This window comes from Apibacter sp. B2912, assembly GCF_009827835.1.
GTDB lineage: Bacteria > Bacteroidota > Bacteroidia > Flavobacteriales > Weeksellaceae > Apibacter.
In genome coordinates this window covers 232,299-289,969 of sequence record NZ_WINV01000003.1, presented here as the reverse complement: position 1 = coordinate 289,969, position 57,671 = coordinate 232,299, and the positions used below count along the sequence as shown (strand labels likewise).

Annotated in this window: 54 protein-coding genes; 37 read left to right on the top strand and 17 right to left on the bottom strand. The window is 30.3% G+C overall.

The genetic code is table 11. From position 1 onward, the window contains the following. The first annotated feature begins 37 nt into the window (after positions 1 to 37). The 3 genes from argB to argH are packed head-to-tail and all read left to right on the top strand — an operon-like array spanning position 38 to position 3,223. On the top strand, positions 38 to 820 hold the full coding sequence (gene argB / locus GFV01_RS07305; protein ID WP_160565955.1) for an acetylglutamate kinase: 783 nt from the start codon (positions 38 to 40) through the stop codon (positions 818 to 820). 9 nt (positions 821 to 829) lie between these two features. Next, positions 830 to 1,906: a M20 family metallo-hydrolase gene (locus GFV01_RS07300; RefSeq protein WP_160565952.1), complete on the top strand. Its 1,077-nt coding sequence runs from the start codon at positions 830 to 832 to the stop codon at positions 1,904 to 1,906. 30 nt (positions 1,907 to 1,936) lie between these two features. Further along, positions 1,937 to 3,223, top strand: coding sequence for an argininosuccinate lyase (gene argH / locus GFV01_RS07295; RefSeq protein ID WP_160565949.1), 1,287 nt, complete (start codon positions 1,937 to 1,939; stop codon positions 3,221 to 3,223). On the opposite strand, the gene GFV01_RS07290 is transcribed toward argH, so the two are convergent. Both GFV01_RS07290 and GFV01_RS07285 read right to left on the bottom strand, forming a co-directional pair. Further along, entirely contained in the window at positions 3,220 to 4,206 is a 987-nt protein-coding gene (locus GFV01_RS07290) for a YeiH family protein (protein WP_160566071.1), read from the bottom strand. The two genes, argH and GFV01_RS07290, sit on opposite strands and share 4 nt — an antisense overlap. A 53-nt stretch (positions 4,207 to 4,259) precedes the next feature. Further along, positions 4,260 to 5,159, bottom strand: a complete 900-nt coding sequence (locus tag GFV01_RS07285) for a LysR family transcriptional regulator (RefSeq protein ID WP_160565946.1) — start codon at positions 5,157 to 5,159, stop codon at positions 4,260 to 4,262. Positions 5,160 to 5,375: 216 nt separating this feature from the next. Here GFV01_RS07285 and GFV01_RS07280 point away from each other — a divergent pair, with 216 nt between their 5' ends. From GFV01_RS07280 to GFV01_RS07255, 6 genes are all read left to right on the top strand, one after another. Next, positions 5,376 to 5,855 (top strand): BON domain-containing protein, encoded by a 480-nt coding sequence (locus GFV01_RS07280; protein WP_160565943.1) that lies wholly within the window; start codon positions 5,376 to 5,378, stop codon positions 5,853 to 5,855. Positions 5,856 to 5,859: 4 nt separating this feature from the next. Continuing rightward, positions 5,860 to 6,279 carry an SH3 domain-containing protein gene (locus GFV01_RS07275; protein ID WP_105297141.1) on the top strand — a complete coding sequence of 140 codons (420 nt, stop codon included), beginning with the start codon at positions 5,860 to 5,862 and terminating at the stop codon, positions 6,277 to 6,279. Positions 6,280 to 6,620: 341 nt separating this feature from the next. After that, positions 6,621 to 7,772, top strand: a complete 1,152-nt coding sequence (locus GFV01_RS07270; RefSeq protein ID WP_160565940.1) for an ATP-binding cassette domain-containing protein — start codon at positions 6,621 to 6,623, stop codon at positions 7,770 to 7,772. A 21-nt stretch (positions 7,773 to 7,793) separates the two neighbouring features. Then, positions 7,794 to 9,176: a hypothetical protein gene (locus GFV01_RS07265; protein WP_160565938.1), complete on the top strand. Its 1,383-nt coding sequence runs from the start codon at positions 7,794 to 7,796 to the stop codon at positions 9,174 to 9,176. A gap of 28 nt (positions 9,177 to 9,204) precedes the next feature. Then, positions 9,205 to 10,641 (top strand): HAMP domain-containing sensor histidine kinase, encoded by a 1,437-nt coding sequence (locus GFV01_RS07260; protein ID WP_160565936.1) that lies wholly within the window; start codon positions 9,205 to 9,207, stop codon positions 10,639 to 10,641. Beyond that, the gene (locus tag GFV01_RS07255; RefSeq protein WP_160557507.1) at positions 10,634 to 11,329 is read left to right on the top strand and encodes a methyltransferase; all 696 of its coding nucleotides are present in this window, start codon (positions 10,634 to 10,636) and stop codon (positions 11,327 to 11,329) included. Before GFV01_RS07260 ends, GFV01_RS07255 begins: the two co-directional genes overlap by 8 nt. Here GFV01_RS07255 and GFV01_RS07250 read toward each other — a convergent pair. Continuing rightward, a complete protein-coding gene (locus GFV01_RS07250) occupies positions 11,324 to 11,686 on the bottom strand; it encodes a YraN family protein (protein ID WP_160557508.1) in 363 nt (120 codons plus the stop codon). The genes GFV01_RS07255 and GFV01_RS07250 overlap by 6 nt on opposite strands. 38 nt (positions 11,687 to 11,724) lie before the next feature. Between GFV01_RS07250 and GFV01_RS07245 the strand changes: the two genes are divergently transcribed. Beyond that, positions 11,725 to 12,543 (top strand): hypothetical protein, encoded by an 819-nt coding sequence (locus tag GFV01_RS07245; protein WP_160565934.1) that lies wholly within the window; start codon positions 11,725 to 11,727, stop codon positions 12,541 to 12,543. Positions 12,544 to 13,572: 1,029 nt separating this feature from the next. On the opposite strand, the gene GFV01_RS07240 is transcribed toward GFV01_RS07245, so the two are convergent. From GFV01_RS07240 to rsmA, 5 genes are all read right to left on the bottom strand, one after another. Further along, positions 13,573 to 16,653 (bottom strand): exodeoxyribonuclease V subunit beta, encoded by a 3,081-nt coding sequence (locus GFV01_RS07240; RefSeq protein ID WP_160565932.1) that lies wholly within the window; start codon positions 16,651 to 16,653, stop codon positions 13,573 to 13,575. Positions 16,654 to 16,736: 83 nt separating this feature from the next. Further along, positions 16,737 to 17,741 (bottom strand): cytochrome d ubiquinol oxidase subunit II, encoded by a 1,005-nt coding sequence (locus GFV01_RS07235; protein WP_160565930.1) that lies wholly within the window; start codon positions 17,739 to 17,741, stop codon positions 16,737 to 16,739. A gap of 3 nt (positions 17,742 to 17,744) precedes the next feature. Further along, positions 17,745 to 19,082, bottom strand: a complete 1,338-nt coding sequence (locus tag GFV01_RS07230) for a cytochrome ubiquinol oxidase subunit I (RefSeq protein WP_160542420.1) — start codon at positions 19,080 to 19,082, stop codon at positions 17,745 to 17,747. A 584-nt stretch (positions 19,083 to 19,666) separates the two neighbouring features. After that, the gene (locus tag GFV01_RS07225) at positions 19,667 to 19,897 is read right to left on the bottom strand and encodes a YHS domain-containing protein (RefSeq protein WP_255448952.1); all 231 of its coding nucleotides are present in this window, start codon (positions 19,895 to 19,897) and stop codon (positions 19,667 to 19,669) included. Positions 19,898 to 19,965: 68 nt separating this feature from the next. Next, the gene (rsmA, locus tag GFV01_RS07220) at positions 19,966 to 20,730 is read right to left on the bottom strand and encodes a 16S rRNA (adenine(1518)-N(6)/adenine(1519)-N(6))-dimethyltransferase RsmA (RefSeq protein WP_160565926.1); all 765 of its coding nucleotides are present in this window, start codon (positions 20,728 to 20,730) and stop codon (positions 19,966 to 19,968) included. A gap of 88 nt (positions 20,731 to 20,818) precedes the next feature. Here rsmA and GFV01_RS07215 point away from each other — a divergent pair, with 88 nt between their 5' ends. The 5 genes from GFV01_RS07215 to GFV01_RS07195 all read left to right on the top strand — a co-directional run bounded on the left by GFV01_RS07215 (position 20,819) and on the right by GFV01_RS07195 (position 24,868). Further along, positions 20,819 to 21,718 (top strand): ABC transporter permease, encoded by a 900-nt coding sequence (locus GFV01_RS07215; protein WP_105297125.1) that lies wholly within the window; start codon positions 20,819 to 20,821, stop codon positions 21,716 to 21,718. Positions 21,719 to 21,746: 28 nt separating this feature from the next. Further along, positions 21,747 to 22,040 carry a DUF3098 domain-containing protein gene (locus tag GFV01_RS07210; RefSeq protein ID WP_160565924.1) on the top strand — a complete coding sequence of 98 codons (294 nt, stop codon included), beginning with the start codon at positions 21,747 to 21,749 and terminating at the stop codon, positions 22,038 to 22,040. Continuing rightward, the gene (locus tag GFV01_RS07205) at positions 22,037 to 22,858 is read left to right on the top strand and encodes an undecaprenyl-diphosphate phosphatase (protein WP_160565923.1); all 822 of its coding nucleotides are present in this window, start codon (positions 22,037 to 22,039) and stop codon (positions 22,856 to 22,858) included. Before GFV01_RS07210 ends, GFV01_RS07205 begins: the two co-directional genes overlap by 4 nt. 437 nt (positions 22,859 to 23,295) lie before the next feature. Continuing rightward, entirely contained in the window at positions 23,296 to 24,111 is an 816-nt protein-coding gene (panB, locus tag GFV01_RS07200) for a 3-methyl-2-oxobutanoate hydroxymethyltransferase (protein WP_160565922.1), read from the top strand. Between the two features lie 67 nt (positions 24,112 to 24,178). Next, a complete protein-coding gene (locus tag GFV01_RS07195) occupies positions 24,179 to 24,868 on the top strand; it encodes an RluA family pseudouridine synthase (protein ID WP_160565921.1) in 690 nt (229 codons plus the stop codon). Here GFV01_RS07195 and GFV01_RS07190 read toward each other — a convergent pair. Continuing rightward, positions 24,865 to 26,439, bottom strand: coding sequence for an asparagine synthase-related protein (locus GFV01_RS07190; RefSeq protein ID WP_160565920.1), 1,575 nt, complete (start codon positions 26,437 to 26,439; stop codon positions 24,865 to 24,867). The genes GFV01_RS07195 and GFV01_RS07190 overlap by 4 nt on opposite strands. 41 nt (positions 26,440 to 26,480) lie before the next feature. Continuing rightward, entirely contained in the window at positions 26,481 to 27,758 is a 1,278-nt protein-coding gene (locus GFV01_RS07185) for an oligosaccharide flippase family protein (protein ID WP_221411119.1), read from the bottom strand. A gap of 76 nt (positions 27,759 to 27,834) precedes the next feature. Between GFV01_RS07185 and GFV01_RS07180 the strand changes: the two genes are divergently transcribed. Then, complete coding sequence (locus GFV01_RS07180; protein WP_160565918.1) at positions 27,835 to 28,962, top strand: glycosyltransferase; 1,128 nt, start codon at positions 27,835 to 27,837, stop codon at positions 28,960 to 28,962. Here the strand turns inward: GFV01_RS07180 and GFV01_RS07175 are convergent. Both GFV01_RS07175 and GFV01_RS07170 read right to left on the bottom strand, forming a co-directional pair. Then, the gene (locus GFV01_RS07175; protein WP_160565917.1) at positions 28,947 to 29,843 is read right to left on the bottom strand and encodes a glycosyltransferase family 2 protein; all 897 of its coding nucleotides are present in this window, start codon (positions 29,841 to 29,843) and stop codon (positions 28,947 to 28,949) included. The two genes, GFV01_RS07180 and GFV01_RS07175, sit on opposite strands and share 16 nt — an antisense overlap. Before the next feature lie 35 nt (positions 29,844 to 29,878). Next, positions 29,879 to 30,571, bottom strand: coding sequence for a cell division ATP-binding protein FtsE (locus GFV01_RS07170; RefSeq protein WP_160565916.1), 693 nt, complete (start codon positions 30,569 to 30,571; stop codon positions 29,879 to 29,881). 153 nt (positions 30,572 to 30,724) lie between these two features. Here GFV01_RS07170 and GFV01_RS07165 point away from each other — a divergent pair, with 153 nt between their 5' ends. From GFV01_RS07165 to GFV01_RS10290, 7 genes are all read left to right on the top strand, one after another. Beyond that, positions 30,725 to 32,743: a M13 family metallopeptidase gene (locus GFV01_RS07165; RefSeq protein WP_160565915.1), complete on the top strand. Its 2,019-nt coding sequence runs from the start codon at positions 30,725 to 30,727 to the stop codon at positions 32,741 to 32,743. 2 nt (positions 32,744 to 32,745) lie between these two features. Further along, positions 32,746 to 33,030: a rhodanese-like domain-containing protein gene (locus GFV01_RS07160; protein WP_160542430.1), complete on the top strand. Its 285-nt coding sequence runs from the start codon at positions 32,746 to 32,748 to the stop codon at positions 33,028 to 33,030. A 97-nt stretch (positions 33,031 to 33,127) separates the two neighbouring features. Next, positions 33,128 to 33,586, top strand: a complete 459-nt coding sequence (locus tag GFV01_RS07155) for an META domain-containing protein (protein WP_160565912.1) — start codon at positions 33,128 to 33,130, stop codon at positions 33,584 to 33,586. 136 nt (positions 33,587 to 33,722) lie between these two features. Next, positions 33,723 to 33,992: a 30S ribosomal protein S15 gene (gene rpsO / locus GFV01_RS07150; RefSeq protein WP_105297112.1), complete on the top strand. Its 270-nt coding sequence runs from the start codon at positions 33,723 to 33,725 to the stop codon at positions 33,990 to 33,992. Positions 33,993 to 34,256: 264 nt separating this feature from the next. Beyond that, positions 34,257 to 36,404 carry a polyribonucleotide nucleotidyltransferase gene (pnp, locus tag GFV01_RS07145; RefSeq protein WP_160542431.1) on the top strand — a complete coding sequence of 716 codons (2,148 nt, stop codon included), beginning with the start codon at positions 34,257 to 34,259 and terminating at the stop codon, positions 36,402 to 36,404. A 305-nt stretch (positions 36,405 to 36,709) separates the two neighbouring features. Further along, positions 36,710 to 37,240, top strand: coding sequence for an exosortase family protein XrtF (xrtF, locus tag GFV01_RS07140; RefSeq protein WP_160565909.1), 531 nt, complete (start codon positions 36,710 to 36,712; stop codon positions 37,238 to 37,240). A 4-nt stretch (positions 37,241 to 37,244) separates the two neighbouring features. After that, positions 37,245 to 37,688 carry an exosortase F system-associated protein gene (locus tag GFV01_RS10290; protein ID WP_160565906.1) on the top strand — a complete coding sequence of 148 codons (444 nt, stop codon included), beginning with the start codon at positions 37,245 to 37,247 and terminating at the stop codon, positions 37,686 to 37,688. On the opposite strand, the gene GFV01_RS07130 is transcribed toward GFV01_RS10290, so the two are convergent. The 4 genes from GFV01_RS07130 to GFV01_RS07115 form a co-directional block, all read right to left on the bottom strand. Beyond that, a complete protein-coding gene (locus tag GFV01_RS07130) occupies positions 37,675 to 37,956 on the bottom strand; it encodes a hypothetical protein (protein WP_160565903.1) in 282 nt (93 codons plus the stop codon). The two genes, GFV01_RS10290 and GFV01_RS07130, sit on opposite strands and share 14 nt — an antisense overlap. A gap of 37 nt (positions 37,957 to 37,993) precedes the next feature. Beyond that, positions 37,994 to 38,737: a 23S rRNA (guanosine(2251)-2'-O)-methyltransferase RlmB gene (gene rlmB / locus GFV01_RS07125; protein ID WP_160565900.1), complete on the bottom strand. Its 744-nt coding sequence runs from the start codon at positions 38,735 to 38,737 to the stop codon at positions 37,994 to 37,996. A 64-nt stretch (positions 38,738 to 38,801) separates the two neighbouring features. Then, entirely contained in the window at positions 38,802 to 39,425 is a 624-nt protein-coding gene (gene yihA, locus GFV01_RS07120; RefSeq protein ID WP_160566068.1) for a ribosome biogenesis GTP-binding protein YihA/YsxC, read from the bottom strand. Between the two features lie 11 nt (positions 39,426 to 39,436). After that, a complete protein-coding gene (locus GFV01_RS07115) occupies positions 39,437 to 40,201 on the bottom strand; it encodes an alpha/beta fold hydrolase (RefSeq protein WP_105297106.1) in 765 nt (254 codons plus the stop codon). Between the two features lie 196 nt (positions 40,202 to 40,397). Here GFV01_RS07115 and mraZ point away from each other — a divergent pair, with 196 nt between their 5' ends. The 14 genes from mraZ to GFV01_RS07045 are packed head-to-tail and all read left to right on the top strand — an operon-like array spanning position 40,398 to position 56,131. Further along, entirely contained in the window at positions 40,398 to 40,865 is a 468-nt protein-coding gene (gene mraZ / locus GFV01_RS07110) for a division/cell wall cluster transcriptional repressor MraZ (RefSeq protein WP_105297105.1), read from the top strand. After that, positions 40,852 to 41,760, top strand: coding sequence for a 16S rRNA (cytosine(1402)-N(4))-methyltransferase RsmH (gene rsmH / locus GFV01_RS07105; RefSeq protein ID WP_160565896.1), 909 nt, complete (start codon positions 40,852 to 40,854; stop codon positions 41,758 to 41,760). Before mraZ ends, rsmH begins: the two co-directional genes overlap by 14 nt. After that, positions 41,753 to 42,103, top strand: coding sequence for an FtsL-like putative cell division protein (locus GFV01_RS07100; protein WP_160565894.1), 351 nt, complete (start codon positions 41,753 to 41,755; stop codon positions 42,101 to 42,103). The genes rsmH and GFV01_RS07100 overlap by 8 nt, the downstream gene beginning before the upstream one ends. Then, positions 42,096 to 44,060, top strand: coding sequence for a penicillin-binding protein (locus GFV01_RS07095; protein WP_160542439.1), 1,965 nt, complete (start codon positions 42,096 to 42,098; stop codon positions 44,058 to 44,060). The genes GFV01_RS07100 and GFV01_RS07095 overlap by 8 nt, the downstream gene beginning before the upstream one ends. Beyond that, entirely contained in the window at positions 44,057 to 45,514 is a 1,458-nt protein-coding gene (locus GFV01_RS07090; RefSeq protein WP_160565892.1) for a UDP-N-acetylmuramoyl-L-alanyl-D-glutamate--2,6-diaminopimelate ligase, read from the top strand. Before GFV01_RS07095 ends, GFV01_RS07090 begins: the two co-directional genes overlap by 4 nt. A gap of 5 nt (positions 45,515 to 45,519) precedes the next feature. Next, positions 45,520 to 46,743, top strand: a complete 1,224-nt coding sequence (mraY, locus tag GFV01_RS07085) for a phospho-N-acetylmuramoyl-pentapeptide-transferase (protein ID WP_160565890.1) — start codon at positions 45,520 to 45,522, stop codon at positions 46,741 to 46,743. A gap of 6 nt (positions 46,744 to 46,749) precedes the next feature. Next, positions 46,750 to 48,084: a UDP-N-acetylmuramoyl-L-alanine--D-glutamate ligase gene (gene murD, locus GFV01_RS07080; RefSeq protein ID WP_160565888.1), complete on the top strand. Its 1,335-nt coding sequence runs from the start codon at positions 46,750 to 46,752 to the stop codon at positions 48,082 to 48,084. 3 nt (positions 48,085 to 48,087) lie between these two features. Continuing rightward, positions 48,088 to 49,278 carry an FtsW/RodA/SpoVE family cell cycle protein gene (locus GFV01_RS07075; protein ID WP_160565886.1) on the top strand — a complete coding sequence of 397 codons (1,191 nt, stop codon included), beginning with the start codon at positions 48,088 to 48,090 and terminating at the stop codon, positions 49,276 to 49,278. Next, a complete protein-coding gene (murG, locus tag GFV01_RS07070; protein WP_160565884.1) occupies positions 49,265 to 50,365 on the top strand; it encodes an undecaprenyldiphospho-muramoylpentapeptide beta-N-acetylglucosaminyltransferase in 1,101 nt (366 codons plus the stop codon). Before GFV01_RS07075 ends, murG begins: the two co-directional genes overlap by 14 nt. Before the next feature lie 3 nt (positions 50,366 to 50,368). After that, positions 50,369 to 51,730: a UDP-N-acetylmuramate--L-alanine ligase gene (gene murC, locus GFV01_RS07065; RefSeq protein ID WP_160565881.1), complete on the top strand. Its 1,362-nt coding sequence runs from the start codon at positions 50,369 to 50,371 to the stop codon at positions 51,728 to 51,730. Then, a complete protein-coding gene (locus GFV01_RS07060) occupies positions 51,714 to 52,442 on the top strand; it encodes a cell division protein FtsQ/DivIB (RefSeq protein WP_160565879.1) in 729 nt (242 codons plus the stop codon). The genes murC and GFV01_RS07060 overlap by 17 nt, the downstream gene beginning before the upstream one ends. Positions 52,443 to 52,444: 2 nt before the next feature. After that, entirely contained in the window at positions 52,445 to 53,821 is a 1,377-nt protein-coding gene (gene ftsA / locus GFV01_RS07055) for a cell division protein FtsA (protein ID WP_160542446.1), read from the top strand. A gap of 14 nt (positions 53,822 to 53,835) precedes the next feature. Then, positions 53,836 to 55,662, top strand: a complete 1,827-nt coding sequence (gene ftsZ, locus GFV01_RS07050; protein ID WP_160565877.1) for a cell division protein FtsZ — start codon at positions 53,836 to 53,838, stop codon at positions 55,660 to 55,662. 22 nt (positions 55,663 to 55,684) lie between these two features. Then, positions 55,685 to 56,131 (top strand): GatB/YqeY domain-containing protein, encoded by a 447-nt coding sequence (locus tag GFV01_RS07045; protein ID WP_160542448.1) that lies wholly within the window; start codon positions 55,685 to 55,687, stop codon positions 56,129 to 56,131. Between the two features lie 107 nt (positions 56,132 to 56,238). Here the strand turns inward: GFV01_RS07045 and GFV01_RS07040 are convergent. After that, on the bottom strand, positions 56,239 to 57,671 hold a 1,433-nt coding region (locus GFV01_RS07040), incomplete at its 5' end, for a T9SS type B sorting domain-containing protein (protein WP_160565875.1).

Here is a 57,671-nt window from a genome sequence, read left to right as displayed (position 1 = left end):
TTAACTATTTACTAACAAACAACCCAATAAATTGAATATGGAAAAGAAAAAATTAACCGTTATAAAAATAGGAGGAAATGTAATTGATAATCAAAAAGTCCTTACTCAATTTTTACAAGATTTTTCTAAATTGGAAACCCCGAAAATTTTAGTCCACGGAGGGGGAAAAGCAGCTACAAGATTAGCGGGTAAATTGGGAGTTGAATCGATCATGATTGAAGGACGAAGAGTAACTAACGAAGAAATGCTGGATGTAGCAATAATGACGTATGCAGGACTTTGCAATAAAAAAATTGTAGCTCAACTCCAAGGTTTACAAACCTCTGCTATCGGGCTAACCGGTGCCGATGGAAATTCTATGGTATCGAAAAGGAGAGAAAATAGCACCTATGATTATGGATATGTAGGGGATATCATTGAAATTAACTCCGAATGGATTAAATGTTTACTCGATACCGATACGATTCCTGTATTCTGTGCAATTACCCACGATAAAAAAGGACAGTTGCTTAATACGAATGCTGATTCCATTGCACAATTTCTGGCTGTGGGCCTATCCGCTTTTTATGAAACCACTTTATTGTATTGTTTTGAAAAAAAGGGTGTTTTACTAGATATTGAAGACGAAGATAGTATTATTAAAACGATAAATTACAGTTCCTATCAACAGTTAAAAAAGGATAATATTATTCACTCGGGTATGATCCCAAAACTTGATAATTGTTTTGAAGCGCTGAAACAGGGAGTTACAAATATTATTATTTCTAACCCTGAAATAATTAACAACTTTAATCATTCTCATACTTGTATTACCTTATAATTAAGTCTTATGAAAACCATTGAACAACTAACATATGAGGCAATTGACTTGTTAAAAAAATTAATTGCAACACCCTCTTTTTCCGGAGAAGAACATCATACCGCTTTATTGATTGAAGCTTGGTTCAGACATCATTCAATTCCTTATGAAAGAGAGAATAATAATATATGGGCATATAATAAATATGTAGATAAAAACAAACCTTATTTACTGCTGAATTCTCATCAAGACACTGTTTTTCCTAACAAAGACTATACTCATAATCCTTTTGATGCCATTGAAAAAGAAGGTAAAATATTCGGTTTAGGTTCTAATGATGCCGGAGGATGTTTGGTGTCTCTTTTAGCCACATTTACTTATTTTTATTTACATAAGAATATGAAATATAATTTAATTATGGTGGCTTCCGCTGAAGAAGAAAACAGTGGAAAAAAAGGTCTAAACAGTGTGTTGGCTCACTTGCCACCATTAGAATGTGCTATTATAGGTGAACCTACTCAAATGCAACTTGCCATTGCTGAAAAAGGCTTGCTTGTTTTAGACGTTCTCGTAAAAGGAACTGCCAGTCATGCAGCTCATAATAATCCTGATAATTCCATTTATAATGCTTTTGAGGTAATTGAATGGTTTAAAAATTTCTCATTTGAAAAAATATCAGAAGTTTTAGGACCTATGAAAATGACAGTTTCTCAAATTGAAGCAGGTAAACAACACAATCTTGTACCTGAAGAATGTCGCTTGGTGGTAGATATCCGTGTGAATGATTGTTATACAAACGAAGAGATACTATCAATAGTAAAGAAAAATTTATCATCTGAAAGGGTGATAATTACTCCCCGATCATTGAAACTTAAATCTTCTTCCATTCCCAAAACTCATCCGTTGGTTATATCCGGAATTGCTCTTGGGAGAGAAACTTATGGGTCTCCTACTCTTTCAGATCAAGCCGTCTTACAATGTCCTTCTTTAAAAATGGGGCCGGGAAATTCTTTACGATCTCACACTGCCGATGAATATATTTTTAGGGAGGAAATTGTAGAAGCAATTCCTCTGTATATAGAATTATTAAATCAAACGATCTTATAAAAGATAATTGAAACTATTAAATTTTAAAAAATGAAGCTTTGGGAAAAAGGTATACCGACTGATCAGAGAATTGATTTATTTACCGTAGGTAATGATCGGGAATTAGATATTGTTTTAGCTAAATATGACGTGTTAGGTTCATTAGCTCAAACTAAGATGTTGTATCAAGTAGGGCTTATTACGGAAAATGAAAAAAAAGATTTACTTCAAGCATTAAATGAAATTCTCACAGATATAGAAAATCATACGTTTAAAATTGAAGAAAATTTTGAAGATGTTCATTCTAAAATAGAATTTTTACTAACTGAAAAAGTGGGCGATGCCGGTAAAAAGATTCATACGGCTCGTTCCCGCAATGATCAGGTTTTAGTTGATATGAACTTATATCTGAAAGATGAATTAAAAGTGATTAAAGATCAAAGTCGTAAACTTTTTGATCTTCTACTGATTCTTGCAGAAAAAAATAAAAACATTTTATTGCCCGGATATACGCATTTTCAAATAGCTATGCCCTCTTCCTTCGGAATGTGGTTTTCTGCATATGCTGAAAGTTTGATTGATGATGTAATTTTACTTAATGCAGCTTTAAAAATAGTCGATCAAAACCCTTTAGGATCAGCAGCGGGATATGGTAGTTCTTTTCCTATAGATCGAACGTTTACTACTCTGGAATTGGATTTTAAAACATTAAAATTTAATTCCGTTGCCGCACAAATGAGTCGAGGTAAATCGGAAAAAAGCACGGCATATGCTCTTAGCAGCTTGGCCGGTACTTTATCCAAGTTAGCAATGGATGTAACTTTATATTTAAGTCAAAATTTTAACTTTCTTTCACTTCCCACCCATTTGACAACGGGTTCCAGCATTATGCCTCATAAAAAAAATCCCGATGTTTTTGAATTGATACGAGGAAAATGCAATAAAATACAAGCTTTGCCTTATGAGTTGACTTTGATAACCAATAATCTTCCTAGTGGATATCATAGAGATTTACAGTTATTAAAAGAAGGAATTATTCCGGGAATACAAAATTGTAAGGCATGTTTAGAAATGGCTCATTATTCTCTTCAAGATATACAAGTTAATAAAAATATCCTCGAAGATCCTAAATACGATTATTTATTTACCGTAGACGCTCTTAATGAATTGGTAGCTGAGGGAATCCCGTTTCGTGACGCTTATAAAATAATCGGTCAAAAGGTGGAACAAGGAACGTTTCAATCCCCTAAAAAAACTACTCATACGCATGAAGGAAGCATAAACAATTTGTGTTTAAAGGAAATTAAAAAGAAAATGGATGATTATTGGATGGATTAATACATCCTAAATACGAGTAAAATCAAAGTTAAAAAAGATACGCTTGTCCATAAGATAACGCCCAAAAGTAAAGGCTTTATACCAATTTTTTTTAAGGTTTGTAAACTTAATCCTGCTCCTATTAAAAATAAGGTTACGGTTAGTCCTCGTTTAGCTGCCATAACCAACCCATGGTCAATAATCTTAAATACAGGAAAGTATTGGGGTAAATAGGTATTACTTATCATGGCCGCAATAAATAAAAATATAAAGTAAGGTAGTTTTATTTTCTTATGTATATTTTCCTTATTTTCTTTAAAAGTCAATATAATCAGAAAAGATAAGGGAATGATCCATAAGGCTCTTTCCAGCTTAACCATCGTCGCAATTTCTAAGGCTCTTGAACCATAGTGCTGTGCAGCGCCAACTACAGAACTTGTATCATGTATAGCCAATGCAGACCAATATCCGAATTGTTCTTGTGAAAGATGTATTAGATGTCCTATTGCCGGAAATATAAATAAAGCAATGGAATTTAAAATAAAAATAGTCGCTAAAGACAGGCTGGTTTTTTCTTCATCTGCATGGATAAGCGGGGCAATGGCAGCTATAGCACTACCTCCACATATAGCAGTTCCTGATGATATCAACAAGGCTATTTTCCTATCAATTTTAAAAAATTTTCCTATCAATATTCCCAAGAATAAGGTAAGAAAAATTGATCCAACCGTTAATAATAATCCTTCTTTACCAACTTGAATTGCTGTATTTAAATTCATCCCAAATCCCAATCCTATAACAGAAAGTTGAAGAAGATAGCGCGTTATTTTTTTAGTATAGGCGGGATAAGGATTACCAAAACTAAAGGAAAATAACATTCCCATTAATAACGCTAGAGGGGTGTCTATAGATACAACCAGGCAAAGTAAACCTAAAAGAATAAAAATTATTTTTTTTACCCGATCATTGGCGACTAATTTTTTCTTGGTTGTTGCTTGATTCATAAGACAAATATCCTTTAATGAATACAAATCTGCCAATGAAAAAATGTTATTCCTTATAACGATGGGTTATAATGTGAAGTAGCAAATTTTATAAAAACATCTGAATTTCCTTCGGGAACTCCTTGCTTATAAACAAAATAAAACCAGCGTTTTATATCTATTCCTTCTATATCAATTACTTGAAATTCTCCTTTTTTTATATCTTTAGCTACTGCTGCTATGGATATAAAACCTATACTGTTGGTATGGGTAAGGTAGGTCTTGATGCCTTCTGTACTTCCTAAATGCATAGCAATGTTCAGGTCTTTAAGCTGTATATTGACAGCTTGAAAAGCATCTCGTATAATATCCAAACTTCCTGAACCTAATTCTCTCAAAACTAGGGGTACTTTTTGTAATTCATCTAAAGTCAAAATTTCTATTTTTGAAATTTCCTGTGAGGTGTGTGCAATGGCAACAATTTCATCTTTTAAAAATGGAAGGTATTTAAGTTGCTTATTTTTGGGTTTGCCTTCAACCATTCCTAACTCAATTTTTTTTTCAATCAGATATTTTTCAATTTCTTCTGTATTTGCGGTTATAAGAGACATTTTAATTTTCGGATATTTGGAATGAAATTGAGACATCAAGGCCGGAAGTAAATATTGTCCTAAAGTAGTACTTGCTCCTAGTTGAAAAGTTCCTGAAAAATTTTCTTTCAGTAAATCAAAATCATATTGTATTTGTTTATAAATATTCATGATTTTTTCTGAATGGATCAATAATATTTTACCGGCATTGGTAAGCTCTATTTTATTTCCTTTTCGAAGAAATAGGGTTAAATCATATTCGGATTCCAACTCCTTTATATTTTTAGTCACAGCAGGTTGTGAAATATATAATTCCTCGGCAGCTTTGGTAAAACTTAAATTTTTAGCTACAGCATAAAATATTTTCAATCGGAAATCAGACATTATAATTTTTATTATTTCTTGCTAAGTAAATTACTATAAATATTTTATTAAATCATACAATTATTGACTTATAAAAAAAATTGAACCTATTCAAATTAACTTTTATCCTTAGATCCTGTTTTTTAACACAATAGTAAATCTATATATATGGAATAATTTTTGTTTTGGATGGGTATTAAACAATGTTAATTTTAAATAGACCTAAAAAACCAAATTATGAAACAATTAAAAAAAATTTTATGGGCTTTTGCATTAATGGGTACGCTGAGCTTTTCTTTGACATCATGTAAAAATGAGCCTAAAGATTCAGATTTAGTTACCAAAGCAAAATCCGTTATTCCTGAAGGAGTTACTATTGATGTTAAAAAAGGGGTGGCTACACTTACCGGAGAGTATAACGATAATGACGCTAAACAATCAACTGAATATGCTGTTAAAGCAATACCGGGTATAAAATCTGTTGAAGATAATGCAACGGTTAAATCAGAATCAGGTGATATAGTGGTTTCTGTGGATTCCGTATTAAAATCTAAAGTAAATGATATTTTAAAAGGATATACCGGTGTTACAGCGGATATAAATGATGGTGTGGTAACTCTTAACGGTGAATTAAATAGAAGCGAATTGCCTCGACTTATGCAAGCAATTAACACGCTCCAACCTAAAAAAATTGAACAAAAATTATTACTAAAATAGAAGTATGGCTTTACAAGATAAATACGCAGATTTAATAAATAAGGCGAAAAGTCTGGGAACAACAAATCTTTCTGTTAAAGAACAAAATAATGTTCTTTATATTGATGGAGAGGTTCCGAATGGAGAGTCTAAAGATCAGTTGTGGGCTGCTTATAATAAAATTGATCCTGATTTCAGATCCGCTGATTTAATTTTAAATATTAATGTATCACCCAATGCACCTTCTTCTAAATATAAAGTAACCACTCAAAGTTCTAATTTAAATATTAGAAAAGGACCGGGTACGGATCAACCTATTTTAGGAAAAGCCGCACATCAATCTACGGTAACTTTTCTGAGCAAATATAACGATGATTGGTATTTAATACGATCTGAAGATGGAACCGAAGGATATTGTAATACTGAATATTTAACGGCTATATAAAATTATTATACTTAAATATTTTTTGAGAGGGCTTGAATTAATTTTCTTGCCCTTTTTTTATCCAATTAAATATGCCGGAATTATATTTATATCTTTTTAAGATTGCTTTACCTGTTAATACTATGACTTTTAAAAAACATTTAAATATTCTGTTTGTTGGTGCATCTATTAAAATTAAGATTGAATTATAGATTCTTAGGATTGATTTTTGCTAGTATTTTATCTAAAATTTTTATTTAGACGGTTTTTATTTATTTTGTGCTTAATTATATTTTAAATTTACAATTATCTAAAAATTTTTATCAATAGAGAACTAGTATTATTTTAATACCAATATTTAAATGAATTTATTCGAAAAGCAATTCCAAGATATTGTACAATTTTTACAGTTTGATGATTACTCTTTAGTTTTAAAAAGAATTATTGATTTAACGCTAGATACGGAAGAGGTTTCTTTTTATAAGAAAACGAGTGATTTACTTCAATGGGTTGATTATAATGAATCCAATGAAAAAGGAAAAAAGGAAAAATATTCTGTTATCTTAAATGAACTTTATCAATTTCTTTCTAAAAAAGAAATTAATGAACCGAAAAGACTTCTTGAAGCCGAAAAAGTTAAAAAATCATACAGTAAATCTGCTTTTTCTTTAGGCCCTATAAGCTTAAAAATTTCCGAAGGAGAAATTATTGGTTTAGTGGGAGAAAATGGAAATGGTAAAACTTCTTTGCTTAGACTTTTATGTGGAGAATTGGAAGCGACTGAGGGAAGTATATCTTATACGCTGGATTTTAAAGATCAGTATGAGTTAAGAACTAAGTTAATTTATATCCCTCAAAGGCCGAATATATGGTACGGTTCTATATTAGATAATCTTCAATTTACTGCATCTTCTTATAATATTAAGGGAGAAGAAAACGAATTAATGGTTGATTTGATTACCTCCAGAATGGGATTGCGAAATTATCGGAAAATGAATTGGGCTAATCTTTCTTCGGGATATAAAATGAGGTTTGAATTAGCCCGAATGTTACTTAGAAAACCTAAACTTTTACTGATTGATGAGCCTTTAGCTAATTTAGATATTCTTTCTCAACAAACGGTGTTGGAAGATTTTAAAGCAATAGCAAAATCTCCATTCAGACCTTTGGGTATCGTTGTCAGCTCCCAACAATTGTATGAAGTGGAAAAAAATTCCGATCAAGTGCTATTCTTAAAACATGGGGAACAAAAAAATATAAAAAGTAAGAGTTCTGATAAAAAAGAATTGCCTGAATTGATTATTGAGTTTGAATCGGAATGGCCTCAGGAAAAACTTTATGCTTCTTTATCTAAAATCTCTTTACTAAAATTACAATATAATGGAGGTTCTTATATTGCGCATTTTCCTGATACTACGTCGGTGAATAATTTTTTAACTCTTTGTATTGAGGATCAGATGCCTATTAAGTATTTTAGAAATATATCTGATTCAACTCGTAGATTTTTTATTTAATTCTTTTAAAAATCCGTGATCATGTTTACAAAAACACAAAAACGTTTGCTAGAAAATTACCCTATTTTATGGAACACAAAATTTGTTCCGATGGGTATAACAGTTCTATTTATTAATATTTTTTTCTTTATTGCGGGTTATTTTTCCGGAGCTATTAATTTTTATGAAACGGATTATGATTTAAATAGTACCACTGTCATCTATCTTATTTCAATTTTAGCTAGTTTATTAATTCTCATTATATGGCTATTATTTTATATAAAGAACAACGGCTTTAAATCCTTTTACCCTAAAAAATCCAATGCTTTATATTTGGAATGGTTGCTAACTTTTATCTTACTCGCAGGCAATCTATCATATCCTTTCAGTTACTCCCAGGGTATCAAATATAAAGTGAGAACTTATGCTTCAAAACAGGAAATTTATGAAGCTAAAAAAATAGTGGATCAAATTCAAATATTAATACCTGATTCGTATAATTATTATCAATTCAGTCCTATCGAGAATACTATTGATTCTTTAGAAAAAGATCCTGATTCAACTTCCATGCATTTATCTCTTCTGAATTTTTATCCATATAATAAGGAAATTGAAATAGTTAAAGATTGGTTAATTAACGAACAAAAAGATAGCATACGAAATTTAATTCGGGAATATTTATATCTTCAAAAAAAACATAATCTTTCTACCAATCTTACTGTAGATAGCTGGATGAAATTAGTTTATAATCCTCCCAAATATATTGTGACTCAATCAAATTATATTAGCAATTCGAAAATTCAAAATGATGATAACATAAAAAATTACGTAGAATTTAAAAAACTCGATTTTGCTTATCAAAAAATGTATGATGCATATAATAATGGGAATTTTTACAATGAATTTATTTTAATCATTTTATATATTGCTTTAAGTTTATCTATTGCAATAGTATCCTTTCGTACAACAAGTGGAAAAGCCTGGCTAATCGCATTTATAACATTTGGATTACTTATTTTTATTAACGGAATTATTTCTGTTATATTCCTTCTATTTCCCTTTAACGTTGAGGAGTCTAATATCATTTATTTAATAGATATTTATTGGACATTTATATTTTTATATATGTGCATATACGTCATATTTAAACTTTATAAAAAAAGCGCAAAGAATAAATCAACTATACTGATAAATTTGATTTTATGGATATTACCCTATATGCCTATACTTTATTATACAACTTTTATGACGTCAATAAGTGAATCCGTATATAGTAAATATTTGAACCATTATATTAGTACTATATACCTTTACTTTTATAATCATTCAACCGCCTTTTTCTGGATTAATCTTATATTTGTAATTATCATTTTATTCTTTATAGCTAAAATAATAAAAAACTGGAAAGCTTTGCCTGAAGAATAGATGAAATTAACCCTATTTTTTATTTTAAATGTACAAAAGATTCCCATTATCCTTGCGAATTTTTTTAGTGATGATCCTCGTTGTGGTCAGCACTATATTTGCCATGGGATTGATAACTTTTTATCAATATATAAGAATTGCGGAGGAATATAACAATAAAAGGCTAGAAAGAAAGGAACAATTAATTATAGAAACTTTCGATTATCTCATTTCTAATCGAAATACAAAACCGGAGGAGGTTAAAAATAAAATTGGCAATAAAATTTATGAAATTTCAGATATAAATAATATCGATATAAATTTTTATTCCCTGGATGGAAAATATATTTTAGGAAATAAATTACCTAATCCAAAGACTGAATTTGTCCCTAAAGAAATCTTAAAAAACCTGAATGTAAATAACGACCGTATAGAGGTTATAAACAAGCTTCCCAATTCAGAAGAAAGTTTTACGTCCGTATACAGATATATTTACAACAATGATTATCAACCTATTACAATTATAAATTTTCCATTTTTACACGATGAAGCATTTCTAAAAAAAGATTTTTATTCCTTATTATATAGATATCTTGTTATCATGCTTATCGTATTAATTGTAAGTGGCATTTTTTCTTGGTTCTTTTCACTTACTTTAACCAGAAAAATTAAAGATATTGCTTATCGGCTTAGGGATACCGGCGCACTTACTCATAATAGACCCCTTTTATATAATTATATTGATGAAGTGAGTCCATTGGTTAAAGCTTACAATATTATGCTGAATAAATTTAGAGAGCAAACTGATGCACTGGTTAAAAAGGAAAAAGATAATGCTTGGCAGGAAATGGCGAGACAGGTGGCTCACGAAATCAAAAATCCGCTTACCCCTATGCGGCTCGAAATTCAAAGTTTTCAATTAAGATTTAATCCTGAAGATCCACAAATTCATGAAAAGTTAGATTCATTAACCCGTTCATTAATACAACAAATAGATACTATTGCCTCGATTGCCGGTGCATTTTCAGACTTTGCAAAAATGCCTGTAAAAAAGGATGAAAAATTAAACGTAATTGAAGTTGCTAAAATTTCGTTAGAAATATTTCCATCTCAACAAATTTCACTGGATACAATTGATGAATTGGTCATTTTAAATATCGATCCTAATTTATTGAACCGCATATTAACCAATTTAATAAAAAACGCTTTTCAATCGATACCGGAAGGAAGAACTCCCCATATTATTGTAAAAATCAGACAAGACATACGAATGGTTTATTTTTCTGTTATTGATAACGGAAATGGAATTCCGGAAGAAATAAAAAGCAAAATTTTTACTCCTCAATTTTCAACTAAAACCAGTGGAAGTGGTTTAGGTTTAGCTATCATAAAAAAGCTTATCGAAGAATATAATGGGTCTATAACCTTTATGTCTGAAGAAGGGAAAGGAACAATTTTCAAATTTGAAATTCCTAAAGGTGAATAATATTTTTAAGTTTAAAAAATTTAATATACTTCAAAATAATTCCGTATTTAAAGTAGGCACGGATAGTGTATTATTGGGTTGTTTTGCTGATATACATAATGCCTCCCGTATTCTTGATATCGGTACCGGTACAGGGATTCTTTCGTTAATGTGCGCGCAAAGAAATCCCACTTCTTATATTACAGCCATTGATTCTGAAATCAATGCGTATTCTTTGGCCTTGGAAAATTTTAAAAATTCTCCTTTTTCTCAAAAGATCACAAGTATCCATTGCGATTTAGACCTTTTCTTTAGTGATATATTATTTGAATATATTATTTGTAATCCTCCTTATTTTAAAATTTCCGAAATATTACATCGCAAACATCCTGTCGCCAGGCATCAAATAAAACTGAATTATCATCTTCTTATTAAAAAATCAGCATCATTACTATCTCAAAATGGAAAAATCGGATACATTTTTCCCATAGAAAATGAGCAAGAAATACTTGAACTATCAAATAGATATAATTTATTTCCCAATCGCATTATATATATATCAGGAATAAGAAATGGAAAAATTAAAAGAATTTTCCTTGAACTTAGCAGAGAAGATAAAAATCCTATAATTGAAAACTTTGTTATCGAAGAAAAAAGTCGTATTTGGTCTGAAGAATATAAAAAATTAACATCAGAGTTCTATTTATAATATCATAGAAAAAGCGTCTTTTATATGTTCAATTTTCCATATGTAATCTTTTTTTATGATGGAAATAATATCGAACCTTACATTGACATCCATTTCTTTACAAAGCACATATTCATTTGCTGCTTTAATCAATAATTTTCTTTTTGATCTGGTTACCGCCTCTATGGGATCGATGATAGTTGTATAGTTTCTAGCCTTAACTTCTACTATTACCAACTCGGAACCATTTTTAGCAATAATATCAATTTCCGCCTTATCATATTTCCAATTTCTATCTAATATTTCATATCCTATATCTAAAAGATAATGAAATGCTTTCATTTCCGCTTCTTTTCCAAATTCATTATGATAAGCCACACTATATTTTTTAGTTTATTAATTAAAATTATATTTATATGAAATACAAATATATTATATTTGAAAAAAAATCCTGTATGAGGTATACGAACCTATTAATATTTAGTTTTTTTAGTTTCTTCATTTTTTTCTCCTGTGGAGATGAAAATTTTGAACCCTATCCTAATCATGAATTTGATAATCATAAAGGATTATTACCTTCAGAATATATAAAAACTGAAATAGATAAAAATACGGGGAATAAAGTAACTGTAACTACTTCTATGCAATACGATAATTTGAATAGATTAATAAATATTAAATCGTCTATCTCTGATTCGATAACTAATATCCATATGATCTCTTATAATGAAAGTAATGGAAAAGTTTATACCGTTACTACCGAAAACGCCCAAGGGACTTATTTATATTCTTATGAATATACCAAACCCGGTATTATACTAGAGCATAGAAGTTTTAAAACAAATCCTCCTCCCGGATATCCTGAAATTGAACCTTATACAAGAACATTAACTGTTTCAGGCGATAAACTATTAAAAATAGAAGATCCAAAAGATTTACAAACCCATCTTTTCAAATACGATAAATACGGAAATTTAATTCAATTTGACACTACTATTTATACTTATGATATCTTAAAAGGCTTGATGAACAATGTAAAAACTCCTCATTGGTTATTTGCAGCATTTGAAGGAAATTTTCCATTCACTTACAATTTAGTTAATAATATTACCGGTGATAATAAGGGAACTGTTTATAATTATGAATATAATAAAGAGTTACATCCTGATTATCCTACAAAAATTATTCTTAATAATACAGATGAAATAATTATTAATTACATAATTGCTAAATAAATCAAGATTTACCCTTTTAAATATATATCCTCTTAAATCTTAATTTTATGAAATTTATTATTGAAAGTAATAAAAATAAAATATTATTCTCAAATTTATTGCATTAACTAACACTAAAAATGATTATATAATTACTTATGAGCTACATTTATAATGTAGCTTTTTGCTTTATATATCTACCTTTTCAAGTTATCTTATTTAAAAATCTAGAGCCATTACGATATTTAATTTTAATAGTTTTTACAAGCATATTCAAAGCTGGATATAATAGTTAAAATTTTTTGTTATAAGTTAAACATAAAGATTAATAAATAAGTTAAAACAAGTAATCGATGAGATCGTAATATTATTATAAAATACTCCCTTGATTTAACCATCAAAGCTAGAAGATTCTTTTGAACATGACCAATGTACCCTTTATTAATCAAAAATCTACAAAATAAGTCTCAGAATTTTTTATTACAATCTAAACAAACTTTTTCTACTTTCCCATTTTTAGTAAAACCTAAAAATATTAATGGCCAAAAGATAATAGCTAGAAGACAACCTCTTCCCCATCCAAATTGTTTTTTAGTATGAACGTAAATATTACTACTCCCACAATTAGGGCATTTAATGTTTAGATCAGATTTTATATTCTCCATAAAAATATAAATTTTAAATTTCTACCCAATATAATAATATAACATAAAAAAATTAATATATACTAATAAATATTTGTTCAATACTAATATAAATCATGTTAAAAATATAAAAAAACTTTTTTATTTTACTGACTCTATAAATCCTTTCTATATGTATTCTACTTTATACGGTCTACCCAATGACAATTTAATTTATCTGAGTGCTTTGACAAATTATTATTAAAAATTAAAATAATATTCTTATTACGGAATTCGATGAAATATGGGATAGTTACTAAAATATACTTATAATAAGTATTTCATAGTTTATTTCATAAAAAAGTTGAATTAGTTTTTTAAAAAATTATTTCAATTAATGTAATATGAAATAAACTCTTGTTTAAGTTCAAACATATATCACTTCCACATCATCTGAAGAAATATATACCAATAATTTACTTGCAACTTTTTTATTCATTCCAACTAAAGCTTTTTCATATAGCGAAATTTGTTTTTTATGACCGGTTAATTTTTCACCCGTTTTGAAATCAATAAGTGTTAATGAATCTTGCTTTTCTATGATTCGATCGGGGCGGTAAATTTTTCCTTCATATATTATTTCCCGTTCTTGATATACAGTTATCCCTTTTGAAAAATAATCTTTTATTTGAGGATTGGATATAACTTTTTGTATTATATTTTCAATTTCTGCTTCCTGACCGATTGGAATCAATCCCGTCAAAGTTAATTTTTTAATTACCAGTGGCAGATCTTCCGGAGTATTAATTTCTGCTAAAATAGCATGTATACTATTACCGTATTGAATGTCTTCGTTCTCCTCACTATAAAATTTATGAGCCTCGGAACTTACTTTTATTTTAGAATTCCATCTCTCAGAGGTCCATTGTATTTTTTCTTCTTGAACAATATTTTTTGCGCTTTTTTCATTATTTTTCTTAAAATCGGGAACAGGATAAAGTTCAACTATTCCTTCTGAAGATTTCCCTTGTTGAATTAAAAATTCACCCAACGAACTTAATTTATCTTTTCTTTCTTCCAATAAAAATAATTGTTGAGAAGCTCGTGTGGTTGCAACATATTGTATACATAATTCATCTATCTTATTTTCAAATTCTTGGGTAGTTACCACCTCTTTTATACTATCACCGGTGTCATCTAAGCCTGATTTTGAAGATGTGTAAAATTTATCAAACCCATTATATAAGTCTTTATCAAGTGGAAACCAATATTCTTCTTTTCTAGAATTGCTATCGATCATAGGATAAATTACAATTGGAAATTCCAATCCTTTAGATTTATGTATAGTCATGATCTGGATGGCATTTCGATTATCGGGAAATCGTATGGATAATCCCGGACTTTTTAATTCCCAATATTCTAAAAATTCTTGTAAACTTATAACTCCGTTCTTTTCCAACTGAACTATCATATCCAATAAGGCAGAAATATATAAATCTTCTTTCTCTCCAAACCCTAAAGAATTAATAAATTCTTCTACATAATCATAAAAGCTTAAATTATATATTTGTTGATAAGGCAAAGAAATATTCAATTTTTCTTTAAACCAATTAATAATATCGTCAAAATCCAAATCTTTTATTTTACAAATTTCTTCTGTAAAATCTTCAAATTCCGCTCTACCTATGGTAAAAAGAAGATGGAGCATTCTCACCAAATTTTCTTTGTCTTCAGGATTGGAAATCCATTGTAAAGCATAAATAAGAGCCTGGATTTCAGGGGACGATACAACTAATAACGCTTCTTCTGTTAAAATAGGATATCCTTTTTCTGCAATTTTATCTACAATGGAAACACTATGCTTTTTATTTCTTACTAAAATAGTTATATCTTTAAAATCAAAACCATTCTGTAAAGACTCTTCAATTATTTCAACAATTCTTTCTTCTAAGAGATTTTCTTCTTTTGTAGATATAAATGATACCTGTACCCTTCCCCCTTTGGGTAAGTGGGAAATTTGCTGTGCATGGACTCCAAATAATGAAGAATATTCGGGATTATTTACTAAATAAGTAGATAAAAATTGATAATAGGTATTATTAAAATCAACAATATTGGGCAAACTTCTGAAATTATTCTGCAAAGTTTTTACATGAATACCCTTGTCATCTGCATTAGCTATAAGATCGATTAATATTTCAGGATTTCCCGAACGAAATCTGTAAATGGCTTGCTTGGGATCACCAACCAAAGTAATTGTATTTCCATCTGATACTTTTGCATTATCTAACAAAGGAATTATATTATTCCATTGAAGTTGTGAGGTGTCTTGAAATTCATCTATAAAGTAGTGATTATATCTCCCCCCTAATTTTTCATATATAAAGGCTACCGGTTCCTCTTTTAAATGGGTTCTTATAATAGGATTTACATCTGATAGAAATACTACATCATTTTCTGTTTTTCGTCTGTGTAAAAATCGATTAATTTCAGATTGTAATTCAATCGTAATTAGATTTTTACGAACAGATTCATCTACTTTAATTCTAATGATCGCTTGTTTTATATTATAAAATGCCTCAATAATTTGCGGTGCAATACCCTTTATATCTTCTTCATAAATCGATTTTGATTTTGCATATTTTTCTTCTTCACAAAAAGCTTTATAATAAGAAGAAGATATGTTTATACTAAGTATTTTGCTCGAATCCTGCATTTTATAAAAAAATCCGGCCATACCTCTCGCTCCTTGATAAAAATCTCCTACTTCTAAACCGCTAGATTCAAATAACGCTATAATTTCATCGGCTGTTTTTTTTATTAAGGTATAATTTTCCTGTACTCGCCTACTTATTAACTGATTCAATTTTTTAAAATCTTCAATCTCTTTAGAAGTCAAAGAATTAATCTGTTCCAGATTCTTTTCTTTTAAAAAATTTTGTGAGGAAGTCAATAGTTCCTTTCTAATATCTGTAGATGATTCGTTCTCGAATTTCCAAAATATATAATTTAAAATGACCTCAGCAAAAGGATTATCTGTTCCTAATTCATCTACTAATTCATCAATTGACTGTTTGAGATATTCCGAAGAATCCAGTTCCACCGCAAACGAATACGACAACCCCAATTCTTTGGTAAATGCCTTCATCAATCGTAAATTAAACTTATCAATGGTACTGATGGAAAATAAAGAATAATGATGTAAGATATAGGATAAGGCCCTATACGATCGCTGATGTAAAAGAGATATATCTATATTCAGTTCTTGAGATATCTGCTGTAAAACTAAATTCGATTGATAATTTTTTTCATCTGAAAAATCCTTTAACCATGAAAGTATGCGCGTTTTCATTTCATTAGCTGCTTTATTGGTAAACGTTACTGCTACTATGGAACGCACAGACTCTACGGAATCATTTTGCAACAGGATACAAAGGAAATTTTTCACCAAAGTGAACGTTTTACCGGCACCTGCAGATGCATTGTATATCGTATAGCTTGAACTCATTCAGATGAAAATTAAAAAAGGATTTAACAAAATTAGTTAAATCCTTAATAGTATGGAATTTTATAACTTAATAAAGCTTTTCTCTATCTTCTTTTTTGAAATGAATAAATTAAATGGAATACTCCCGGAAGTATAAAAATACTTCCTAACATTAGTGCCCATGCCAGCATTGCAATAGTTTTATGTATGTATTGGTCTTCAATCAAAGATAGACTCCCCTGTTTTAATATAACTAAATTAGGATAATGCCGGTAGGTTACCGCAAACAATATGGTTAATACCTGAAATCCCGCTAATACCCTTATCCAAGAATATTTTTTTTCTTTCAATGCATATAGAGTTCCAAAAACAGAAACGGTTGCTAAAATTACCGCAATCCATCCGACTGTTTCTCCAAATATCCATTGAATTAAAGGAACATGTGAAAAATAAGCACATACAAATACTAAACCTCCCGTAACTACCACTACAAATAAAAATATAGTAAGTTTTTTAGATAAATATTCACGATCATCAAAATTTTTAACTTGAGACAATGAATAGGAAACAGCCAAATATCCACAAATACTGCAAGTGAAAACACCTAGCGCACATCCAAACGGAGTAAGCCAACTCCAAATATAAGCATTCATAAAATCGGTAGGTTCTACATCAATAGTTCCGGAAACCGTTGCTGCTGCTATTATACCTAAGAAAAAAGGTGTGATTACACTGGAATATCTAAATATTTTATTATAAACAAATTGCCAATGATCTTTAACCGCATCGTAATTTCGAAAAGAAAAGGCAGTTCCCCTGGCAATTATACCTATAAGCATTAATAGTAAAGGTATATGTAAATAGGTTGATAGTACCGAATAAATATCAGGAAACCCTACAAAAAGAATTACAATTACAATGATCAACCACATATGGTTAGCTTCCCATACGGGACCCATTTCTTCATACATGATTTTTTCAATTCTTTTTTCATTTTTGTGTTTACTGAATAATTCTAAAATTCCAACTCCAAAATCTGCACCTCCTAATAATAAATACAAAGCGATCGCTGTCCAGAGGAAAAAGATTACTACATATAAATAAAACATACTCTACTTCTTATTAGGTTTATAATTCTTATCCGTTGCGTCATATAATATAGGAACCATTTTCATTTGCCTATATAAAAGGAAAATTACAATGGCTGATAAAGAAATAAAAATAGCTGTGAATAAATAGAATGAATATGCTATTCCGGGCATAGGTGTTACAGCATCAGCAGTCCTCATTACTTTATAAATTATCCACGGTTGACGTCCAACTTCCGTTACGGTCCATCCTGCCTCCAGCGCTATATATCCCAAGGGGGTAGCTATTACAAATAATTTATAAATCCATTTTTTTGTAAGCCACTTTTTAGTTTTGAATCTTGCCAATAAATAGATAACAGCCAATATCATTAATGCCACACCTAATATAATCATGATTTGAAAGGAATAATGTGTAATTGCAACGGGCGGTCTATCGTCTTTGGGAAAATCAGTGATTCCTTTAACCGGATCTTTTACATTTCCATAAGCTAAAAAACTTAATAAACCGGGTATTTTTATGGCGTAATCAACTCTTTCTTCCTTTTCATTAACAATACCTCCTAAAATAAATGAGGCCGGGGCTTCTGTATGGAAGTGCGCTTCCATGGCTGCCAACTTTTCCGGTTGTCTTCTGCTTACATCTTTCGCAGATATATCTCCACTTAAAGGTTGAATCAAAGCTGCAATACATGCACAAGTGGCAGCAATTTTAAATGCTTTACTATGAAATTCGATATTCTTTTTCTTTAAGATCATGAATGCATGCATACCGGCTACGGCAAATCCGGTAGCCACAAATGCGGCTATTATCATATGTAATGCCTGAGAAAACCAAGCATCATTAAACATTGCCTTTACAGGGTCTATATTTATATAGTTTCCGTTAACATAGTCGAACCCTGCGGGACTATTCATCCAAGCATTAGCTGCTAAAACCAGTATACCTGATGACAATCCGCTAATTCCAACTAATAATCCTGTTAACCAGTGAAACCAAGGGTTGAATTTATTCCAACCGTAAAGAAAGAATCCTATAGCTATAGCTTCTACGAAAAAGGCAGTACCTTCTAAAGAAAAAGGCATTCCAAAAATTGGACCTGCATGTTTCATGAATTCAGGCCATAGCAATCCTAATTCAAATGAAAGCATAGTACCTGAAACCGCTCCGGTTGCAAATAATATTGCGATTCCTTTACTCCACGCTTTTGTTAGACCTTTGTATACTTCATCTCCGGTCTTTAAATATTTATAATGTGAAATTGCCATAAAGAAAGGCATAACCATACCTATACATGAAAATATGATATGGAATCCTAATGAAACTGCCATCTGCGATCGAGCAGCAATAAAATCATTCATCGAAAAAACAAATTAAAGGGTGCAAATTTATAATAATTCTTAACTTTTAAAATCATTTAATAAAAAGTTTTACTATAAGTCATGATTTATTTTATCATTATATAACAATAATTTAATTAAGATATTTATATAATTATATTTTTTTAGCATAATTATCATAGTTGCTTTCACTTATTATAAAAAACAACACATATTCATTATTGTTAAACAAATCATTATTTTTTATTAAAAAATTATGCCGAAAATTTTGAATTACTAATTAAAATCTTATTTTTTGAGGTTAAACTTCAAAAAAAAGAATTTTCAACATCAATATTTAGTTGTAATTTGATTTTAATTATTGAGGTTCAATTAATTTAAAATTTACTTTAAGTAGGCATGGTTATAATTCATTAAAATAAATGGGCTTAGCGCTAAAAAAAGGAGGATTTTACTTATTATTTAATTTTTTATTTACAATGAGCTAAAAGTATGAGCTATTAAAAGAATTAAAACCATTCAGTTATGAAACTTTATTTTGAATATTAAAGTTTCCAATTATTTATAGGTTACTAGCAATATTATTTTTCGATTGCCAAAATAATTTACTCATTTTTAGATAAATATTTTCCCGGATTTTTTTTAAACTCTTCCTTACAATGTGAACTACAAAAACCATATAATTTACCTTGATAATTTAAGGTATCTTTTAAATTTTCATGGGTAGACATCCTACATACTGGATCTACTTCATTCACAACTTTTACATTGGAGAGTATTTCTTCTTTGCTAGTATCTTTATTATTCTTAAACTCACAAGAAGTCATCCACGTCATTACAATTATATTGAGTGCGATAAATTTTATATTTTTTTTCATTAGTTAGGAATTTTAAATGTGATGTTTTAAGTTGAACTCCATAATCGAGCTAAATGTATGAAATCTTCTACAGATAATTGCTCGGCGCGTAGATTTAAAAATTCATGGGATTCAAGATGTTGAGGAATGTTTAAAACTTTTAATGCATTTCTCAGTGTTTTCCGTCTTTGATTAAAACCTGCCTTTACTAACTTAAAAAAGAATTCATCATCTATACCCTCAATTTTATCTCTATATCGTTTTAAGCGTATAACTGCCGATTTAACTTTGGGAGATGGTGTAAATACATTTTCATGAACAGTAAATAGGTAGTCTACGTTATAATATGCTTGGGTTAGAACGGATAATATACCATAAATTTTAATTCCTTTTTGAGCGGCAATTCTTTCTGCTACTTCTTTTTGAAACATTCCAACCATTTCAGGTATTTTATGTTTATTTTCTAAAATCTTAAAAACAATTTGTGAAGAAATGTTGTAGGGAAAATTACCAATTACAGCAAAATTATCTGAAAATAATTCCTCAAATTCTAACTTAAGAAAATCACCTACGATATTGTTTTCCAGTTGAGGATAATTTATTTTTAAATAATCTACAGATTCCTTATCAATTTCAGCAACATATACATTCACCTGTTTTTGAAGTAAAAACTGAGTTAGAACTCCCATACCCGGACCAACTTCCAACACTAAGTCATACGGATGATAGCTTAATGAATCTACTATTTTTGAGGCGATATTCTGATCATTTAGAAAATGTTGCCCTAAATACTTTTTAGGTTTAACTTTCAATTGTATCTTTATTTTAACAATAATTTATATCCAAAATTACACTAAAATAAATGAAGTTTTTATATTTTAGCGAATATTTAATAAAAATATGGCCAATAAAACAGACAAGCTAAATAAGGGAAGATTGCGTTCTTCTAACATTACTGTAGTCATCAGTATTTCTTTAGTCTTATTTTTAATTGGAATCATTGGCATGATTGTAATTAATGCCAATTCTTATATTGATTATTTGAAAGAACAAATGGTGATTGAAGTTTTCTTTAAAAACGACAGAAACAAAAATAATCTAATAAAAAACGAAAAAGCCCAACTAAATTATCTTGACAGTATTCAAGTAAATCCTTACGTAAAAAAGGCTAAGTATATATCTAAAGAACAAGCAACTTACACCGCAAAAAAAGATTTAGGAGTTGACTCTCAATCTCTATTCGAAGAAGATATATTTCCGGCTTCCATTACTATCGCTTTAAAACCGGAATATACTGATTCCGTACATATTGAAACTATAAAAAAGCAAATTCAAAAAAATGTTTTAGTTGATGAGGTAAAATCCGACAGTAATTTATTAACTCAGATGAATAAAGGAGTTCGAAAAATTACCTTAGGTATTTCCATACTTGCCGGTATTATCTTATTAATTGCCATTTCATTAATTAATAATTCCATTCGATTGAAAATTTACGCTAAAAGATTTATAATCAAAACCATGCAATTAGTGGGTGCAAAGCGTTTATTCATAATGAAACCTTTTTTAATTCAATCGGTAATTTTAGGAGCTATAGGATCTGCAATAGCCTTAGTTCTTTTATTTGCCGTAAATTATATGCTTATCCGTTATAATATTCTTCCGCCAATTGTAGATTATTCTAACCACATTATCTTGTCTTTGTTTATTTTGCTTATTGGAATTTTGATCACAACGGTTAGTACTTGGTTTGCTACTTGGAGATATTTAAAACTTAAAATTGATGATCTATATTATTCATAATTCTTAAATTGGCAGAAAATTTCATTTTATGAAAGATCAACCATCAAAAAATATATATTCTGAATCTGATAAACCTTTTTTATTTGGAAAAAGAAATTATACATTTATGTTTATCGGTTTGGGTCTAATTGCTCTAGGTCTTATTTTGATGACAGGACCGGATGCGAATACTGTAAATGGAGTTTATGATAAAAATAACTGGAACGAAGATATTTTTAGTTTCAGAAGAATTCGACTTGCCCCAATTTTTATTGTTATTGGATTTTTAGTCGAAATTTATTCAATCATGACTTATTCTAATCCAAAAAAGAACTCTAAATGAATACATTAGAAGCGATCATTATTGCTATTGTTGAAGGTCTTACAGAATATTTACCTGTTTCCTCCACTGCCCATATGATTTTTACCAGTTCCATTTTAGGAATACAAGAAAATAACTTTGTAAAAATGTTTGAATATTGTATTCAACTGGGCGCAATCTTAGCAGTTGTTGTTTTATACTGGAAAAAATTTTTCGATTTTAAAAGATTAAATTTTTATTTGAAATTAATATGCGCTGTAATTCCTGCTTTAATTTTAGGTAAATTATTTAATGAGAAAATTGATGCTATTTTAGAAAAACCCATTCCTATTGCCATCGTTTTAGTTGTTGGCGGATTTATACTTCTGTTTGTAGATCGTTTTTTCAAAAATCCTACTATACTTAAAGAAGAGGATATTTCAATTAAACAAGCTATAATTATAGGTTTTTGGCAATGTTTAGCAATGATGCCGGGTACCAGCCGATCTGCAGCCTCAATTATTGGCGGAATGCAACAAAAATTAAGCAGGGAGGTTGCCGCTGAATTTTCTTTTTTTCTGGCAGTTCCAACTATGCTGGCGGTTACTGTATATTCTCTTACATTAAAAACATGGGAAGAAAACGGAATCAGCATGAAAGGGTATGAACTATTGGCTTCAAATAGTAATCAAATGTGGCTTTTTATTTTAGGAAACCTTGTTGCCTTTGTAGTAGCAATTTTTGCTATTAAATTTTTTGTTGGAGTGATTAAAAAATACGGTTTTAAAATTTGGGGCTGGTACAGAATTATTATAGGTTCTTTATTATTGATATATTTTATTTACTTCCAAAAAGCTTAAAATTTTGAGTTTTATTTATTAAATATTTACTTACATATAAAAAAGTTGAATTTAAGATTTTATGTTTACTTAAATACTATAAAGTTCCACTACTTAGCATTAATATTTAACTGTTTTTATTTTTCTATATTTTAATAGTAAATTAAATATCTTATGTGGGATAAATACAATTGCTTATTTTAGTTTAAAATTATATTTTATTAATAACCATAGTATATAATCTTCATAAATTACCTGATCTTCGATATTCTCAATAATCACACTTTATTACTATTTATTTTTCAGTTAAGGAATGTAATTTGCATTCATAAATTTAACAGATGTTATATATTTTAGAGTTTATAAATGTCTTATAATATAATAAACTATATACAAGATAAAGCTTAAAAAATACTTTTTAATTAATATTATCATAAATTTACCAAAAACTAATAATAATGTCAATACATTCGGAAATTAAAAAGATAACTACTGAAACTTTCAAAAAAATGAAGGTTTCGGGAGAAAAAATATCTATGTTAACTGCTTATGATTACACTATGGCAAGTCTTGCGGATGAAGCCGGAATAGATGCTATTTTAGTTGGCGATTCTGCAGCTAATGTAATGGCAGGATATGAAACTACGTTACCTATAACGTTGGATCAAATGATTTATCATGCCCAATGTGTATCAAGAGGAATTAAAAGAGCTTTATTAGTTGTAGATTTACCTTTCGGTACCTACCAATCCGATCCTTTACAAGCTTATCATTCTGCCGTTCGAATTATGAAAGAAACCGGTGCTTCCGCTATAAAAATGGAGGGAGGAATTGAAATAAAAGATTCTATAGAAGCCATTGTTAAAGCCGGAATTCCCGTTATGGGACATTTAGGTTTAACTCCTCAATCCATTCATCAATTTGGATCTTTCAAGTTAAGAGCGAAAGAAGATGCCGAAGCGGATAAACTAATTTCCGATGCTAAATTATTAGAGGAAATAGGGTGTTTTTCACTGGTATTAGAAAAAATACCGGCTCAATTAGCAGAAAAGGTAACCAATGAATTAGATATTATTACCATTGGTATCGGTGCAGGAAATGTTACTGATGGTCAAGTTTTAGTTATTCATGATTTACTAGGCTTAAATAAAAATTTCAAACCGAAATTTGCTAGAAAATATTTACATCTTCATGAACAAATTGTTGAAGCCGTTTCAAATTATGTTCAAGATGTAAAAAGCCAAGAATTTCCAAGTAAAGAAGAAAGCTTTTAAATTTTTCACCTATTTAAGGATATAAAATTTTAGTTTCTTAAATTATTGGAATTATTTTTTTAAAAATATGCTTACTGAAAATCAAATACTTTTTGAAGATAATCATATCATCATTATAAACAAAAAAGCCGGTCAGCTCGTTCAAGGAGACAAGACCGGTGATATTTCTTTATTAGATGAGGTAAAATCTTATATTAAGCAAAAGTATTCCAAACCCGGAAATGTTTTTGCCGGACTTGTTCATCGCATTGATCGTCCTACTTCCGGCATTGTTATATTTGCTAAAACGAGTAAAGCCCTTACTCGATTGACGGAAATGATCAAGAAAAGAGAAATTAAAAAAACATATTGGGCGGTAGTAAAAAAAAATGAAATTCCTGAAACACAAAGGTTAGTTCACTATTTAAAGAAGAATGAAAAAAATAATAAGGCAATTATTTTTAATTCATCGAGTACTCAAAGCGGTTCCAAAAAGGCCATTCTAACTTATAAAATAATAAAAAAATCTGACCATTACCTATTATTGGAAATTGATTTGGAAACAGGAAGACATCATCAAATACGAGCACAACTCAGTGCAATTAAATGTCCAATCAAAGGAGATCTAAAATACGGTGCTGATCGTTCCAACTCTGATGGCAGCATTCATCTATTAGCCAGAAAAATTGAATTTATTCATCCCATTAAGAAGGAAAAGATTGTACTGAAAGCTCCTGTTCCGGAAAATGATAATTTATGGAAAAGCTTTGAAAGTTAAATTTTTCCTTGCACTTTTTTTAAATACCATTGAATAATGACAGAATTATAATCTGTAATTTTCTCAATTTTTTCATTTTTCACTAATGCATCTTCCATCAGGTATTGAGTTATTTCCTTATAATAATTTGTATCCTCAATATTTTGAAATGATTTTAACTTTTCTAGAAAAGTAAAATGATATTTAATTCTTTTTTTCCAATATTGATATTCTACACTTCTTTTTGAAAATGGCTTATCAAGTTCAATATTTAATTCATTAGTTTTAAATAATTCTTGTAAAACCTCAGTATAGAATTTTTTATGCAACTTATATTTATATGGTAAATGTTGAAAGAATGTCACTAACTCTATATCCCAAAAAGGTGTTCTATATTCGAAGCCGAAATAATTCCAGACTAAAGCTGAATTTTGAATAAATTTTGATTGTCGTTCTTTAATATTCCAATTTTCAAATATTGAATATGCATAATAACCTTTAGGAAAAGATTTAGATAGTTTAGATATAAAACGGTCAAATTGCTTTTGAGTATGATTTTGATAAATAAATTCTTTAAGGACAATATCTCTTGCTAAAAATTTAAAATTTTTATGATAGGCAATATTTTTTCTTAAATGACTACCACCTATCATATCTCCGGAAAATCCTGGAATTGCTATAGCATTTTCGTCAATTAATTTATGTTCTTTGAGATATTTAACACAAAAATATTCTTGAAAATAAAATAATGAAGAATAATGAGCCACATATTTATAATAATCATTAAAAACATCAGATATTAAAAAATCTTTGATTAATTCATCATTATATTCAATAAAATACCATTTAAAACCAAGTCTTTCGGCAACTTTTTTAGAAACTTTAGCTTCAATATTATCTTTTCTTCCATAAGTTATACAGAGTACATTTTCCGCTTTAAGTTTTTTCAGATATAAAGCTATTAATCGAGAGTCCATTCCTCCACTTAAAGGGATAACAATTTGTCTTCCTTTGCAAGAACTTAATAATCTACTAAAAACACGATGTAGAATATTTTTAAATTCTTTTTCCAAAAAAATACTTTTATTTATATTTTCTGCATTAGTAAGATAAGTAAAATAAAAGTGTTTATAAATTATTTTATTTTTAAAAAAAAGCATTTCACCTGCCTGTATCTGAAAAATATCTTTAATTAAAGTATTACTTCCTAAAACATACCCTAGTGTTAAAAATTCCTCTTCGCTCTGTTTTAGCAATTCTATTTGATCAAATTTTTTATTTAGATAATCAATAGAATCACTAATCCAAATTGAATTATTTTTATGCATATAAAACAGTGGAAATGAACGTATTATATCTGAAGCAACTAAGCAACAATTTTGAATAATTATAATAATAGAGAATTGTCCATTGCAAGTCTCTAAAAACTTTCTAAACTCATTTCTATTTCGGATTATTTCAAGAACATTAATAAATTCCAATCCTTCTAAATATTTGTTTCCTTGAAACAAATATCCTTTAATATAAATTGTCCTCCTCGAATTAGTAACCCATTCAAAGCCATTATTATAAAATAGATTAATATGATACATTCAAATTGATATTATTCAGTTTAAAATTTAATTTTTATTTTCTAATTCAATTTTTTTATAGAAACTTTTAGATAAAAAATCATAATAAATATATTATATAAAACACCAATACATGAAAAAATGGTTATAGAAACCATAATTGAATTATAAAAAAAATAGCCTATATAAATAGATAAAAATCGTAAACCTAAAAGTATTAAATCAAATAAAAATAAAAGATGTTGTTGATTATAAATGGTCGGAATAAATGATATAGGAGTACTTAAAAAACTAAAAAATATCCAAGGCAATAAAATTTGAGTTATTTTACTGGCTAAATAGTAACTATCACCAAATATCAATCGAAACACAGTGGGAGATAATAGGAAAATCAAGATAAAAGGCACAATTGATATAAAAAATAATTTTTTATATGTTTTTTTTATGTATAAACTTACATCTTCATTATTATTGTACTTTTCCGATGCTTCCCTATAAAAAACTTCACTTATAGCATTTGTAATCATTCCAATCGGAACAGCAATTATTTTATTAGCAATACCATATAATGACACATATTCTATCCCATAAAAAGGTGCTAAAGTTAAAAATGGAAGCTGATTGGATAAAATATTACAAAATCCTTGTAGTGTATTATATAATGGAATTTTTTTATTCTTCTTAGCTATTAAAACTATTTGTTTGAATGAAATTAAACGTAATAGTTTTCTATATTTACAAATAAAAATAATAAAAAGTTGAAGGCATCCCAACAGGTTTCCTAAAATGTGTCCGACGATTAATCCCCCATTTTTAAATATTGTTTTACAAAGACTTATTTGAAAACCTCCTACAAAAATAGAGGTACTTAGTTTTCCAATTGAACAATATTTATACTTTTTTTCTTTATTAAAAAAAGAATTAAAACTATCCAAAAAACCATTTATAGCCACACTCAAAGGGATTAAAATTAACCAAAAATCCAATCTCTCAAGATTAAATATTTTTTTAATTTGATTTTCAAAGACAAATAAAATAATAAACAATATTAAACTAATACCAAGTGAGGATATAATTGATAATATAAAAGAATTTATTAATTCCTTAACGGTTTTAGATAAAACTATAGTCAAATAATATCTAAGAGTTGAAAACACTGATAGCACAAAGACTGATGATGTATAAAGAAAATATATTCCAAGTTCACTCTTTGTAAATAATCTTGTTAAAACCAAAAATGTTATAAATAAAATTATCTGATTAATTATTGAACCACTGAGAAGTATAATCACATTTTTAAAGAAATCAGATTGCAAAATATTATTAATTATTTGCTTCATCAAATGGATAAATATTGTTTTGTAACAAATTTAATATTTTTAGTTTATCTCTTAATAGCTATTTTTGTTAGTTAAAATGACTCAACGAAAAAAAATATTAGTTTCTGTAATTAATAATATAGCTACGGATCAAAGAGTGGAAAAGGTTTGCAATTCCTTATATAAAAATGGTTACGAAATTTCAATTATCGGTACAAATTTATATGGAAAGCCCCCATTAAATAGACCCTATTCTTTTCACCGTTTCCATCTTGCCTTTCAAAGAAAATTTTTATTATTTGCGGAATTTAATTTTAAATTATTCTGGAAACTATTATTTCAATCCGATAAACACACCATATTATTAGCTAACGATCTGGATTCTCTTTTGCCTAATTATTTAGTTTCAAAATTTAAAAAAATTCCTTTAGTCTTTGATAGTCATGAAATATACTCAGAGCTGCCGTCCATACAGGGAAGATATGCACAAAAATTTTGGAGAAAACTGGAAAAATATCTTATACCCAAAATTGAATATTTTTATACCGTTAGTGAAGGATATGCAGATTTTTTTGAAGAAAGATACAGCAACCGCCCTATTATAATTAAAAATGTTCCAATCATCGCTACTGTATCCGATAAGAATAAAAATATTCACACTAAATTACCTAAAACCCCATGTAATAAGAAAATTATAGTATATCAAGGAGCCATTAATTTCAGCAGAGGGATTGATAAAATGATAGAAGCCATGAAATATATTGAAAATGCCCAACTATGGATTATTGGTAATGGCCCATTAAAAAACACATTCGAAAATTTATGTAAGGAACTACGTTTAGATCAAAAAATTTATTTCTTAGGAGAAATTTCACCTGAACAACTAAAATTAATTACTCCTAAAGCAGAGTTAGGTATAAGTCTGGAAGAAGACGGGGGCCTAAGTTATCGTTATGCTCTCCCTAATAAAATATTTGATTATGTGCATGCTAAAATACCCGTTCTAGGAACCTATCTTCCGGAAATAAAAAACATGATAAATGAAAATCAAATTGGCGAAGTTATTACCGATCATTCAGCGAATGAAATTTCAGAAAAAATAAAATTATTACTTTCTAGAGGAAAAAAACATTATGAAAATAACTTGGAAAAAACATCAATAAAATACAATTGGGAAGCACAGGAATCAACCTTATTAAATATTTTCAATCAGGCTAGCAAATAACACAAATACCCTATTTTGTATAATTGAAAAATTTTTAAATCTGCATTTTCGGACAATAAATTCTTTTTCATTAAACCACGATTTTTTTTAAATAAGTAGGTTACGAATTTAACGCCGTTCACTTTTTTTATTTGAAAATATACTTTTGCAAGTCTGATTTTTTTACATAGTATCTCATTACGTTGTATTAAACTTGATAAATTTTTAATAGCTTCTTCCGTTTTGTTTAAAAATATATGGTTTGATTCAATCCCCTCATGATAAACAGGGTTTTCTATTAATTCTATTTTAATAGTATTTGCTTCTAAAGTTAATCCAAACATTGTATCTTCATATCCATAATTGCGTTCTAAAACAGGAAAATGAATGGAATGAAAAATAGTTTTTCTAACTAACAGATTAGCTGTTTTTAAACAGAGATAATTAGAGGTATGAGAATTTTTTTTCATAGTAATTTCTTCATAAGTTACTCCGTATTTCCAACGTAAACACTTCTGATTAGTGTCATTCAAATTTCTCCTATATATTATAGTTCCGCTTAAAACCTGACTTTCAGAATGAATAGATGAAACAAAATTTTTAAGATACGATGAAGTAGCTGGCATAACATCGGAATCCATGAATAGTAACCATTCGTAGTTAGCTTTTTGTGCTAATAAATTGCGAGCTTTAGCTCTTCCTACATTTTCTTCGGAAATGATATAAGTAAGATTGTTTTTTGCACAAAATAATTGATTACTTTTAGTGATTTCATGATTGATAGAGGCATCATCAAGAAAAAGTACCTCATAGGATACATTTAATTCTGCTCCTTGTTTAATCAATTCTTTACCTAAATTTATAATGGAATAATTATAAACCGGAACAAGAATTGAAATCATAGAAATTTAAATATTATAATTTCAATTAATATAATTTAAATAAATAAATCATTGGAATCACCATGATAAATCTTTCCATTTTCACATTTAATAGTTTTTGCAGGAAAGTTCTTAATCATCGAATAATCATGTGTAGCCATTAATATGGTACAATGATTTTGTTGTGCAATGCCTTTAAGTAACAGCATAATCTCATTAGATGTTTCAGGATCCAAGTTTCCGGTCGGCTCATCTGCCAAAATTAAGGACGGATGATTTAATAAGGCTCTTGCGATAGCTACCCGTTGCTGTTCTCCTCCGGAAAGTTCATGCGGCATTTTATGTTTTTTTGTTGCCATTCCAACGCTTTGTAAAACCTCCTCAATTCTTTCATTGATGGCATACGCGTCTTTCCATCCGGTTGCTTTTAAAACAAACAATAAATTCTTTTCTACACTCCTATCCGTTAATAATTGAAAATCTTGAAATACAATACCTAACTTCCTTCTTAATGTAGGAATTTCACTATCTTTCAAGGAAACCAAATCAATATCAACCACTTTTCCCTGCCCTTCAAGCAAAGGAATGTCTCCATATAAAATTTTTAACAATGAGCTTTTTCCACTACCTGTTTTACCAATAAGATAATAAAATTCACCCTTTTCTAAGCTCATGTTAACATGACCTAGAACTAAAAAGTTTTTTTGATAAATATTAGCATTTCTTAAGTACAAAATAGGCTCACTCATTAGTAAAAGTTGTATAAGTTATAAAAGAGAATTAATTTTCACAAAAATAACAATTTAAAATATATTGCTTATTTTACTTCATTTTAAAGTTTTGTTAAAAATAGCTTATATGACTATTTTTAACTATTTTTGATTGAGAATTAATTTTTAATAATGAAAAATTTTATATTATTTATTGCAACTGCGCTGCTGCCTTTTACCGGAGTATTTGCTCAAAAACATGCAATTAATGAAGAATACATGGATAAGAAAGTAAGACCGCAAGACGATTTTTATAACTATGTTAACGGAAATTGGATGAAAACCACTCAAATTCCTCCTGACCGTTCCAGATGGGGAAGCTTTGACCAATTACGTGAATTTACAGATTCTGTATCACTTACCATTTTAAAAAAATCAAATAATAAAAATTATCCTAAAGGTTCTGAAGGACAAAAAATTAAAGATTTGTTTAGTTCATTCATGGATATGGATGCTAGAAACAGACAAGGCATAGCCCCTATTCAACCTTATTTATCAAAAGTTGACCGGGTTAAAAACTTAACGGACTTACAAAATTTACTTATCGAGTTCACTCCGTTAGAAATGAATCCTTTTTATGAATACGGCGTTCAATCCGATTTAAATAACAGCAATAAAAATGCGGTATATTTAGGAGATGTAAGTTTAGGTTTGGGAAGAGATTATTATCAAAAAAATGATGAAAAATCCTTAAAAACATTACAGGATTATACAATCTATTTATCAAAATTATTAAAGGTAATCAGACACAAACAACCGGATAAAACCGCTTCTGCTATTGTTGCTTTCGAGAAACAATTAGCTTCTAATCTCTTAACGGTAGAGCAAATTAGAAACGCACAACTTCAAAATAATCCTTATTCATTTACAAGTTTATCCGAATTATCCAAAAATATAAATTTAACGGATTATTTGACAAAACTGGGAGTACGTGTAGATACTGTAATTATTCCCGAAAAAAAATATTTTGAGAACCTAGATAATAATATTACTCCACAAAACCTTTCATTAGTAAAAGATTATATAAAAATAAATATTGTTAGATCTGCAGCCAATAGCCTAACCAAAGAATTGGATGATATAAACTTTGATTTTTACAATAAAACATTGGGAGGACAATCAGAGCAAAGATCAATGGAAAAACGCGCTCTTACAAGTATCAATTCTTTAGTAGGAGAAGCATTTGGTAAACTTTACGTAGCTGAAGTATTTCCGGAAGAAGCTAAGAGAAACGCTAATGAATTGATTGAATATCTAAAAAAATCGTTTGCCATCCATATTAATAATTTAACTTGGATGTCACATCCTACCAAACAAAAAGCCTTAGATAAGCTAAGTAAGTTTACGGTTAAGATTGGATATCCGGATAAATGGAAAGACTATTCTAAGTTAGAAATAAAATCTGTAAAAGAAGGTGGATCTTATTTTCAAAATAAATTAAATGCTATTGTATTTAATTATGAGAGAGATAAAGATAAAATAGGTAAACCGGTAGATAAAACCGAATGGCTGATGTCTCCTCAAACAGTAAATGCCTATTATAATCCTTCTTATAATGAAATTGTATTTCCGGCAGCCATTTTACAGCCTCCATTTTATGATTATAAAGCAGATGCAGCAATAAATTTTGGTGGAATCGGAGCCGTAATCGGCCATGAAATATCTCACGGATTTGATGATAGCGGTTCTCAATTTGATGGAGATGGAAATTTAAAAGATTGGTGGACACCCGAAGATAAAGAAAAATTTGAGAAAGCTACTCAAGCACTTGAAAAACAATATAATTCTTATGAACCCATTCCGGGTTTACATATAAACGGAAAATTGACATTAGGTGAAAATATAGCAGATTTAGGCGGAGTTGCCATTGCTTATGATGCCTTAGAAATTTATTTAAAAGAAAAAGGTAATCCCGGTAAAATTGATAATTTTACACCGCAACAAAGATATTTTATATCTTGGGCAACCATATGGAGAACAAAATCCAAAGAAGAAGCTTTAGTTAACCAAATTAAAACAGATCCACATGCTCCGGGTTATTATAGAGCGATTGCACCTCTAGAAAATGTTGAAGGCTTTTATAAAGCATTTAATGTACAAAAAGGAGATAAAATGTTTAAACCTAAAAAAGAAAGAATTATTATTTGGTAATTATGGATCTAAAAGAACTTTTGAAAAAAAGCTCGGCAACCCTTCTGGATGTAAGAGAAAAAGAAGAATTAATTAAAGAAGGAAAAGTAGAAGGAGCTATTTTAATTCCTATGAATGAGATACCATCTAAAATAGAAGAAATTCGCAACTTTTCTACCCCACTTATAGTATTTTGCAGATCAGGAATACGATCCGAAAAAATAGTTAACTACCTCAAAAAAGAAGGATTTAATGATATATATAATGGCGGTGGATTTAAAGAAATTAATCAATTGTTAAATTCCTAATTTATCCTGAATTTATACTTTGGCAAAATATTTGAGATAACGCTTTAAAAGTTAAAAAAGGCTTATAAAAGCTTAAAAATTTAATTTAATATAATATATGAAAAATTTAATTAAAATTAGTATTACCAGTTTATTCTTATTATTTTTAGGTACTACATTTCAAAGTTGTAATTCTACCAAAAATGTTGCACAAAAAGTGGATGATAAAGAATTACAAATTAAACTAAGAGGTACATGGTATCTAACTTCTATAGACGGTACGTTAGCAACAAATTCATTTAAAGGAGAAATTCCTACTTTATATTTTGACTTTGATAAAAACAGAACCAATGGTAATGCAGGATGCAATCAATATAACGGTTCATTTGCTCTAATTGGTAATGTATATAATCCTAGTCCAATGGTTTCAACTCTTATGGCTTGTCCTGAATACAACCAAGAGCCTAGATTTTTAGAATTAATGGGTAAAAGAAGTACCTTAGTATTTACCAATTACACTTTACAATTTGTTCAAGATGGTAAAGTAGTACTTGAATTTGCTCCGTTAACAAAATAAGTAAATACTAGTAAGATACAGCAAACTATATAAATAAGAGTGTATTTTTCACAAAAGCACTCTTATTTTCTTTACATCTAAAAAAAAGTTATATATTTGCTGCTCAATACATAATAATCATTAAAATAATATTGGCATGTATCTAACATCAGATGTAAAAAAAGAAATTTTCGCTAAACACGGTAAAGATGAAAAAAATACCGGTAGCGCAGAAGGACAGGTAGCTTTGTTTACCTTTAGAATTAACCATTTAACACAGCATCTTAAAAGAAATCATAAAGATTTCAATACTGAAAGAGCTTTAGTGGCATTAGTGGGAAAAAGAAAAAAATTACTTGATTATCTAAAGAAAAAAGATATCAACAGATATAGAGCAATTATTGCAGAATTAGGTATTCGTAAGTAAAAGAAATTATAAAGAGGCAATTTATCAATTGCCTCTTTTATTATCTTTTGAAAAAAGCACGAAAAGAAAAAAGTTTAATTTTATAAGTTATTCATTTTATATATTTTAACACACTGAGCACTGAATTCCATTAATCTTCATTATTTTAATGGACTTGAGTGTTCTCTGGTGTTTTCCTATTTAAGATAAGTAACTAAATATTTTATCAACACTACCTTTTCTTTTTGCTTTATTATATATTTATTAACAAATTTTTTATTTTTTATGGAGATTCCAAAAGCAATTACAGAAAAAATTGTCTTGGATGATGGAAGAGAAATCATCTTAGAAACCGGAAAACTTGCTAAACAAGCAGATGGCTCTGTGGTAGTTACCTGTGGTGGAACCATGTTATTAGCAACAGTAGTGGCTGCAAAAGAGGCTAATCCCGGAGTAGATTTTCTACCTCTTACAGTGGATTACAGGGATAAATTCTCAGCCGGAGGACGTATTCCGGGTGGATTTATGAAAAGAGAGGGAAGACCAACGGATGAGGAAATACTAACCATGCGATTGGTAGACCGTGTTCTACGCCCTTTATTTCCCGACGACTTTCATGCCGAAATACAGGTTATGATTCAACTTATTTCGTACGATGGCTCCATACTTCCCGATTCATTAGCAGGACTAGCGGCTTCAGCAGCTATAAGCATCACTGATATTCCTTTTAACGGACCAATTTCTGAAGTTCGGATTATTCGCCATAATGGAAAGTACATCATTAATCCGAGCCTTGCTCAAATGGATGAAGGATTTGATCTTGATATAATGGTGGGTGCTTCCAAAGATTCAATCGTTATGATTGAAGGAGAAATGAGCGAAATTTCTGAAAAAGATATGATCGATGCAATTTCAGTAGCTCATGAAGCCATTAAAAAACAAATTGATGCTGAAGAAAGATTAGCCGCTAAGGTTGGAAAATCTCAGCCTAAAAGGGAATATTGCCATGAAACTCATGATGAAGAATTAAGAAGTGCTATTACAGAATTTTCCTATCAAAAAATTTATGATATAGCCAAAACACCTTCTGAAAAACATGAGAGAAGCGAAAAATTTGATGCTGTTTTAGAAGAATTTTTATCAAGATATACTGAAGAAGAATTAGAAGAAAAAAAATCTTTAGCCGCTACTTATTTTCATGATGTACAAAAAGACGCTGTTAGACAACTTATATTAAATGAAGGCATTCGTTTAGACGGTAGAGACACAAAAACTATCCGACCTATTTGGTGTGAAGTTAATTACCTTCCTGGGTCTCACGGATCAGCCATTTTTACACGCGGTGAAACTCAATCATTGACTACTGTTACCCTAGGTTCTTCATTGGATGCTAATCGAGTGGACAATGTAATATCTCAACACGAAGAAAAATTCTATTTACATTATAATTTCCCGCCGTTTTCAACCGGTGAAGTTAGACCGGTAAGAGGGGTTTCTCGTAGAGAAATAGGTCATGGAAATTTAGCTCAAAGAGCCTTAAAATATGTTATTCCAAAAGATTCTCCTTATACTATACGTGTTGTTTCCGACATTTTAGAATCTAACGGTTCTTCTTCAATGGCAACTGTTTGCGCAGGAACATTAGCATTAATGGATGCGGGTATTAAAATAAAGAAACCTGTATCCGGTATAGCCATGGGGTTAATCACTGATAAGGATTCAGGCAAATGGAGCGTTCTCTCTGATATACTTGGAGATGAAGACCATTTAGGAGATATGGACTTTAAAGTAACCGGTACTGCCGACGGTATTACCGCTTGCCAAATGGATATTAAAATTCAAGGGTTATCTTTTGAAATTATGGAAAAAGCTTTGAATCAAGCGAAGGAAGGACGTTTACATATTTTAGGTAAAATATTGGAAACCATCTCCGCTCCTAATGATCATTTGAAACCCAATGCACCTAAATTGGTATCTTTGGAAATTCCTAAAGACTTTATTGGCGCTGTTATCGGACCCGGAGGAAAAATCATTCAACAACTTCAAAAAGATACAGACACTGTAATTACGATTGAAGAGAGTAATGATGTAGGAAAAGTTGAAATATCGGGAGTTGATCAAGCCAAAATTGATGAAGCAATTGAAAAAATTAAACAAATAGCTTTCGTTCCTGAAGTTGGAGCTACTTACAAAGCTAAAGTGGTTTCAATAAAACCTTTTGGAGCATTTGTTGAGATTTCTAAAGGTGTTGAAGGATTGGTTCATATTTCCGAGTTAGAATGGAGACGTTTGGAAAAAGTTGAAGATTCCGTTAAGCTTGGAGATATCATCGAAGTGAAATATTTAGGTGTAGACGATAAGAAAAAGATTAAACTTTCAAGAAAAGTCTTATTACCTAAACCTGAAAAAAAGGATTCTGAAAGTAAAAAATAATACTTTATAATAAAAAAAGGTTGAAAATCATTTCAACCTTTTTTTATTTAGTTCATTGAATGAAATATATTTTATAAAAATCAGATTTTACCTACTTTTTTACGCATATTGGTAAAGCCCTTATTTTCAACTACTTATTATTTGAATAAAATATTTAATATAGTATTACCAAAAAATTGAAATAATCCGACCAGTTCTCATCTTAACTATATAACTTAAAACTTATATTTAAAGTATAAGTTATTTAGTATTTTCAATACTTATAATTATAATAATTTATATTTTTATATTTTAGTTTCTTTTTCATGAAAGAATATAGGCCCATATTTATAAGTTTACTTAAATTTTTCTCTGTTTATTTAATTTTAACAGCACTTTATTATTGGTATCTTACTTATTATCAAAATGACCTGGCGACCTGTGATATTTATACTTTTAACGTTGCTAAACAATCGTCTTGTTTACTCCAATGGATTGGCATTACCAGTCAGGCGATCCATGTAGATCATGAAAATTTCATGCGTTTTTATATCAATAATAAATTTGTTAGCATTGTAAATGAGGGCTGCAATGCTTTGTCAGTAATTATTCTTTACCTATCGTTTATAATAGCTTTTGCTAATTCTTTCAAAAAAACCTGTATTTATCTGTTTATCACTATCTTATTTATATACTTAATAAACATTGTAAGGATAAGCTTTATTAATTATATATTTTATTTTTATCCGCAATATGGAAAATTCAGCCATGACTATTTATTTCCATCAATTATATACGGATTAATAATTATTTTATGGATTGTATGGATTAAATATTTCATATTTAAAAAGAAATAAAAATATGAAAAAAACAGGTAAAATTATTGGAATTCTACTAAGCATACTTGCTTTAATTTTGGTACGAAAATTTGAAACCACTTTGTTTTATGATCCTCTACTCTCATTTTTTAAACAAAAAGATTTTAATCATCAAATTCCCCCTGAATTTAATCTCATAAAACTTACAACGTCTCTTATCTTTCGATACGGATTAAATTCTATTATAACGCTTGTGATTATATATTTATGGTATAATGATAAAAAAATAATGAAAGTATGTTCCTATATTTTAAGTATTGGATTCCTTATTTTTATATCCCTTTATTTATTTTCCTTACTAACAAATTTTAGTTTGGGTTACATGCCAACATTTTATATAAGAAGAGTTTTAATTCAGCCTATATTTTTACTGTTGCTTATACCCGCAATATATTATTATAAGAATTTACCCACTAATTCCCGCTAGGAGTATCGTTATTGGTTGTGGTTTCTTGATTTTGTAGCTTATTTCTCATAACTTCTCTTTCGGCTTCTCTAGCTTTTCTTTTTATACTTTGCGTTTTACTGCTATAACCGCCAATAGCACCTAATATGAGACCTATTCCGGAACCGGCCAATAAACCAATAACTAATGTAATTGTTAAAAAGGGTTCTTTTGATCCATTACATTGGATGTACCCTAAGGCTATTCCCAGGATTAAAAATAGAATACCAATAATTATTGAACTTTTCATTATTATAATATATTTTAGATAATAAATTTATGAAAATTTATTTATTTGAGTTTAAATTCTGCCTTACCACTTCGTATAAAAAGGCGCCACAAGCTACAGATACATTTAAAGAATCCGTTTTACCATAAATAGGCAGCTTTAATTTTGCATCAGAATTTTTAAGCAGATCCCTTGAAATTCCTTTTTCTTCATTTCCTACAATAACAGCTAACGGAAGTTCCAACACTTCATCATATAAATATGTATCTGTTTTCTCAGTAGCACTAACAACTTTTATACCACTTAGCTTTAAAAACTCCAATACTTTTAACAAATTCTTCTCCTTGCAAATTTTTAAATTGTAAATAGCCCCCGCAGACGTTTTAATAGAATCCGAATTGATTGGAGCCGAACCTTCATCAGGAATAACTATGATATCAACACCAACAATTTCTGCAGTTCTGCAAATTGCTCCAAAATTTCTAACGTCAGTTAAATGATCTAAAATAAGGACTAATGGCATTTTCCCGTCTTCAAACAATTGAGGTATAACATCCTCAATTGCAAAAAATTGTACCGGTGAAAGAAAAGCACATACACCTTGATGATTTTTACGGGTCAATCGATTCAATTTTTCAATCGGAACATACTTAACACGAATTCCCGCTTGTGAAAATTTCATCTTCAAGACTTTAATATTATCTCCTAATAAACCATTTTGAATAAATACCTTATCAAAAGTTTTTCCTGCCTCTAAAGCCTCCATAACAGGCCGTATTCCGAATATAAAATCTTTTTCCATATTTTTAAATGAGGGTAATTTATAAATATTTAGTCAAGCTTCTACTAATTATTGGGTTAGATTATTAATCCCCAAAATAAACTTTATTTCTTGCCAAATATTTATTGGTATCTTCAATAAAAGAAAGTATTTCTTCTTTTCCAATCTTCTTTTCAGATGAAGATTTAAACATTTCAGGAAGATCATCCCAAGTTTTACGTAATTCTTGAGAATACTTTTTAAAATTAAAAGAAAACTCTTTTTGAGTGACTTTATCCAACTTGGTAAAAATTAATGAAAAAGGGATACCTGATTCTCCCAGCCAGTTGATAAAATCTATATCAATTTTAAGAGGTAAATGACGAGCGTCTATTAATACAAAAAGGTTTACTAAATTTTTTCTAGACAACACATATTTTTCAATCATCTTAGAAAATTCAGCCCTATTCGTTTTAGAAGCTTTCGCATATCCATATCCCGGCAAATCTGTTAAATACCAGTTGTCATTAATTAAAAAATGATTAATCAATTGAGTCTTTCCGGGAGTGGATGAAGTTTTAGCTAACCCTTTTTTATTGGTAAGCATATTAATTAAAGATGATTTACCTACGTTAGATCTGCCTATAAAGGCATATTCAGGCTTATTGCCTTCCGGACAATCTTCAATTAATTTACTGCTTTTTATAAATTCTGCTGAATATATATTCATGATTTGATTTTCTACAATTTCATCTCTTTCAGCCAATTAAAAAGAATTTCATTAAATTCAATCGGTTTTTCCATCATTGGCGAATGACCGCATTGATCTACCCAAAATAATTGAGAATTAGGAATTCCTTCATGAAATTCTTCCGCTACTTCCGGTGGAGTTACATTGTCTTGTTTTCCCCAAATCAGACATGTCGGTTGATGAATATTTTTTAACTCTTTAGATAAATTATGCTTGATGGCACTTCTTGCAATGTGAATTGTTTTTAAAACTTTGCTCCTGTCAGACAAGGTTTCGTATACTTCTTCAACTAATTCTTTAGTGGCAATCTTAGGATCATAAAAAACCTCTTCCGATTTCTTTTTTATATAATCATAGCTGCCTCTTTTAGGATAGGATTCTCCAAAACTTCTCTCATACAATCCTGAACTACCGGTTAAAACCAAAGAATCAACATATTGAGGTTTTTTCAAAGAAATCATTAATCCTAAATGTCCGCCTAAAGAATTCCCCAAAATAATGGATGGCTCATCAACAACCTTTTGTAGAAAGCTAATCACATAATTAGTTAATCCCATTACGTTAGTCCTCAAAGTAGGAAGAGAATATAAAGGAAGTTCAATAGAATACACCTTATAGCCATTTTTGGAAAAAAAATTAACCTGATCCGAAAAATTGCTTAAACTACCCATTAAACCATGCAATAAAACTATTGGTTTGCCTTCTCCCTCTACCGTATATGCAAATTTTTTTTCTTTACGAAGATTAAAAATCATTAGTCAATCTTATTGCTGTGCAGATGCAAAAATACATCATTTATTACTAAATAAAAACATTATTTACTAATAACTTTCCTTCTTTATGTATTTAAATATCCTTTTTTTACCGAATTATTTAGCCCACAAAAGTTATCAACAAAAGTGGGTAAAAGTGGAGCAAAGTGGAAAATAATTTCTAATTTTGAAGACTAATATGGTAAATCTTATTGGAACATATGAATGCACCCTTGATTCAAAAGGAAGAATGTTGCTCCCCTCAGGTTTGAAGAAGCAAATGGATACCCTTTTGCAAGAAGGTTTTGTTCTAAAAAGATCCGTATTTCAACCCTGTTTAGAGCTTCACCCCATGTCTGAATGGAATCAGGTAATGGGCAAAATAAATAAATTAAACCGTTTTGTAAAAAAAAATAATGATTTTATTCGCCAATTTACAGCCGGTTTAAAAAATGTGGAAATAGACACCAGCGGACGTTTACAGATAAGTAAAGATTTGATACAATTTGCTAAGCTAGAAAAAAATATTGTAGTAGCAGCAGCTATTAATGTTATTGAAATATGGGACAAGAACCTTTATGAAGATTCTGTTAATGTAAATGATTTAGACTTTGCCAATTTAGCAGAGGAAGTAATGGGTAATATATCTGAAGATGAATTATCATAAGCCTGTATTATTACATCCAAGCGTAGATGCTTTAATTGCAAACCCAAATGGCACTTACGTGGATTGCACTTTTGGCGGCGGAGGGCACTCTCGTTTAATTTTGGAAAAATTATCTCCTGAAGGAAAGCTGTTTGCTTTTGATCAAGATTATGATGCAATTGCTAACCTTATTCAAGATAGTCGCTTTACCTTCATTCAACAGAATTTTCGTTATTTGAAAAATTCGTTGCGATTTTATAAAGTAGACGCTGTTGATGGTATACTTGCCGATTTAGGGGTTTCATCCCATCAATTTGATATGCCGTTAAGAGGTTTTTCTACCCGATTTGACGGCCCACTAGACATGAGGATGAACAATAAACAATCCCTTAGTGCAAAAGATATTATTAACAACTATACAGAAGATCAATTAGCTGAAATTTTTTATTTATATGGAGAATTAAAACAATCCAGAAAAATTTCAAGAGAAATTATAGAAGCAAGAAAAGAAAAACATATAGAAACAACCTCAGATCTTAAAGTAATTTTTGAAAAGAGCATTCCCCCTTTTAAACAAAATAAATTTTTCGCTCAATTATTTCAAGCACTTAGAATTGAAGTAAATGACGAATTAAACGCTTTGAAAGAGCTATTAACTCAAAGCTATGAAATGCTTAAGCCGGGAGGAACATTGGTGTTTATCTCCTATCATTCGCTTGAAGATCGATTGGTTAAAAAATTTTTAAAAACAGGATTATTTAAAGGAGAGCCGGAAAGAGATATTTACGGGAATTGGGACAAACCTTTTGATATTCCATATTCAAAAGCTATAATCCCGAATCAGGAAGAAATTTTAGATAACACAAGAGCACGTAGTGCAAAAATGCGAATAGCAACAAAACGGTACAATGGCTAAAAGAAGAGCTAAAAATAAAAAAGGTAGAACTATTTTAGATATACTAAAAGGAAAATTTTTAGTAGAGGGCGATGCTTTTTCCGTTTGGAAGTTTATTTTATTTATGATGATTTTGTCTCTAATTTCAATTTCTTCTTCTCATATAGTTGACGAAAAAGTAGTTGAAATTTCAGAGTTAAAAGAAAAATCAGAAGAATATAAAGCCCGATATGCTTTAATACATAATAAACTAATGAAATTGAAAGTAGAATCAGAATTGGAGGACATGGTCATCTCTGATTCACTTCATGCATTAGATAAACAACCTTATAAAATTTTGGTACTTAAAGTTAAAGATGAATAATGAGCGAAAAAAAATATTAGCACGTACCTACTTGGTTGCCGCACTTATTTTATTATTTGCGGTATCCGTGTTTGCTCGCCTTATTTATATTCAAACTCATGATACCGAAAAATATAAAAATCTTGCTCAAACCACCAATTTCCGAAATGTAGAGGTTGTAGCCGCAAGAGGTAATTTATATGCGTCGGACGGTATCTTACTTGCCACCACGATTACTAAATATGATATATATATGGATATGAAAACTATCCGTAACGAATTGTATCAAAATAATATTGGAGCATTATGCGATTCTTTGCAAAAAATGTTTAAAAAGCCAAGCTTTTATTTTTATTCAAAATTAAACGAAGCAAGAAAAAAAGAAAATCAATACTTAAAACTAGCCAAAGGTCTTGATTACGAACAATTTGCCAGACTTAAAAATTTTCCAATCTTAAACAAAGGAAAAAACAAAGGAGGCTTTATAGTTGAAAGAAGAACCGAGAGAATAAAAACCATTTCAGGATTTGGAATCAGAACCTTAGGATTTGATGATGAAAGAGGAAAATCAGGGTTAGAAGGTGCATTTTCTTGTTATTTAAAAGGTAAAAACGGGAGAGAAATCCAACAAAGAATTAATCAAAAACAGTGGAAACCCATTAATATAGAGTTAGAACCTCAAGATGGTAATGATGTGTATACAACTATAGACATGAGGATTCAAGACATTGCTTATTCTGCTTTGCAAGAACAACTTGAAAAATCTGAAGCGGATCATGGTTGTGCTATAGTTATGGAAGTTGCCACCGGTAAGATCGTTGCCCTTACCAATCTTCAACGAACAAAAGACGGAGGATACGACGATTTACGAAATTTTGCTGTATGGGAGGCTGCAGAACCGGGATCAACATTTAAATCAATATCTATGTTGGCTCTTCTGGATGATGGATATGTAGAACCGAATACCACGGTTGATATTGGCCCCGGGTATTGGAAATATTACAAACATACCATTCGAGATGATCACGGAAGCGGTATTATCACTCTATCACAGGTTCTTTCTCAATCGAGCAATGTGGGAATTTCTAAAACGGTAGATAAATATTTTTCTAAAAATCCGCAAGATTTTTTAAATAAAATAAATTCATGGGGCATTAATAAAAAAACTGACATTGATATACCCGGAGAAAGCGCTCCTTACATACCTAAATACGGTAAAAAATGGAGTCCGGTTACCCTTGCTTGGATGTCATTCGGTTATGGCGTAAAACTTACTCCGCTGCAAATTCTTACTTTTTACAATGGAGTAGCTAACAACGGCAAATTAATGAAACCTCAACTTCTGTATAAAATTGAATCAAAAGGTATCGTTACCGAAAAATTTACGCCTATAGTAATAAATCAAAAAATGGCTTCCCAAAAAGCAATTAACGATTTAAAGAAAATGTTAACCTATGCCGTGGAAACAGGAACGTCAAAAAGTATTTATACACCGAATTTATCAATGGCCGGTAAAACAGGAACTGCTCAGGTGGAATACTGGAATAAAGGAAAAGGCAGATTATATCAAGCCTCTTTCTGCGGATTTTTTCCCGCAGATCATCCTGAATATTCGTGTATAGTAGTCATTAATAAACCAAAAAAAGGATTTTATGGATCTCAGGTTGCGGCTCCTGTATTTAAAGAAATAGCAGGTAAAGTATATCTTAAAAAACCATTAAATCTGCCCAAAGAAGATAAATCTAAAGAGTCACAAAATATAAATGTATTATTAACTAAAAACCAAAAGCTAACTATTAGCCCATCTACTGCCTTGGTTCCAAACGTAATTGGCTATTATGGAAAAGATGCTATCCCCGCTTTGGAAAACCTGGGATTAAAAGTAGTTTATTCAGGAAATGGAAAAGTCATTGAACAATCCATAATTGGCTATCCTATAAAAAAAGGTATGACTGTATATTTAAAATTAAGCGCATGAAAAAGCTTTCAGACCTATTATATAAAGTATCCATTGAAAAACTAATTGGTAATGTTGGTTCTTCAATTAAAAATATTTCATTTGATTCAAGGAAAATTGAATCGGGATATATTTTCTTTGCGATAAAAGGATACGATTTAGACGGTCATAAATATATACCCCAAGCTATAACCCAAGGGGCGTCTGTTGTCGTATGCGAAGAACTTCCTGAAGAGTTATCAGATTACGTAACTTATGTTCAGGTTAAAAATTCAAGCATAGCTTTAGGTATAGTCGCTTCAAACTTTTATGACAATCCTTCCGAGAAATTGACACTTGCAGGGATTACAGGAACTAATGGTAAGACGACCACAACAACTTTACTCTATAATTTATTTACACAATTAGGTTTTCGTTGTGCTTTACTTTCAACAATTGAAAACAGAATTTCAGATAAAGTTTTAAATTCAAATCATACGACTCCTGATCCTATTACCATAAACCAATTACTAGCTCAAGCAGTAGACGAAGGTTGTCAATATGCATTCATGGAAGTCAGTTCGCACGGAATACATCAAAATAGGTTAGCAGGGTTAACTTTTAAAATTGGAGCTTTTACAAATATCACGCATGACCATTTGGATTATCACCAAACGTTTTCCAATTATATTGCTGCAAAAAAGAAATTTTTTGATGAATTACCAAAGACCGCCATTGCGATCACTAATATGGATGATAAAAATGGTCTTATAATGCTTCAAAATACGAACGCTAAAAAAGTAACCTATTCCTTAAAATCAAATTCAGAATATAAGGGGAAAATTATTGAGAATAGATTAGACGGAATGTTGTTACAATTTAATAATCAAGAATTTTGGACAGTTTTAGCAGGAAAATTCAATGCATACAATGAACTTTTAGCTTATACTATTGCTTCTGAATTAGGCTTTGATTCTTTAGGTATTGTAACGGCATTAAGTAAATTACAACGAGTGAAAGGACGATTTGAAACCTATGTGAGCGATGACAAAAAATACATTATTGTGGATTACGCCCATACTCCCGATGCGTTACAAAACATTTTGGAGGCCATCAATCAATCTCGTACCAGAAATGAAAAACTAATTACTGTTTTTGGTTGTGGAGGACATAGAGATAAAGAGAAAAGACCCAAAATGGGAAATATTGCCACTCGATTATCCGATTTAGCTATTATAACATCCGATAATCCCAGAGATGAAAATCCGGATGAAATAATACAAGAAATTGAAACAGGAATTGAACCTCAAAATACCAATAAATATTTATCCATAACAGATAGAAAACAAGCCATACGAACAGCCATTAAAATGGCAGCACCTAAAGATATAATCCTGATTGCAGGAAAAGGACATGAAAATTATCAAGAAATTAATGGAAAGCATTTTCCATTTGATGATATGAAAATAGCTAAAGAATTATTAAAAAACACATAAAAAGGATGCTTTACCACTTATTTGATTATTTAAATGTAAATTATTATATACCCGGAAGCGGTTTATATAGATATATTACATTCCGAGCCTTAGCAGCGGTATTTACATCTCTATTTATCTCTTTAATTATTGGTAAAAAAATTATCAATTTCCTTCGAAGAAAACAATTAGGTGAAACAGTAAGAGAACTGGGACTTAGCGGACAAAAAGAAAAAGAAGGTACTCCGACTATGGGGGGAATTATTATCATCTTGGCAACGTTGATTCCGGTACTTTTATTTTGTAAATTAAACAACATCTATATTATTATATTGGTCATATCGACCATTTGGATGGGAATTATTGGATTTTTAGACGATTTTTTAAAAATTCATAAAAAAAATAAAGTCGGATTAAAAGGTAAATTCAAAGTTTTAGGTCAGATAAGTCTCGGTATTTTTGTGGGAGTAGTTTTATATACAAATAAAGATATAGTAATCAAAGAAAAAATTGAAGGCTCACATAATATAGAATTCGCAAAAGATTTCTATCCCAAAGAAAAAACATTTAAAACTACTATTCCATTTTTTAAAAACAATCAATTTGATTACGGAAAAGTTCTCAAATGGATAGGAATGGATGAAAAAGAATCAGAAGATTTGGTATGGATCATTTTAATTCCGGTGGTTATAACTATTGTTACTGCAGTTTCTAACGGAGCCAACCTCACCGACGGGATTGATGGACTAGCAGCAGGAAGCTCAGCAATTATTGTTACCACACTAGCTTTATTTGCTTATGTGTCCGGAAATATAATGATGGCGGATTACTTAAATCTGATGTATATTCCTAATTCGGGCGAAATAGTAATATTTTCGGCAGCCTTTGCCGGTGCTTTGATCGGCTTTTTATGGTATAACACGTATCCGGCTCAAATATTTATGGGAGATACGGGAAGTCTTACGATCGGAGGCGTTATCGCAGTTTTAGCTATAGTTTTAAGAAAAGAACTACTAATCCCTGTATTGTGTGGAATATTTTTAATTGAAAATCTTTCTGTAATACTCCAGGTAATTTATTTTAAATATACTAAGAAAAAATACGGAGAAGGAAAAAGAATATTTTTAATGTCTCCCCTTCATCACCATTTTCAAAAATTAGGATATCACGAAAGTAAAATAGTAACCCGTTTTTGGATTATTGGAATTATGCTGGCCATATTCTGTATCATAACCCTAAAAGTAAGATAAAAAGAAATGAAAAGGTTAGTTATATTAGGAGGTGGAGAAAGTGGCGTAGGTGCAGCCATATTAGGAAAAAAAGTTGGATTTGACGTTTTTCTTTCCGATATGGGTTCTATAAAAGAAGAATATAAAGCGATTTTATCTGAAAAGGGAATTCCATTTGAAGAAAAACAACATACAGAGGCATTAATACTCAATGCTGATTGGATCATAAAAAGCCCGGGAATCCCTAAAAAATCACCCATAATTCAAAAAATTAGTGAAAGTCAAATTCTTATTTCATCAGAAATTGAATTTGCCTCACAATATACCGATGCTACACTTATTGCAATTACCGGTTCAAATGGTAAAACAACCACTACCTCATTAACCTACCATATGTTTAAAAAAGCTGGTTATTCTGTTGGATTGGCAGGAAATATCGGTAAAAGCTTTGCTTGGCAGGTAGCTGAAGAAAATTTTGATTATTATATACTTGAAATTAGCAGTTTTCAGTTAGATGACATTCAAAACTTCAAGCCTCATATAGCTATGGTTTTGAATTTAAGTCCTGACCATCTCGATCGATATGAATACACCTATCAAAAGTATATCGATGCAAAATTTACAATAACTAAAAATCAAGATCCTAAGGATTATTTTATATATAATGAGGATGATCCAATGACTACTAATTGGTTTCAAAATCATAATACCAAAGCGCAAAAGCTTCCTTTTTCTTTACATATGAAAATTGAAAACGGAGCTTTCAGCAATCATGAAAATATAAACTTCCACATTAACTCAGATACTTTTAAAATGAAAATCAACGAATTAGCACTTACAGGAAAACACAATATTGCCAATTCCATGGCAGCAGGAATTGCCGGAAAACTATCTAAAATTAAAAATGATTTCATAAAACAAAGTTTAATGGATTTTGAAGCGGTTGAACACCGTTTGGAATTTGTTTTAAAAATTAATGGAATTAATTTTATCAACGACAGTAAGGCGACCAATGTAAATTCTGTTTATTATGCTTTAGAAAGTATGAAAACACCGGTGATCTGGATTGTGGGAGGAACTGACAAAGGAAATGACTACAGTGAACTGATTCCATTTGTTCAAAGAAAAGTCAAAGCCATAGTTTGTTTAGGTGTTGATAATAAAAAAATAATTGATACTTTTCAAGATATAGTTTCAAACATTGTTGAAACTAAATGTATGAAAGATGCCGTAAATGCAGCCTATAGTTTAGGCTCAAAAGGAGATTCTGTACTTCTTTCACCTGCATGTGCAAGTTTCGATCTATTTAAAAATTATGAAGATCGAGGAAATCAGTTTAAGGAGGAAGTTAGAAAACTTTAATAAATGAGAAAATTAAAACAATACTTTAAGGGAGATATAACTCTTTGGGCAGCGATATTACTGATTTCGTTAGCTTCCTTCTTACCCGTATACTCTGCCAGTTCGAATTTGCAATATGTAGTCGGACAAGGATCTGTTTTGGGACATTTTGCTAAACATGCCGGGTTTATCATAGTCGGAATAGGTATTGTTTTTATTTTTCAAAAAATTGATTATAAATATTTTGGCGGATTTTCCAAATTATTATTACCGGTAGTTATTTTTTTATTGATACTTACTTTAATGCAAGGAAAAAGTATTGATGGAGCGAATGCTTCTCGTTGGTTGAAACTTCCGGGGGTTCCGTTTGCCTTTCAAACCTCTGTTTTTGCGGCATTAGTATTAAATATATATGTTGCCCGATATCTTGATAGAATTAAAGATAAAGAAATAACTTTCAATAATAGTTTTGTACCTATTTTACTACCTATTTTTATGGTAGTCGGACTTATATTTCCTGCAAACGGATCAACGGGAATTTTAATTTTTTTGATGGTTTTAGCTTTATTGTTTATCGGGGGATATCCTATCAAAATATTACTTTCAATTATCGGGGTTGGTATAATTGTGGCTATTCTTTTTATAACAATCGTGTTGGAATATCCGGATATGTTTCCCGGCCACAGGGTTCATACGTGGAAGAGCAGAATTGAAAACTTTGCTGGAGAAGATGGAGAAGAAAGTTACCAGGTACAACAAGCTAAAGCAGCTATAGTTCAGGGCGGTATTATACCCAGAGGACCGGGAAAAAGCGCTTTTAAGCAATCTTTACCTCAATCTTCTTCGGATTTTATATTTGCTATTATAGTAGAGGAATACGGTTATGCAGGTGTGTTTTTATGTTTTTTCCTTTATTTACTTATACTCTGGAGAATCATTGTTATAGCCACTAAGGTGGAAAATATATTCGGTACTTTATTAGTGGTGGGTATTGGTTTACCGGTTATATTTCAGGCATTTTCCAATATGGCTGTAGCCGTTAATTTAATTCCGGTTACCGGACAGCCTCTACCCATATTAAGTTACGGAGGAACTTCCATGTGGGTAACTTATATGGCTTTAGGGATTATTATTAGTGTAAGTCGTGAAATTGTTTCAAATGAAAACACAGTTAAAGAAAATAATAAAGGAGATATAAATTATGAGATCGCCTAGATTTATAATAAGCGGGGGTGGAACCGGTGGACATATTTTTCCTGCAATTGCCATTGCAGATGAAATAAAACATCGTATTCCTAATGCAGAATTTCTGTTTATAGGTTCAGAAAATAAAATGGAAATGGAAAAAGTACCTCAAGCCGGTTATGCTATTGAAGGATTATGGATCTCAGGAATTTCACGATCGTCCATGCTGTCTAACTTTAAATTTCCTTTTAAAATTATTTCGAGCCTAATAAAATCACGAAAAATTATTAAATCTTTCCAACCGAATGCGGCAATAGGTACCGGCGGATATGCATCCGGGCCTGCTTTATATGTTGCAGCTCAAGCAAACATTCCCACTTTTATACAGGAACAAAATTCATTTCCTGGTATTACCAATAGAAAACTTGCAAATAAAGCCAAAGGAATTTTTGTTGCTTATGAAGGCATGGAAAAATATTTCCCAAAAGATAACTTATATGTTACCGGAAATCCTGTTAGGAAATCTTTATTTGGAACTATAACTCAAGAACAAGCCAAAAAAGAATTAGGACTCGATCCATCGAAATTGGCAATTTTATCTATAGGAGGGTCTTTAGGCTCGAGAACTATCAATAATTTTTGGAAGGAAAATTCCAAGATAATTGCTGATACCAATATTCAAATCATATGGCAAACCGGAAAATTGGATTATTCAGACATTAAAGCCAATAACAACTTAAAACACAACAATATATTTATTTTTGAGTTTATAAAAGATATGTCCGTTGCTTACGCTGCCGCTGATATCATTATATCTAGAGCCGGAGCAATAGCCATATCGGAATTAACCTTAGCCGGAAAGCCAACAATACTTATACCTTTCCCCTTTGCTGCAGAAGATCATCAAACTAAAAATGCCCGGCAATTAGTTAACGCAAACGCTGCAAAAATGGTAAAGGATTCGGAGGTTTCTCAAAAATTATTAAGCGAGATACAAAATCTTTGTACAGATAAAAAAGAAAGAGAACTATTGTCTGAAAATATTGTTAAATTGGCTAAACCAAATGCTACGGAAGAAATTGTAACTCATATATTAAATGAATTGAAAATTTACTAGTCTATGAAAGATATTCATACATATAAAAATTATTACTTTATAGGAATTGGAGGAATAGGAATGAGTGCTTTGGCTCGTTATTTCAAATTTTCCAATGCAACCGTGTATGGATATGATAAGACTCCTACTAAACTGACTCATAACCTGGAAAAGGAAAATATATCTATTATTTTTGAGGATACGATATCATTACTTCCGAAAAATATTTCCAAAGAGGATACGGTAGTGATTTATACACCTGCTATACCTGAAAATTTAAAAATTAAACACTATTTTATTGAAAAAGGATTTACACTTTTCAAACGATCGCAAGTTTTAGGTGAAATCACTAAAAGTACTTTGTGTTTAGCTATTGCAGGAACTCATGGAAAGACGACAACTTCAACCTTATTAGGGCATATTTGTAAGTATGCAAATTTACCCGCTACTGCTTTTTTAGGCGGTATTTCTGCCAATTATAATTCTAACTTCATTTACAATGGGTCCAAGATTTCCATTGTTGAAGCTGATGAATTTGATCGGTCCTTCTTGTCTCTTTCTCCAAACATGGCAGCTATAACATCTACAGATTCAGATCACTTGGATATTTATGAAAATCATGAAAATATAATTGAATCTTTTAATCAATTTGCGGACTTAATTCCCGAAAACGGATTTTTAATAGTTAAAAAAGGGTTACCCATTAATGCAAAACACCTTACTTATTCAGCTCATGAAAAGGCAGATTATTATGCTGAAAATATACAGATAATCAATGGGCAATTCCATTTTGATTTAGTAACGCCTCATCAAATTATAAAAGATTTTATTGTACCCATACCCGGAAAACACAATGTAGAAAATGCAATAGCCGCTTTAGCAATCAGCTTACAACTAGGTATTGAAGCCGATATACTTCGTAAGGCTTTAATTGATTTTAAAGGGGTTTTACGAAGATTTAATAAACATATATTTGAAAATAATAAAATTTACATCGATGATTATGCCCATCATCCAACTGAAATCAATGCTGTTATCGATACAATTAGAAATTTGTATCCTACCAAAAAATTACTAACAGTATTTCAGCCTCACTTATATTCAAGGACCGCTGACTTTGCAGAGGATTTTGCTAAAAGTCTCAGCAAAACAGATACGCTTATTTTATTGGACATCTACCCGGCCAGAGAAACTCCTATCGAAGGAATAACTTCGGAATGGTTGGCGGATAAAATACAACTTGATGACAAGGAAGTATGCTCGATTGATAATGTTTTAAAAAGTATTAAGACAAAAGATTTTGATGTGCTCTTAACCATAGGAGCCGGTAATATTGATACCTTATATGATCCCATTATAAATTGGCTTAATGAAATTAAAATATAGATTAATTAAAATTTTTTTATTACTAATTGTACTAGGATTTTTGATGAACTTTGCAGTTCGAAGACATAATGATAAAAGTATAGATAACGTCAGTATTCTAATTGATAATTCTGATTATATACATTTTATTACCAATGCCATGGTTTATGACATTGTCAATCGATCTTCAAAAAATGAAAAGAAAGCCGGTAAAATAAAAGATATTGATATTTCAAAAACCGAAGAAAATTTGGATACCATACCGTTTATTTCAAACAGTAATGTTTATATAGACTTAAATGGTTCCCTAAATATACATGTGAGTCAAAAAATTCCAATTGTTCGAATTAAGACTCCCAGTGATGAATTTTATTTGGATCAAAACGGTACGAAATTTCCTCTGTCCCAAAACTTTTCATTGCCTTGTTTACTTGTAAGTGGTGATATTAAAGCAGAGGAATATAAAAAATTAGTAAAATTATCTCAATTAATAAGTGAAGATAAGATATTAAAAAATCACATTATAAGCATTGATAAAGACAAAAAAAATAGTTATAATTTACTTTTAAATGTAGCCGGAGTATATATAGAATATGGTGATCTTAAAAACAATCATCAGAAACTTACAAATCTAAAAGAATTTTACAAACAATATCTAGATTATGTAGGTTTTGGCGTTTATAAGAAAATAAGTTTAAAATATGACAATCAAATAGTTGCAACAAAGAGATAAATATGGACAACAACAACAATATTGCAGTAGGTTTGGATATAGGCACAACAAAGATTGTTGCTATAGTTGGGCAAAGGAATGAACATGGAAAATTGGTTATTCTGGGAATGGGAAGAGCTAAAAGTTTAGGCGTTCATCGGGGTGTAGTAAATAATATTACTCAGACTATTGATTCAATAAAAAAAGCAATTTCTGAGGCTGAAAAAGCAGCAAATTACAAAATTACCGATGTTACTGTTGGAATTGCAGGACAACATATTAGAAGTCTTCAACACAGCGATTATATTTCCAGACCTAACTTTGAAGATGTTATTGACGATACGGATATTGAAAAGTTAAAAGAACAAGTACATAAACTAGTCATGCTTCCGGGAGAAGAAATTATACATGTTCTTCCTCAAGAATACAAGGTTGATTCTCAATCTGAAATTATTGAACCGAGAGGTTTCCACGGTAGCAGATTGGAAGCTAATTTTCATGTAGTAGTTGGTCAAATTTCTTTAATTAGAAATATTGCCAGATGTGTTAAAGAAGCAGGATTAAATTTAGTTGGTATAACATTGGAACCCCTTGCCTCTTCGGATGCGGTTTTGAGTCAGGAAGAAAAAGAAGCCGGAGTTGCTTTGATCGATGTAGGAGGAGGTACAACGGATATTGCCGTTTTTAAAGACAATATTATCCGTCATACAGCGGTAATACCTTTCGGAGGAAATGTGATTACTGATGATATCAAATCAGGTTGTTCAATTATTGAAAGACAAGCAGAAATTTTAAAAGTTAAATATGGTTCTGCCTGGCCTTCTGAAAATAAAGAGATTGAAGTCATCAGTATACCCGGATTACACGGAAGAGAACCCAAAGAAATTACCGTTAAGAAATTATCTCAAATTATACATGCAAGGGTTGAAGAAATTATTTCCTTAGCTTATTTAGAGTTAAAAAATTACGGATGTGAGGAGCAAAAGAAAAAATTGATTGCCGGAATCGTAATGACGGGAGGTGGTTCTAAGTTAAAGCACTTAAGGCAATTAACAGAATATACCACAGGTATGGATGTTCGCATTGGTTATTGTAATGAACATTTAGCCGGAGGACAGCCTGAAGAATTAGCCAGTCCTGAATATGCTACTGCCATAGGATTATTAATGACAGGGCTCAATAATCTTGAACTAAAGAAAAATAAAATTCAACAGGAAACTAAAAATATAAAGAAACCTGAAGTTTCTTCAGATATTCCGACTGAAAATTCTAGTACAACTACCCTAAATATTGAGCAAAAAACTTTGAAAGAAGAAAAGAAGAAAAGTAAAGAAAAGAAAAAATCTATATTCGCTTCTTTTCAAGAAAAATTTATTAAATATATTAACGATACAGAATAAACAGATAGAATACAATGGATAATACAGAGAACAATAAGCTATTTTTTGAGCTGCCCAAAAATAAAACTTCAGCCATCAAGGTAATTGGTGTCGGAGGTGGAGGAAATAATGCTGTTGGTTATATGTATGATCAAGGCATTACCGGTGTAGATTTTATAATTTGCAATACGGATGCACAGGCATTAATCAATAATCCTATCCCAAATAAAATTCAGTTGGGAAATACCATTACGGAAGGTTTAGGAGCCGGAGCCAATCCTGAAATCGGAGAACAGGCTGCTCTAGAGAGTATAGATGACATTAAAAATGCTTTAGGTGATCAAACTAAAATGGTTTTCATTACCGCAGGAATGGGAGGAGGAACCGGTACAGGAGCGGCGCCTATTATTTCGGGTATTGCAAAAGAAATGGGTATTCTAACTGTTGGTATTGTCACTATTCCTTTTTCTTTTGAAGGTAAATCGCGATTGGAACAAGCAGAAAAAGGTCTTGAAAAAATCAGGAAAAACGTTGACTCTTTAATTGTCGTAAAAAACGATAAGTTGAGAGAATTGTATGGAAACTTGGGTTATAAATCCGGATTCTCAAAATCCAATGAGGTGCTAAGCACAGCTGCTAAAGGAATTGCTGAAGTTATTACCAAAAATTACTCCATCAATATAGATTTACGTGATGCTAAAACCGTTCTGGCAGATAGCGGAACTGCCATCATGGGATCTGCTGTTTCTTCTGGACCTAACAAAGCCCAGGATGCTATCATGGCAGCCTTGGACTCTCCTTTGCTTAATGATAATAAAATTACGGGAGCTAAGAATGTATTATTGTTAATCGTATCCGGTGATGATGAGATAACAGTAGACGAAATAGGTATCATTAACGATTACATTCAATCTGAGGCCGGTAACAGTACAAATATTATTATGGGTATCGGTGAGGATGAAAGTTTAGGAGATAGTATCAGAGTAACTGTCATTGCAACCGGTTTTCCTGTGGACGATGAAAGAAACAGCGGTAAAGAAAAAGAGAAGATCGTACATACGTTAACTGATGATTTTCCAACTTCTAATCCCTTGAATTTAGGAAATGCAAAAGCTGCAAATTTCAATAGTCAAAAAGATAATAGATCTGATGAACCACAAATAATTTCTTCAATTAATAAAGGAAATTATATTCAGGAAAAAAACGAAGAAAAAACGATTCAAAAAATAATAACTCTAGAAGATGAAGAAGAGGTAACCACTTTTGGAATATCTAACAGAAAAGATCCGATTGTTCCCTCTTTTCCCATTGATGAGGAAATAAATATTATTAAAAAGGATGTATATCCTCCCCAAAATAATGAAACAACTTTATTTTCTAATACAGAAAATACATTTAAGGAAATCAAAGAAGATAAACTTCCCGAGCCTCCTGTAAACCAATCGACTATATTCACTTTAGATGAAGCTGAGGATTTTACTCAAAAAGTAAATTTTCAAACAGAAACCGAAGAATTGAGTTCTTATAATAACAAGTTTCAGCTTCCTGAAGAAAAAAAGGAAATTTTCACAGAAGATCAAACCGTTTCTGAAGATAAAAATTATTCTTCAGAATCCTTGAATGAGCTTATGGAGAAAAAAATCCAAGAAAGAAGAGAACGATTGAAAAAACTGAACAGCAAATTTCAAGGATTATCTAAACAAAATGTTGATGAAGTAGAAAAAGTTCCGGCTTATAAAAGACAAGGCATTAATTTAGATGAAAATATAGATTCTAATAAAAGTTCGGATATGTACTTTAACAAAAATTCTAATGAAGTTCAAATCCGACCGAATAATTTTTTCCATGATAATGTTGATTAGTCCCTAACTAAAACAAATAATTATGAGCTTAGAAACTAAAATAATGGATGCGATGAAAGTCGCCATGAAAGATAAAGATAAAGTAGCATTGGAATCATTACGTGCTATTAAATCTCAATTATTATTACTTAAAACAGATGGTAAGACGGAAGATATTTCTCCGGACCAGGAAATTGCTTTATTACAAAGATTGGTTAAGCAAAGAAAAGAGGCTTATGAACAATTTTTAGCTAACAACAGGAATGAATTGGCTGAAAATGAATTAGCACAAGCAAAAGTCATTGAGCAATTCCTTCCAACACAACTTACTCCTGAAGAATTAGAAAAAGAACTTCGAGAGATTATAGCCGAAACCGGTGCTCAAGATATCAAAGATCTGGGAAAGGTTATGGGCATAGCTTCAAAAAAATTACAAGGAAAATCCGAAGGAAAAACAATATCAGAAACTGTTAGGAAGTTGTTGTCCTAATTTATCTTTTGTATGTAAGCCGATAATATCAGTCGGCTTTTTTAAATTAAAAAAGACATTCGTAAATGAATGTCTTTTCTATTTTGTATTGTTTATAAGCAAACTTTTTATCGATCTGATTCATTGTAATTCCTTAACATAATCCAACCGGTAAATTCTCTCCCGTCGGCAATAGTAATTATGTACCAATAGGAAGATGTCGGCAGATTTCTGCCTAAGTGTTTTCCGTCCCATACAAAACATGTATTAGAGGTTTCTTCAAAAACTTGTTTACCGTATCGGTCAAAGATTTTAACTTGAGAATTTTCGCCTTTAAACAAATCTAATCCGCATACTCTCCATGCATCGTTAAAATTATCACCGTTGGGAGTTATCACATTATTAATTCCGAAAATTATTCCTTTGGATGTTATAGCATCACAAGAATTGGCAACGGAACGTACATAGAATGTATAAATTCCTTGTTTTAAATTAGTAAATGTGTTACTTCTTTGCCAATTTATCTTATCGATGGAATATTCCAACGGAGCCGGTCCATTTGCTATTACAGTTATATAATCTTTTCCTTGCTGTAATTCAACAATAATCGGTTCTTCCAATAATTTAACTTCTATTTGATGCGTAGTAGTACAGCTGATATTATAATTTAAAATTTTAGTATGTTCAACCGTATAAATACCTATGTCTCTAACATTTTCCAGATATTGACCGGTTCCAACTAATTTTCCTTTGAAATACCATCGGATTTGATCGTATCCATCATCTCCTGCGTCTAGTGTTGCAGCATATCTTGGACAGATATAAACTATTTCATTAGGAGGCGTTGGAGAAACATAAGGAATCAACTCTACTTTTGCTACCGATGGACAAAAATCATCATCTATATTATCCACACGAACATATACATATCCTTTATTACTTTTATAATTAGATAATTCGGGTTCTTGTATTTGTTTTGAAGGTTTACCCATTGCTTCATCTTTCAAGGCATTATTTGCATCCCTTTCGGTTCTATAAAAACGAATTGTTGAATTGGGTTGATTTTTAAATAAATGTTCAACTAACGGAAGTTGAAAATACGCGTATCCGTCTTGATCTCCATCACAAGCATATAGGGTAGCATCATTAAGTTCTACAGGATCATTGGTTTCAAATTCTATTTTTGTAATGCCGATACATTCGGTTTGAATATTTTTAATTCTACAATAAATTGAATCGGATAAATTAAAATATTTGTTTTTATCTAATACCCCTGTTCCGTTCAATGCTTTTTTATATCCTTCATGATAGGTTATTTCATATACGCGTTGATCTAAATAATTATGTCCTGATTTATCTTTAATTTTAGGATCAAGGTCTTTGAGTAACAGGTCATCATATTTTCCATTATTGTCTCCATCACATACAAATTGAGGTATCAGTTGTGGACGTGGCGTTTCTTTTTGGGTAATTGTTATTGTTCCTTCATTTCCACAGCCGTTCTCTTTGTTTTCAAATAGGACTTTTATTTCTACTTTCTTTTCTCCTACAGGGGGTTCGT

Excerpts from the sequence above, each read along its gene's own strand:
- GFV01_RS07060 (WP_160565879.1), top strand. The coding sequence starts at position 51,714 with ATGAAATTAAAATATAGATTAATTAAAATTTTTTTATTACTAATTGTA.
- rsmH (WP_160565896.1), top strand. The coding sequence starts at position 40,852 with ATGAATTATCATAAGCCTGTATTATTACATCCAAGCGTAGATGCTTTA.
- GFV01_RS07155 (WP_160565912.1), top strand. The coding sequence starts at position 33,128 with ATGAAAAATTTAATTAAAATTAGTATTACCAGTTTATTCTTATTATTT.
- xrtF (WP_160565909.1), top strand. The coding sequence starts at position 36,710 with ATGAAAGAATATAGGCCCATATTTATAAGTTTACTTAAATTTTTCTCT.
- GFV01_RS07205 (WP_160565923.1), top strand. The coding sequence starts at position 22,037 with ATGAATACATTAGAAGCGATCATTATTGCTATTGTTGAAGGTCTTACA.
- GFV01_RS07285 (WP_160565946.1), bottom strand. The coding sequence starts at position 5,159 with ATGTCTGATTTCCGATTGAAAATATTTTATGCTGTAGCTAAAAATTTA.
- murC (WP_160565881.1), top strand. The coding sequence starts at position 50,369 with ATGAAAGATATTCATACATATAAAAATTATTACTTTATAGGAATTGGA.
- rpsO (WP_105297112.1), top strand. The coding sequence starts at position 33,723 with ATGTATCTAACATCAGATGTAAAAAAAGAAATTTTCGCTAAACACGGT.
- GFV01_RS07230 (WP_160542420.1), bottom strand. The coding sequence starts at position 19,082 with ATGAATGATTTTATTGCTGCTCGATCGCAGATGGCAGTTTCATTAGGA.
- GFV01_RS07100 (WP_160565894.1), top strand. The coding sequence starts at position 41,753 with ATGGCTAAAAGAAGAGCTAAAAATAAAAAAGGTAGAACTATTTTAGAT.
- GFV01_RS07095 (WP_160542439.1), top strand. The coding sequence starts at position 42,096 with ATGAATAATGAGCGAAAAAAAATATTAGCACGTACCTACTTGGTTGCC.
- GFV01_RS07130 (WP_160565903.1), bottom strand. The coding sequence starts at position 37,956 with ATGAAAAGTTCAATAATTATTGGTATTCTATTTTTAATCCTGGGAATA.
- panB (WP_160565922.1), top strand. The coding sequence starts at position 23,296 with ATGTCAATACATTCGGAAATTAAAAAGATAACTACTGAAACTTTCAAA.
- argH (WP_160565949.1), top strand. The coding sequence starts at position 1,937 with ATGAAGCTTTGGGAAAAAGGTATACCGACTGATCAGAGAATTGATTTA.
- GFV01_RS07170 (WP_160565916.1), bottom strand. The coding sequence starts at position 30,571 with ATGAGTGAGCCTATTTTGTACTTAAGAAATGCTAATATTTATCAAAAA.
- murD (WP_160565888.1), top strand. The coding sequence starts at position 46,750 with ATGAAAAGGTTAGTTATATTAGGAGGTGGAGAAAGTGGCGTAGGTGCA.
- GFV01_RS07235 (WP_160565930.1), bottom strand. The coding sequence starts at position 17,741 with ATGTTTTATTTATATGTAGTAATCTTTTTCCTCTGGACAGCGATCGCT.
- ftsZ (WP_160565877.1), top strand. The coding sequence starts at position 53,836 with ATGGATAATACAGAGAACAATAAGCTATTTTTTGAGCTGCCCAAAAAT.
- rlmB (WP_160565900.1), bottom strand. The coding sequence starts at position 38,737 with ATGGAAAAAGATTTTATATTCGGAATACGGCCTGTTATGGAGGCTTTA.
- GFV01_RS07045 (WP_160542448.1), top strand. The coding sequence starts at position 55,685 with ATGAGCTTAGAAACTAAAATAATGGATGCGATGAAAGTCGCCATGAAA.
- GFV01_RS07245 (WP_160565934.1), top strand. The coding sequence starts at position 11,725 with ATGAAATACAAATATATTATATTTGAAAAAAAATCCTGTATGAGGTAT.
- mraY (WP_160565890.1), top strand. The coding sequence starts at position 45,520 with ATGCTTTACCACTTATTTGATTATTTAAATGTAAATTATTATATACCC.
- GFV01_RS07175 (WP_160565917.1), bottom strand. The coding sequence starts at position 29,843 with ATGATTTCAATTCTTGTTCCGGTTTATAATTATTCCATTATAAATTTA.
- mraZ (WP_105297105.1), top strand. The coding sequence starts at position 40,398 with ATGGTAAATCTTATTGGAACATATGAATGCACCCTTGATTCAAAAGGA.
- GFV01_RS07160 (WP_160542430.1), top strand. The coding sequence starts at position 32,746 with ATGGATCTAAAAGAACTTTTGAAAAAAAGCTCGGCAACCCTTCTGGAT.
- GFV01_RS07265 (WP_160565938.1), top strand. The coding sequence starts at position 7,794 with ATGTTTACAAAAACACAAAAACGTTTGCTAGAAAATTACCCTATTTTA.
- GFV01_RS07075 (WP_160565886.1), top strand. The coding sequence starts at position 48,088 with ATGAGAAAATTAAAACAATACTTTAAGGGAGATATAACTCTTTGGGCA.
- murG (WP_160565884.1), top strand. The coding sequence starts at position 49,265 with ATGAGATCGCCTAGATTTATAATAAGCGGGGGTGGAACCGGTGGACAT.
- GFV01_RS07195 (WP_160565921.1), top strand. The coding sequence starts at position 24,179 with ATGCTTACTGAAAATCAAATACTTTTTGAAGATAATCATATCATCATT.
- GFV01_RS07240 (WP_160565932.1), bottom strand. The coding sequence starts at position 16,653 with ATGAGTTCAAGCTATACGATATACAATGCATCTGCAGGTGCCGGTAAA.
- GFV01_RS07165 (WP_160565915.1), top strand. The coding sequence starts at position 30,725 with ATGAAAAATTTTATATTATTTATTGCAACTGCGCTGCTGCCTTTTACC.
- yihA (WP_160566068.1), bottom strand. The coding sequence starts at position 39,425 with ATGAATATATATTCAGCAGAATTTATAAAAAGCAGTAAATTAATTGAA.
- GFV01_RS07190 (WP_160565920.1), bottom strand. The coding sequence starts at position 26,439 with ATGTATCATATTAATCTATTTTATAATAATGGCTTTGAATGGGTTACT.
- GFV01_RS07210 (WP_160565924.1), top strand. The coding sequence starts at position 21,747 with ATGAAAGATCAACCATCAAAAAATATATATTCTGAATCTGATAAACCT.
- GFV01_RS07260 (WP_160565936.1), top strand. The coding sequence starts at position 9,205 with ATGTACAAAAGATTCCCATTATCCTTGCGAATTTTTTTAGTGATGATC.
- GFV01_RS07090 (WP_160565892.1), top strand. The coding sequence starts at position 44,057 with ATGAAAAAGCTTTCAGACCTATTATATAAAGTATCCATTGAAAAACTA.
- GFV01_RS07115 (WP_105297106.1), bottom strand. The coding sequence starts at position 40,201 with ATGATTTTTAATCTTCGTAAAGAAAAAAAATTTGCATATACGGTAGAG.
- ftsA (WP_160542446.1), top strand. The coding sequence starts at position 52,445 with ATGGACAACAACAACAATATTGCAGTAGGTTTGGATATAGGCACAACA.
- GFV01_RS07275 (WP_105297141.1), top strand. The coding sequence starts at position 5,860 with ATGGCTTTACAAGATAAATACGCAGATTTAATAAATAAGGCGAAAAGT.
- argB (WP_160565955.1), top strand. The coding sequence starts at position 38 with ATGGAAAAGAAAAAATTAACCGTTATAAAAATAGGAGGAAATGTAATT.
- GFV01_RS07270 (WP_160565940.1), top strand. The coding sequence starts at position 6,621 with ATGAATTTATTCGAAAAGCAATTCCAAGATATTGTACAATTTTTACAG.
- GFV01_RS10290 (WP_160565906.1), top strand. The coding sequence starts at position 37,245 with ATGAAAAAAACAGGTAAAATTATTGGAATTCTACTAAGCATACTTGCT.
- pnp (WP_160542431.1), top strand. The coding sequence starts at position 34,257 with ATGGAGATTCCAAAAGCAATTACAGAAAAAATTGTCTTGGATGATGGA.
- GFV01_RS07290 (WP_160566071.1), bottom strand. The coding sequence starts at position 4,206 with ATGAATCAAGCAACAACCAAGAAAAAATTAGTCGCCAATGATCGGGTA.
- GFV01_RS07185 (WP_221411119.1), bottom strand. The coding sequence starts at position 27,758 with ATGAAGCAAATAATTAATAATATTTTGCAATCTGATTTCTTTAAAAAT.
- GFV01_RS07180 (WP_160565918.1), top strand. The coding sequence starts at position 27,835 with ATGACTCAACGAAAAAAAATATTAGTTTCTGTAATTAATAATATAGCT.
- GFV01_RS07280 (WP_160565943.1), top strand. The coding sequence starts at position 5,376 with ATGAAACAATTAAAAAAAATTTTATGGGCTTTTGCATTAATGGGTACG.
- GFV01_RS07300 (WP_160565952.1), top strand. The coding sequence starts at position 830 with ATGAAAACCATTGAACAACTAACATATGAGGCAATTGACTTGTTAAAA.
- GFV01_RS07215 (WP_105297125.1), top strand. The coding sequence starts at position 20,819 with ATGGCCAATAAAACAGACAAGCTAAATAAGGGAAGATTGCGTTCTTCT.
- GFV01_RS07225 (WP_255448952.1), bottom strand. The coding sequence starts at position 19,897 with ATGACGTGGATGACTTCTTGTGAGTTTAAGAATAATAAAGATACTAGC.